Consider the following 56,814-nt stretch of genomic DNA (forward strand, 5'->3'; position numbering starts at 1 on the left):
TCGTCGCTCTCATCCTCGACGTCGACGCCCTCCCGGGACTGTCACAGCAGAGGAAAACGATAGCGTTCGAGGACATCGGAGCGGCGCAGATCGCCTGATCCTGGGGCAGGCGCGTCTTACGACGCGCGATCCACAGGTTGGAGCGCGGGTCTTCAGACCCGCATCTTCGCTGTCAGGTCGCTCAGGGACTCACGGGACCACAAGCCGAAGGGTCAGGCCACCTTGCCGAGCGGCCTCGCCTCTTCCTCGAGGCGGGTGCCCTTGCCATCGAGATGGAGGGTCAGCCATGCCGACCCCTTGATCTCGACCAGGCCGGAGCCGCCGGGGCTCTGGCGGGCGAAATGACCGTAGAGTTCGCGCGCGGCCATGCGCAGGGCGTTCTCGCCGTCGGGATGGGCGCCCAGCAGTACCGTGCCCGGCTTCATGAGCCGCAAGTGCTCGGCGCTGACCATGCCCTTCTGGCGGGCGGTGACGATCATGTCGAGCGGACGGACGCCGTCGATGACGAGCCCGGCCGAGGCGAAGGTCTCGACGTCACCGGAGGCGATATCGAGCCAGTCGAGGCCGTTGGTGGCACCGGGGCAGAGCACGGCGCTCGCGGCGTTGTCCTCGCCGTGGGAGACCCGCATGGCGACCGGCAGGATGCGCCCGTCCGCCGTCGGACGCGGCGCGTCGGCGGCGAGGAGCCGGATCTGCGTGTCGCCGAACTCCATGACGTCGTCGGCATCGACATACTCGACCGTCCGCTCGCCGCGGAAGTTCACGTAAGGCTGCGGCCAGTCGACGTCCTTGCAGGTGCGTTCGAGGCACTGCTTGATCGAGAAGAACTCGTCGATGGCGACGATCGAGACGGAGCCTTCGACCTCGACGCCGGTGTGGATAAAGTAGTCGATCCCGCCATCCTCGAGCACCTCGAACAGGCGCTGCAGGACGTCGTTCTGCGACCCGATGCCGACCTGACCGCCGAAGACGACGCGCGAGCCGTCCGCGCATGTCACGAGCACCATGCCCGCGCTGGGGTCGATGAGGTGGATCTGCGTGGTCTTCATGAACGGGTCCGGCCGGAAAGGCGCTGAGAGATTAGCTCGCCGGCCCTTCCGAAGCGTTAAGGAGGCCGCCTTGGGAGACAACCGGGGCGCTCATCGGCTCTCCTTATGAAAGATCAAGTCTCTCCTTCGGATACAACAATATTCGTGCTGCCACACGCTGTTTCAGACCTTCTCGACCTGGAGTTCAGCGCCTCAGATCGAGACTGAAACGGTTTCTTTGCCATCCCAGTACTGCTCAACTTCCGGTTAAGTTGCCTTTATTAGCACACACGGCATCAAGTCCTGACGGCAACGTTCCGGGAGACTGAGCAGTGATGCGCTGGCTGGCGACTTCGATTGGAAATCGTGCCCTCGCCATGGTGCTCGCGAGCAGCGCCGTGGCGGTCCTCGTCGCAGTACTCGGCGTGTTTGCGCTGGGAGCGCAGCGCGACGCAGGGTTGTCCATGGCCGATACGCTCGAGCGTGCCCGCACCGCCGAGCGGCTGAACGGCGCCATCTACCGGGTCGTCATGGAATCGCGGGGCATCTACGCCGCGAGCACAACCGAGGCAGCCAAGCCTTTCGCCAAGGGCCTGCTGGACGCCGTGGCCGAGACACGCACGCTGGCAGCCGACCTCGAGCACCTGACCGGTGGCGACACGGACGTGGCGCAGCTGCGCGCCAAGGTCGAGGAATTCGCCACCTTCCGCACGGAACTGGCGCGCCTTGGGACGGAAGTCTCCCCGCAGGCCGCCGACAAGCAGGGCAACAACGAGCAGAACCGCGCCAACCGGACGGCGCTGAACAAGACCGTCACCGCCATCCTCGACGCGGCCCGTCAGCAGGCCGACGCAGCCCGCGCGACCCTCGCCGCCCGGACCCAGCAGCTGCAGCACGCCTTTGTCGGCGGCTCGCTGCTCGCCGCGCTGCTCATGCTGGCGATGGCGGCGACCGTCGTGCTGCGCACGATCCGCCGCCCTCTCGCCGCGACGACGAAGGCGCTGGAGGCGGTGATGGAGGGCCGCGAGACGGCTATCCCCAACACCAACCGCCGCGACGAACTCGGCGCCATCGCCCGGATCATGAGCGAGGCTCAGGCACAGGCGCGGATGATGAAGCAGTTCGAGGCCGAGAAGGCCCGATCCGCCGCCGGCGCCATGGCGCGGGCCGAGCGGGTCGCGACGCTGCAGGCGCGTTTCGCCACCGTGATCGGCGCCGCAGTGCAGGGCGACCTGTCCGTGCGCGTCGGGCTGAAGCTGGAGGACGCGGACCTGCAGGATCTCGCGAACCGCGTCGACCAGCTTCTCGAAACCGTGCAGTCGGGGATCGCCGAGACACGCGACGTGCTTCAGGAGCTGTCGGGCGGGCACCTCTCGGCCCGCGTGCGCGGCGATTATCGCGGCGCCTTCGCCGAGCTGCGCGACGGCACCAACGCTCTCGCGGACGAATTCGAGCGCACGCTCGCCCATCTCGTGCAGGCGGCGACCGCCGTGCGCAGCGCCACGGGCGAGATCCTCGCCGGCGTCACCGATCTGGCCAACCGCACCTCCGACCAGGCCGCCGTCGTGGCGGAGACGACGACGAAGCTCGGCAGCTTCGCGCAGACATTCCGGGAGAACTCCAGCCGGGCCGGCGAGGCCGCCCAGCTTGCCCGGCTGGCCGAGACGGGAGCGCGGGAGGGCGAGGGCGTGATGTCGTCCGCCTCCGAGGCCATGACCCGGATCGCCCAATCCTCGCGCAAGATCTCCGACATCATCGAGCTCATCGACGAGATCGCCTTCCAGACCAACCTCCTCGCTCTCAACGCGGCGGTGGAGGCGGCGCGGGCCGGCGAGAGCGGCCGAGGTTTCGCCGTCGTCGCCGCGGAGGTCCGCAGCCTCGCCCAGCGCGCGGCCAATGCATCCAACGACGTGAAGAAGCTCATTGTAGACGCGCAGGCCAACGTCGACTCCGGCGTGTCGCTGGTGAGCCAGACCTCGTCCATGTTCGCGCGCATCTCCGGCTCGGTGAACGACGTGACCCGCCTGATGGAGGCGCTGTCCGCCACCTCAGGCGAGCAGGCGCACGATCTCGACACGCTCAGCGGCGAGGTGGAGCGCATCGACGACATGACGCAGCAGAACGCCGCGCTGGTCGAGGAGACCAACGCCGCCCTCTCCGTGACCGACCAGCAGACGGAAGCGCTGGAGCGCCTCGTCCAGCGCTTCGAGTTCCGCGCGGACGCGGTGTCGGGCGCGACCATGCCGGTTCCAAGCGGTGGCCGCCGCGCGGCTTAGTGGGTCAGCTGCGGGCAGCGAGACCGTCCCTGACGGCCTGACCCAGGTTGCCGGGCAGGCCGTCGAGCGGCCACCAGCGTATAGCGCCGTGCTTCGCCGGCTCCCGGTTCTCCGGAGTGCCTGACAGGATCCGGGCGCGGTGGACGGGCGAAACCCAGTGCCATGTCCCGCCCATCATCTGCGTCACGCAGAGAAGGCGGCCGACCTCGATCGTGACGCCCAGTTCCTCGAAGACCTCCCGCGCGATCGCGTCCTCGACGCGCTCGCCCGGGTCGACCTTGCCGCCCGGCAGGTTCCAGAGCCCGCGCTCGGGCTCCCTGAGGCGTTCTACGAGCAGGACGCGTCCGTCCTCCTCGATCCACGCGCCGCAGCCGACGCCGGGAGCTTCCATCTCAGCCCGCCAGCGCGGCGAGGATGCGTGCCCAGGAGCGGACGCCCTTGTGGAAGCTGCGCAGGTCGTACTTCTCGTTGGGCGAGTGGATGCGATCGTCGTCGAGCGCAAATCCGACCATCAGCGTGTCGAGCCCAAGCACCGACTTGAAGTCGCCGACGACGGGGATCGAACCGCCGCCACCCACCGTGACGGCCTTGCGGCCCCACTCCTCCTCGAGCGCGCCCGTGACGGCGGCGAGATCGGGCATGTCGAAGGGCAGGCGGATAGCGCGCGAGCCCTTGTGGTGGACGAAGGAGACCGAGCAGTCGGCCGGGATCCGCTCGCGCACGAAGGCCTGAAAGGCCGTCGCGATAGCCTCCGGGTCCTGGTCCCCGACGAGGCGGAACGACACCTTGGCCGAGGCCTGCGCGGGGATGACGGTCTTGGCACCAACCCCGGTATAGCCGCCGACGATGCCGTTGACGTCGCAGGTGGGGCGGGACTGGATCTGCTCGATCAGCAGGCGTCCCTTTTCGCCGGCCGAGTGCCTGAGCCCGAGCGGGCCGAGATAGACCTCCTCGGTCAGGCCCAGCGCCTTCCACTGCTCCAGGACCTCCGGCGGCGTTTCCGGCACGCCGTCGTAGAAGCCGGGAAGTGTGATGCGTCCGTCCGCGTCGTGCAGGTCGGCGATGATGCGCGACAGGACATGGATCGGATTGCGAGCCGCCCCGCCGTAGAGACCCGAGTGGAGATCGCGGTCGGCGCAGCGGACGATCACCTCCTCATAGACCATGCCGCGCAGCGAGGTGGTGACCGCCGGCGTGTCCGCGTCCCACATGCCGGTGTCGCAGACGAGCACCACGTCGGCCTTCAAGGCTTGCTTCTGCGCCGCGAGGAACTCCGGCAGGCCCTGGGACCCGCTCTCCTCCGCCCCCTCCACCAGCATCGTGACGCCCAGCGGCAGCGAGCCGGTGACTGCCTGCCAGGCGCGGCAGGCCTCGACGAAGGTCATCACCTGCCCCTTGTCGTCGGACGAGCCTCGCCCGGTGATCACCTTGCGGCCGTCCGGCAACTCGGCAATGCGGGGGGCGAAGGGCGGCGCGGTCCACTCCTCCAGGGGGTCGACGGGCTGCACGTCGTAATGCCCGTAAAAGAGGACGCGGCGGTCCGATCGGCCCCCGGCCCGGCCGGACACCACGGGATGCAGGTGCGTGGCGTGAGGCGCGGCGTCGGCGAAACCGATGGATTGAAGATCCTTCGCCAGCCACTCCGCCGCCTCGCGGCACGCGCCGGCGTAAGCGGGATCGGTGGAGATCGACTCGATGCGCAGGAAGGCGAAGAGCCGCTCCAGCGCCGCGTCACGGTCCGCGTCGATCCGGGCGAGGACGTCGTCGAGCACTGCCATGGATACCGGCCTCCTGCGGGAAAGGGCGGGACGCTAAGGGGGGATGGAGGCAGGTGCAAGAGTTCAGGGGAGATCGATCTGCAGCTCTGCCAGCGATCGCGCGATGGGCTCGCCCCACCCTTTCTCACCGCGGCCGCGCGCGTCCTCGAATGCGTCGGCGAGGCTCCAGCGGTCCCGCTCACGCAGCGCTTCGATCAGCGAGCGCGCCTGCTCCAGGTCCTTGAGACGCTTGGCTGCGGACGATACCTGGCGCTTCCGTGCGACGATGAGCTTGTGGACGGCGTAGCGCGCGGGCGCGGGCACCCTGATGAGGGTACCTGCGCCTTGCAGCAGGACCGCCGGCACGGCGTCCACGAGCAGGTATTCGAGTTGCTGGATCGGAGCCGCAGCCGCCTGCAGTCCAGGGACGGGGATGGGATCGGGATCATCCCTTCGCCGCCTGGGCGACAAAAGCTCGAAGAGGAACCCTGAGTGCGCCTTGAAACGCGAGGGCAAGGCCCTCCTGCCGAGGCTCGGCACGCCTTCGAACGTCGGGTCGGCCTGCTTCAGAATGTCGAGCAGGGATCTATCCAACGGCTCGGGCGAGTCCAGCCCGGGTTCGACATCGCCAGTTGGATCGCGTTCGGCAGCCAACGCGAGTGTGGCAGTCGCGATGTCGGCGTCCTGCGTCATCATCGCCGCTCCGGGCAAGGTTCGCCCAACGAGGGCGGGAAAGCATTGGTAGGCACCCGTTCCGATGAGGATTGCTCCGCGTCCGAACAGGCCCGCACCCGCCAGTGCTTCGCAGATGTCGGCGATCGCGGGCGAAGGCTGGCCAAAGCCCGCATTGCGCAAGGTCCTGACGATCTGGCGGCGCCCCTTTGCGCGCTGCATCTCGGCGGCGATGGCATCGGCGCGCGCGCGGACATCGGGATCATCTGCGCGGCCGAGATGGATCGAGGTGCGACGGCCTGCTGTCTCGATCTGCGCCTTGAGGTAGACCGTATTCTTGATCGTTTGCTCGAAGACCGAGCCGGGACGTTCGGTCACGGTTTCCAGTTGCTGCTGGAGCTCGGCATAGAGGGTCAGGAAGGCAAGCGACAGCTCGGGCATGACCGGTTGTAGACAAAACTGCAACTTTTGTCTACAACTCTGGCATTCACTTCAGCAGGCTGCCCAGCACGCCCCGCAAGATGGCGCGGCCGACCTGCGTGCCGACGCTGCGGGCCGCCGACTGGGCCATGTTGTTGATGACGCGCTCGCTGACGCTCATGCCGCCGCGCGGACCCTTCTTGGTGAGCGCGTCCACGACGCCGCCGAGGATGCCGCCGAGCCCGCCGCCGGTGGAGGCCTGCTGCGGCGCCTGGCCGGGGGCGACCGTTCCAGGCGCGCCCGGCGTCCCGGCCGGCGCAAGGCCACGGCGCTTTATCAGGATCTCGTAGGCCGACTCCGAATCCACCGCCGTGTCGTAGCGCCCGCGAATGTCGCTGGCAGCGATCACGGCGGCGCGCTCCTGGGGCGTCAGCGGACCGACGCGGGCGGAGGGCGGCGCGATGAGGGTTCGCTGCACGATCTCGGGCACGCCCTTGCCTTCCAGCATGGAGACGAGCGCCTCGCCGACGGCGAGCTCGGTGATGGCCTTCTCGGTGTCGAGCTGCGGGTTCTGGCGAAACGTGGTCGCCGCCGCCTTCACGGCCTTCTGGTCGCGCGGCGTGAAGGCGCGCAGCGCGTGCTGCACGCGGTTGCCGAGCTGGGCGAGGACCGTGTCGGGAACGTCGAGCGGGTTCTGCGTGACGAAATAGACGCCCACGCCCTTGGAGCGGATCAGGCGGACCACTTTCTCCACCGCTTCCAGCAGCGCCTTGGGAGCGTTGTTGAAGAGCAGGTGCGCCTCGTCGAAGAAGAAGACGAGCTTGGGCTTGTCGGGATCGCCAACCTCCGGCAACTGCTCGAAGAGCTCGGACAGGAGCCAGAGCAGGAACGTCGCGTAGAGCCGGGGGCTCGCCATCAGCTTGTCGGCGGCGAGAATATTGACGATGCCCCGGCCGTCCTTGTCCGTGCGCAGGATGTCCTGGATCGAGAGGGCCGGCTCGCCGAAGAACTCCTTCGCGCCCTGGTTCTCCAGCACGAGCAGCTGGCGCTGGATGGAGCCGACCGTGGCGTCGGCGACGTTGCCGTATTGCAGCGCGAGCGGCTTCAGCCCGTCATCCTTGGTGAGTTCGGTCAGGACGAGGCGCAGGTCCTTCAGGTCGATCAGCGGCAGCTGCTGGTCATCGGCGAGGCGGAAGGCGATGTTGAGCACGCCCTCCTGCACGTCGTTCAGCTCCAGCAGTCGCGCCATCAGCAGCGGCCCCATCTCGAGCACAGTGGCGCGGATGGGGTGCCCCTGCTCGCCGAACAAGTCCCAGAACGTCACGGGGAAGCGATCGGGCTGGTAGGTGAGTCCCAGCTCCTGGGCGCGCTTGACGAACGGCTCCTTGCCGTCGCCCGCCGCCGCGATGCCCGAGAGGTCGCCCTTGATGTCGGCGGCGAAGACGGGAACGCCGGCGTTGGAGAACCCTTCCGCCATCACCTGCAGTGTCACGGTCTTGCCGGTTCCTGTCGCGCCGGCGACGAGGCCGTGCCGGTTGGCGAGCTTGAGCGTCATGACTTCCGGCCTCGCGCCGCTCTTGCCGATCAGGAACGTGCCGTCATCCGCCATGGAACCCCGCCTCCGCTGCAGCGGGCCCTCCCCTGGGAGCGGCCCGGGAGCAGATATAGAACGTGGGTCCAGCCGGTCCAACGCTGTCTGTGCCACGGCAGCGTCCGCGCCGCTTGTCTTCGGCCCGCGATCCGGGGAGACTTGGCCGGCACGTTGTCACCCGGCGAGGACCCATGGACGAGTTGATCGCACGCATCGCAGCCGCCACCGGCCTCGACGCCGCCACGACCACGAAGGCCGTCGGGATCGTTTTCGCCTTTCTGCGCAAGGAGGCCCCGGCCGAGGACGTCGCGGCGATGTTCGCGGCGCTGCCCGGGGCGGAGGCGCTGGCCGACACAGAGACAGGCGCCAAGTCCGGCGGGGTGATGGGCGCGATCGGCGGGTTAATGGGGGGTGGCGGGATCATGGCGCTCGCCGGCCAGCTCGGCGCGGCCGGCCTTTCCATGGACCAGATGAGCACGCTGGGGCGCGAGCTCTTCGCCTATGGCCGCGAGAAGGCCGGCGAGGACCGCATGGGCGCCATCGTCGGTGCGGTCCCTGGCCTGGGCCAGTTCGTCTGATTCCCTCTCAGGGGGGCGTCGGCGGTCGCCAAGCCTCTAGGGACACCCCGTCAGCTGCCGTCCGCAAACCTTGTCGACCCAGCCCGGGCCGAGCTCGGTGTCGACCTCCACCCAGTTCCCCTTGCATGACAGGAGTTTCTTCACGGCGACCATGTCGGGCGTGATGGGAAAGCTTCCGCCCTGCCCGTCCGGGCGAGAGCCCTGCAGGCTCGCCCTGCGGGCCGCATTGGCGCGAGGGGCCGTGCGCAGGACGGTTGCGGCGAGCGCCGTCTTGACCATCACCGAAGGCACCCATCCCTGGCCGCGAAACACGGTGTACATGCGGGTGTGGTTGGGGTCCGCCTCGGTCGGAAGGCTCGCTCCGGAGATACGGAACCAGCCGTCCTGGTAGCCGTCGACCTGAACCGTCGGCGCGATCTCGTCGAGCCCGATCACCTTGCGCGGCGGGATCCTGCCGATCGACGGCGCGTAGGGATCAGGATTGGCCCGCACCGGAAGCCCCGCGGGATCGGGATCGTTCGACCACCCCTCGAAGCTGCAGGCGACCATCGGACCGAGGATCCGGTTCATCGACACCGGCTCGGCCTCCGCCACATGCGGCAAGGTTATTGCCAGCAGCATGGCTGCCGCGATGGCGGCTCGTGTCGTCGTGATCATGCCCGCGCGAACCCCAGATGCGTCAGCCGAACGGAGGGTGGCGCATTTCGACCCGCTCGTGCAATGGTCCGGCGGCGTCCGGCCGGCCCAAGCGGGTGCGGCCCCATGCGAAGCTGCGAGACCGACCCATGGCCGACCTCTCCTTCCCAGCCGACTTTCCCCCGGCCTCGGAGGACGACTGGCGCCGGCTCGCGGAAGGCGTGCTGAAGGGAGCATCCTTCGACAGGAAGCTCGTCTCGCGTTCGGCGGACGGCCTCGCGATCCAGCCGCTCTACCCCAAGGCCACAGGATGCGTGCCAGTGCATGGCCGCGCCCCCGGCCGTCCCTGGGCCGTGCTGCAGCGCGTCGATCATCCCGATGCGCGCGAAGCGAACGCGCTCGCCCTGCTCGACCTGGAAAACGGTGCGACCGGGCTGGAGCTGGTGTTTTCCGGGGCCGTGGGGGCGCATGGTTTCGGCCTTGCCGACGGGAGCCGCGAGACGCTCGCCGCAGCCCTGCACGGCGTCGTGCTGGACGCGGGGATCAGGCTCGAGCTCGACCTCTCCTATGCTTGCAAAGACGCCCCGCAAGCACTTGTCCAAGTTGCGAAAGACGTAGGCTTCAACCTCTCGTCTATCGACATCGGCCTGGGCTTCGACCCGCTCGGGCAGATTGCCTTGCTCGGCGGGACCCCCGTCCCCTGGGACGCCCTCGCTCCCATAGTCGCCGACCTCGCCGGGCAGTTGCGGGACAGCGGCATCGGCGGGCAGGTGGTGGCGGCCGACGGGCGCATCGTGCATGCCGCCGGCGGCTCCGAAGCCCAGGAACTCGCCTTCGCACTCTCGGCCGCGCTCGCCTACTGGCGTGCGTTCGAGGCCGGCGGGATCGACCCTGCCGAAGGCCGGCGCTGGATCGGGTTCCGGCTGGCGGCGGATGCCGACCAGTTCATGACGATCGCCAAGTTCAGGGCGCTCCGGCTGCTCTGGGCTCGCATCGAGGAGGCTGCAGGCCTGTCCGCGCTTCCCATCCATCTGCACGCGGGCACCTCCTGGCGCATGCTGACGCGCGACGACCCCTGGACGAACCTGCTGAGGACCACGGTGGCGGTCTTTTCGGCGGGACTGGGCGGAGCGGATTCGGTTTCGGTGGTCCCGTTCACGGCGGCACGCGGCCTGCCCGACGCTTTCGCGCGACGCCTCGCACGCAACACGCAGTTGATATTGCTCGAGGAGGCAAACCTCGCCCGCGTCGCCGACCCCGCCGCGGGATCGGGCGGCCTGGAAGCGCTGACCGACGGGCTCTGCCATTCGGCATGGGCACAGTTGCAGGACATCGAGAGGCAGGGAGGGCTCGCTGCCGCCCTCGCCGCCGGGACCATCCAGGACGGAGTGGCCAAGGTGCGCGCCACACGAGCGCACGACATCGCCACGCGCCGGCAGCCGCTGACCGGCGCAAGCGATTTTCCCGATCTCGGGCAGGGGGAAGTCCCGGTGCTCGTGCCGGCTCCCGACACCGCACCCTCGCCTGCCCGGGTCGGCTGGACGCCCATGGTGCCGCACAGGCTGGCTGAGCCTTGGGAAGCACTCCGCTCGGCCGCGCAGGCCGGGGGCGCCCCCATTGTGTTTCTGGCCACGCTGGGTCCAGTGTCGGAGTTCAACGCCCGCGCCACCTTCGCGCGCAACCTGTTCGAGGCGGGCGGACTGAAGGCCACGGCGAGTGACGGCTACGCGGGGCCGGACGGATCCACCGACCTCGCGGCCCTCGGCGATGCTTTCCGGTCCTCGGGTGCGAGCATCGCCTGTCTCTGCGGCAGCGACGAGCGCTATGCGGCCGAGGCGAGAACGGCGGCGACGGTGCTGAGGACCGCCGGCGCCCGGGCGGTCTGGCTGGCAGGACGTCCGGGCGATGCGGATGCGGGCCTGCGCGAGGCCGGCGTCGACGGGTTCGTATTCGCCGGCTGCGACGCAATCGAGGCACTGCGCGAGGTGCAGGCGGCGCTGGGGCTGGGTGGACAGGAGTGAGGCGATGACCCGGATCCCGGATTTCTCTGCCCTGCCGTTTTCACGTCCCGCCGCTGCTGCGCCGCAGGCATCCGGCGAACCCTGGCTTACCCCGGAGGGAATTACGGTGGCGTCCGTCTACACGGAGGCCGACCGGGCCGGCCTCTCTTTCGTGGACACCTATCCAGGTTTCGCGCCCTATCTGCGCGGCCCCTACCCGACCATGTACGTCAACCAGCCCTGGACCGTCCGGCAGTACGCGGGCTTCTCCACGGCGGAGGATTCGAACGCCTTCTACAGGCGCAACCTCGCGGCCGGACAGAAGGGCCTGTCCGTCGCCTTCGACCTCGCCACCCATCGCGGCTACGACAGCGATCATCCGCGTGTGTCCGGCGACGTCGGCATGGCGGGCGTGGCGATCGATTCCATCTACGACATGCGGACGCTGTTCTCGGGCATTCCACTCGACCAGATGAGCGTTTCGATGACGATGAACGGCGCGGTGCTGCCGATCCTGGCGCTCTTCATCGTGGCCGGAGAGGAGCAGGGCGTTCCGCCGGAGAAGCTGTCGGGGACCATCCAGAACGACATCCTCAAGGAGTTCATGGTTCGCAACACCTATATCTACCCGCCCTCCCCCTCGATGCGCATCATCTCGGACATCTTCGCGTTCACGTCGCAGACCATGCCGAAGTTCAACTCCATCTCGATCTCCGGCTATCACATGCAGGAGGCGGGGGCGACGCAGGACCTGGAGCTCGCCTACACGCTGGCCGACGGTGTCGAATACATTCGCGCCGGTACCGCAGCGGGCCTGGACATCGACCGCTTCGCGCCGCGGCTCAGCTTCTTCTGGGCCATCGGCATGAACTTCTTCATGGAGGTCGCGAAGCTGCGCGCGGCACGCCTGCTCTGGGCGACGCTGGTCAGGCAGTTCGAGCCGAAGTCCGAGAAGTCCCTGCCGCTGCGCACGCATTCGCAGACGTCGGGCTGGTCGCTGACCGCACAGGACGTGTTCAACAACGTCATCCGGACTCAGGTGGAGGCGATGGCGGCGACGCAGGGCCACACGCAGTCGCTGCACACCAACGCGCTCGACGAAGCACTGGCTCTGCCCACCGACTTCTCTGCCCGCATCGCGCGCAACACGCAGCTCTTCCTGCAGCAGGAGAGCGGCACGACGCGGATCATAGACCCGTGGGGCGGCTCCTTCTATGTCGAGCGGCTCACGGCCGAGCTTGCCGCCAAGGCGTGGGCGCACATCCGGGAGGTCGAGGAGCTCGGCGGCATGGCCAAGGCCATCGAGGCCGGCATCCCCAAGCTGCGGATCGAGGAGGCGGCCGCACGCACCCAGGCGCGCATCGACAGCGGGCACCAGACGGTCGTGGGCGTCAACCGCTACCGCCCGACCGACGAGCGGCCCATCGACGTGCTGAAGGTCGACAACTCGTCGGTCCGCGCGCAGCAGCTCGCCAAGCTCCAGCGCCTCCGGCAGGAACGCGATCCGGCAGCCGCGAGGGCGGCGCTGGAGGCACTCACGGCCGGCGCACGGGGGAACGGCAACCTGCTCGCCCTGGCCATCGACGCGGCGCGGGCGAAGGCCACTGTCGGTGAAATCTCGCTGGCGCTCGAGGAGGTCTTTGGCCGCCACAAGGCCGAGATCCGCTCGATCTCGGGTGTCTACCGCCGGGAGGTGGGTGCGATGGACCAGGTGAAGCGCGTCATCGCGCAGGTGGAGGCGTTCGAGGAAAACGACGGGCGGCGCCCGCGCATTCTCGTCGCCAAGATGGGACAGGATGGCCATGACCGGGGCCAGAAGGTGATCGCCTCCGCCTTCGCCGACCTCGGTTTCGACGTCGATATCGGCCCGCTCTTCGCCACTCCCGGCGAGGCCGCGCGGCAGGCCGTGGACAACGACGTCCACATCGTCGGCGTCTCGTCGCTCGCGGCGGGGCACCTGACGCTCGTGCCCGAGCTGCGGGCCGAACTGGAGAAGGCGGGGCGTCCGGACATTATGATCGTCGTCGGCGGCGTCATCCCGCAACAGGACTTCGAGGCGCTGAAATCCGCGGGGGCGTCGGCCATTTTCCCGCCCGGGACGGTCATTGCCGACGCGGCCTCGGGGCTGCTTGACGAGCTCAACCGGCGCCTGGGTTATGCCCAGAAGAGCGCGGCGGAGTAGAGTTCGGCGTCGCTTACCCTGCGCGGGTGCGGCGTCATGGCGCGTTGGGGAGACCGCGGCATCGCGCATCCCCCAACGAACGGACCCACATTCCGCCACGCTTGCCGGGTTGAAAGCCACGATGCGCTGGCTGCGGTCATTCATGATCCTGTTTCTCTTCGTTTTTCTTCTCCCCCTCTGCCTGCATGCGGTCTGGTGGCTCTCGCGCGACGACGGGCGGGGCTGGTCGCAGGTGAACTGGACTTCGGCAGGGCTCCTGCCCGCCCCCGCCGCGAGCCCGGAAGCGGTGATCCATGTCTATGCGGCCCGGGTGGGCCGCTGGCGCGGGATCTTCGCTCACCACACCTGGATCGTGGTCAAGGAGAAGGGCGCGAGCGCCTACACCCGCTACGACGTCGTGGGATGGGGCCGCCCGGTGCGCACCGACGGCTGGGCGGCGGATGCGCGCTGGTTCGGCCGCGTTCCCGACCTCGTGGCCTCGATCGACGGACCGGCTGCCGAAGCCCTCATCCCCAAGGTGCGGGCGGCGGTCGCCGACTACCCCTTCGCGCAGCCTGGCGGCTACCGGGCCTGGCCGGGTCCCAACTCCAACACCTTCGTCAACCATGTGCTCGCGGCCATTCCCGAGGCCAGGGTGGCGTTGCCGCCGACGGCGCTCGGGAAGGACTTCCGCGAGGGCGGAATATTCGCCGGGCTGACGCCGAGCCGCAGCGGCGTCCAGGTCGCCGTCGGCGGGCTGGCCGGAGTGAGCGTGGGGTGGATCGAGGGCGTCGAGATCAACCTGCTGGGGCTCGTTGCGGGCGTGGACATCCGCCGCCCGGCGCTGAAGCTTCCGGGATGGGGGCGCATCGGAGTGCCTTGAGGCTTCTCCGGTATGCACTGCCCGGCGCGCCCGGCGTCCTGCTTTCTGTATTCGTTTTGAACTCGGGACGAATCCCGCTAGTGCAACAGCGTCCTTCGGGATTCTGGCTCAAATAGTTTCTAATTTCAATAAATCTCTCTGTTTCCTAATTTCTCCGGATACGGGAATTCTAGATCAACGGGGCGAAATTTCTACTTCGAGTTGTTACGACCGCCCCACTGTGCGCATGTCAGATCAGAGGACAACGTGACTTCCGAAACTCTCAACGCGTTCGTCATCTCCTTGCGCAGGGCTCCGGAGCGCATGGCGAAGATCATGCCGCGGCTCTCGGGCGACGCGACCGTGCACGTCATCGACGCCGTGGACGGCAGGGCTCTCAACGCCGGCGAACTGACATCGCTGGCCGGCGACCTTTATGCGCCGCGCATCCGGCGCCGCCTGAGACCGAACGAGATCGGATGCTCGGCAAGCCACCTCAAGGCGCTCCGCGCTTTCCTCGACACCGGCGCCCGTCATGCCATCATCCTCGAGGACGATGCAGAGATCCAACCCGGCGGCCTGCAGATCCTGTCAGAGATCCTTGAGCTAAAGCCCGACTGCGATGTCCTGAAGATCGGCGGAACGGGCGCTGCCACGCACCCGGGCGTCCCGCAGTGTACCGTCCGGGGCGTTTCCGTCCTGCAGACCGTGGACCTAACCTTCGGTTCCTTTGCCTACGCCGTGTCGAGGGCCGGGGCCGAGAAGCTCCTCAGGCACGGCCTTCCGATCACATGCACGTTCGACGACTACCTTCGCCAGATCCAGTGGCATGGGTGCCGCCTGTTCGAGACTGCGCCGCATCTCACCGGTCACGATGACGGGGGCGTCAGCACGATCGGGAACGTCGGGGAGGCCGGGGACTTCGGCCTGCGCCAGAGCGCCCGGACGGCGTGGTACCGCACCGTCTCGGGAGGCAGGAAGGCCTGGATCAGGCTGCGCCGCTTCGGCCCGTTCCACGGGTCCCTGGTGCGGCTGCCGACCACTCCTACCGCTGGTCCGACGGCACCACCGGGCCCGGCGGGGGCAGAGCCTCCGACGTGATGGTGCCCGGCGCCGGGGCGTTGGCGAGTTCGGCGGCCTGCGGGTCGACCCAGGACTGCGCCTGCTGGGCGCCGGAGCCGTCGGTGGTCTTGGGAGCTTCGGCGAGCTGGGCCCCGATGGACTTCACCACCTCGGGCGCCTCGGCGAAGGTGCCGTGCCGGAAGAAGTCGGTGCTGTCGGCCTTCGAGAGATCATAGACGCGCACGTTGAGGCCGAGCAGTTCGTCGACATGATCCTTGTTGCCGAGGTCGAGCGCGCCCAGGCGGGTTCGCGATCCCGCGAGGGTCGACGAGACCGAAAGGGCCCTGTCGTCGGCGGCGGCGAAGACGGAGACACGCGCCACCTTGCCTAGCCTCGCCATCTGACCGCGGAACACGTCGATGTCGATGTCGGGAGCCGCCAGCATGATCTCGCCGATATGGCCGTTGAGGTCGGCATGGCCGGCGATGGCGTTCTGGCGCAGCGCCTCCATGGCGATCCACGTCCCCATGCTGTGGGCGAGCACGTGGACGCGGCCGACGCCTGGCGCCGAGGCCAGCTTCAGCAGCAGTTGTTCCAGCGGATCGCGGGCGGCGGTGGCGCTTTCCTTGTCTGCGCCATAGGCGAGGATCCGGCTCTGCGACGGCCAAGTGAAAAGCACGGGCACGCCGGTGAAGCCACCATCGGCGACGATCTGGGCGAGGCGGAACCGGGCATCGTCATAGGACACGTTGTAGCCGTGCACGAAGACCAGCACGTCGCGGCTCGTTCCCACACGGCCCGAAACCCGGGTCGCTACCTCCTGGACCACCAGGTCCGGATCCAGCGAACGCTGCGAGACGACCGCGAAATGCTTGCGCGGGTTGGACGAGCCGAAGCTCGGGCGCTCGATGGCGCCGGGCTCGTGGCCGGGCGGTACGCTGACTGCCGTGCTGGCGTATCGCGCCTCGCGGGCAGACGCCGTCCCGTCCTCCGAGGAGCGCGTGGAAGCGACCAGCATCTGCACCGTCCTGCCCTGCTTCGGTGCCGACGACGAGAACCAACCGGTCGAGCCTGTTGTCGAGGGGCCCGTCGTGCCACAGGCAGCAAGGCCGAAGGCGGCCGCAACAAGGAGGGATGCGGCGAAGGCGTAGCCGCGGAGACTGCGGATCGGTGCGTCGGACAAAGGGCCGCTTCCAGTTTCGCAATGAAGCGGAGCATCGCCCCGCGGCCCAGCAACCAAGCGGCCGGTTCCTAAGAAAAGATGAACCGCCGCCGCAAAGGGCCGGGGCGGGAGGTGACAGCCGAACGTGTCGAGATTGCGACCCCAGCCTCACTGGGCAGGGGCGTCGGCTCCCTCCGCCACGCCTTGCGCCGTGCCCTCGAGCACCTTGACCGGGAGCGCGGCGACGCCGCCCACGGTTCGGCCGAGCGCTCCGCCGATGCCGACGATGTTGTCGCCCAGCGTGGGATCGCGGCCCTTGATGCCGCCGTCCTGGGCCAGCCGGTTGCCGATCAGCTTCACGACGTCGGGCGAGGAGGCGAATTTTCCGTGGTTGAGGCTGTCATCGGACTTCACGTCGGACAGGTCGATGGAGGTGATGTTCGCCTCCTTCATCTTTTCCAGCGTCTCCGGATCGGTGACGACCAGCGAGCCGGCGCGTGCGTCGCTCTGCCAGACCATCTTGGAGATGTTCAGGGCCTTGTCGTCCCTGGAGACGAAGACGGTGATCGGGATGTGGAGCGGGGCAATGACGGACATCTGCCGCTTGAACACGTCGATGTCGATGTCGGGCGCGGCCAGCATGACCTGGCCGAGTTTCCCGCCGAAGCGGCCATCGCCGCGGATGACGGCCTGCCGCAGGGTCTCCATGAAGAGGAAATTGCCCATGGAATGGGCCAGAACGTCGATCCTGGATGCGCCGGACTTGCGCGCCAGCTCGCGGAGCGTGCTTTCGAGGTAGTCGCGCGAGAACACCGCGCTTTCGCGATCATAGGGATAGGCGAGCAGAGCGCCGCGCGAGGGCCAGGTGAACAGCACCGGCACGCCCTTGAAGCCGGAATCGTGAACGATCTGAGCGAGGCGGTAGACGGCTTCCTCGAAGCGGGTGTTGTAGCCGTGGATGAAGACGAGGATGTCGCGGTCCTTGGGGGGGCGTGAGGCGATCGCCTTGCGGACATCGGCCACGAACGCGTCGGGCAGCAGGTATTCGCGCTGCGCGGTCACAAAGTTCGCCGTGGGGTCGCCGGGCACGCTCCTCGGCCACTCGATCTCGCCGGGCTTGTGGTTCGGCGGGATCGACACGATGAGATGGGCGTACTGGACCACCTTGGACCGGTTGCCGTCGAACATCTCCACCGGATCGTTGGCAGGCTTCGCACGTGTCGTGGCGACGTAGATGGATTCGAGGTCCGTGCCCGGCGGCACGGCAACGGGGTTCAGGACCCCCTTGGGCGGCCCGCTGGAACAGGACACGGTCGCAACCGCGAGGACAGCGACGACGAGCAGGCGAACGCAAGACAGGCCGGGCATCGGCGCCGCTCCAGCTGGAAACTTGAGCGTGTTAACCGGCTGGCAAGAAACAATCAACGCGACAACGCAGACCGACTCGAGATCGCTGCTGCGCGTGCTCCCGCGGCCACGGCGATCGGGCGTTTGCAACGCGGCCAAGGCCGGATATCCCTCCTGCATGACCGCTGTCGCACCGGACGTGCCGCACCTCGCAAGCCGCGTCGCCGCGGGTGACAGGACAGCGCTGGCCCGGGCAATCACCCTCGTCGAGAGCCGGAGAGCGGATCACAGGCATGCCGCGTCTGCGCTGCTGCAGGCTGTTCTGCCGCGCACGGGAGGCGCGGCGCGCGTGGGGATCACAGGCGTCCCCGGCGTGGGAAAGTCGACGCTGATCGATGCCCTCGGCACCTTGCTCACGGGCCGCGGCAGGCGGGTCGCGGTGCTGGCCGTCGACCCGTCCTCGACGCGGACGGGCGGCTCGATCCTGGGCGACAAGACGCGGATGGCGAGGCTCTCCGTCAATCCGGCAGCCTTCATCCGCCCGTCCCCTTCCTCCGGGACGCTCGGGGGCGTTGCTGCCCGGACACGGGAGACCATGCTGCTGTGTGAGGCAGCGGGCTTCGACGTCGTGATCGTCGAGACGGTCGGCATCGGCCAGTCGGAGACCGCCGTCGCGGACATGACCGATTTCTTCCTTGTGCTGATGCTGCCGGGCGCAGGCGACGAGCTTCAGGGCATCAAGAAGGGCGTCCTCGAGCTCGCCGACATGGTCGCCGTCAACAAGGCCGAGGGTGAAGGCGCCGTCCGGGCCCGGGCCGCCGCAGGCGAGTACCGGGCCGCCCTTCACATCCTGCGCCCGGCCTCGCCGACCTGGTCGCCCCCCGTCGTGACCGTGTCGGGGCTCGCGGGCGAGGGCATGGAGGATCTCTGGGCCAGGGTGGAAGACCACCGCACACGCATGACGGCGACCGGCGAACTCGCCGCGCGGCGCAGCGCGCAGCAGGTGCGGTGGATGTGGTCGATGGTGGAAGAGGCGGCGACACGCCGCGTGCGAACCGCGGGCGCCGTTCGTGCGAGGCTTCCCGCGGTGGAGGCCGACGTCGCGGCCGGGCGGCTGGCGCCGACGCTCGCGGCGGCCGAGATCCTGAGGCTGGCAGGCTGGGAGGAAGCGCCGTGACGAGGCGGGCCGACCCCGACAGGGCAATACGCCTCCTGGTCACCGGATTCGGTCCCTACCCGGGTGTCCCAGCCAATCCCACAGGGGTGCTGGCGAGGAGGGTCGCAGCTTCGCGGCGGTTGCAGCTCGCCGGGATTTGCACGTCGGCGGAAGTGTTTGCGACGACCTATGCCGGCATCGGCATGGCGCTGCGCCGGGCGCTCGACCGCAGCGATCCCGACGTGTGCCTCCACCTCGGCCTCGCCCCGCGCGCCCGGCAGGTCCGCATCGAGGTCAGGGCGGAGAACCGCGCCCGCCCGCTTTCTCCCGACGCGTCGGGGGAGCGGCCTCCGCAACGGGTGATCGTGCCGTCCGGCCCCACCGTCTGGCGAACAATCCTGTCCGTGGCGCCAGTGGTGGCGTCTTTCCGCCGGACGGGCATTGCTGCGGCTGCGTCCCGCGATGCCGGCGCCTATCTCTGCAACGCCGTCTATGGCTTGTCGCTGGAGGCGGCGCGGGGCCGGAAAGGCCGGCTCGTGCTCTTCGTGCACATTCCCCGCCCCGCGCCAGCTGCCGGCCGGCGTCCGTCAGTGCGGGCGAGGGGTACGCGAACACGGCCGCGAATGGACAGGCTCACCGTGGCGTTGCTCGTTCTGGCGACCCGGCTGGCCGCGCAGGCCCGGGCCGCGCGGGTCAGGCCAGCGGACCTGCGGTCCTGACCTGCCCCACCTCGATGCCGTTCCAGTTTCGAAGGGTGCGGCGCGCTCGCGAGGCAACAATGTCGCCGGCCTCGCCCTCCGGCGCGAGATGCACCTGGATCAGACGGGCCATCGCCGATTCCGACGCCCGGGTGGTGCCGTCATCGACCTTGAGGGCGATGCCGAGACCGCAATCCGGCAAGGCTGCGCAATACACGCCTTCCGCGCCCGTCTTGACGAAGGCGCGGGTCCCCAGCGCCTCCATGACGACGGTATCGAACTTGCCGGTGCCGGCCACCATGAAGGGCTCGGCAGCAACCGCCTCCCTAATTCTCCTGGCGGCCTCGGCTCGGCCCGGTCCGAAGCCCTGACCCGTGCCGAACCGCGCGAAGCCGAGAGCAAGAGCGCGGAGGGGAATGGCCCAGGTGGGGATGGAACACCCGTCGACCCCGCGCAGCGCATCGGTCACCGTTGCACCCGTCACCTCGCGCAAGGTCTCTGCGATCCGTCGTTGCACGAAATGGTCCGGCTGAATGTACCCGGCCGGGTCGACCCCGGCGTCGCAGGACAGGCACACGAAGCCCGCATGCTTGCCCGAGCAATTGTTGTGCGCCGGTCCGGGCTTGCCGCCACTCGCGAAGAGCTCCCGGGCCGTCTCCTCGCGCCCCGGCCAATGCGCGCCGCATTCGAGGCAGGCTGGATCACGCCCGACGCGCGCGAGCATGGCGGTCGCGGTCTCGACATGCCGCGGCTCGCCGGTATGCGAGGCGCAGGTGAGAGCGATCTCGGCCGGGGTGAAGCCCAGCCGGCCTGCGGCGCCGCCTTCGACCAGCGGCAGGGCCTGGAACGCCTTCACGGCGGATCGTGGAAAAACGGGCCGATCGATATCGCCGGCGGAGGCGATCACGGCGCCGTCGGCATCGAGGACTGCGAAAGCGCCGCGATGCGCTGATTCCACCCGCTCGCCGCGCGTGACCTCGACCAGAACTGGATCGTCCATCGTCATCCCCAGGACCGAAAGGCGCGGACCATGGCAGAGGGATCGGCCGGTTGGAAGCCCGCCGCTGCAGGGCAGGCGCGGAAGCCCCGCCATTCCCGCGCTTGTCGCTCCCGCGCTGGCGGACCACTCTCGACCCGACGGAGGACCTTATGGCCGGGATCGACTACGAAGCCGAGTATGACAACCGTGCACGCGTGCCCGACTGGGAAGCGGTGACCGCGCGCTGGAGCGTCGATGCGGACCGCTTCCGCGCCTATGCCGGACGGACGCTGGACGTGCCCTATGGCCGGGGCGAACGCGAGCAGATGGACATCTTCGGCGACGGCGAAGGGCCGGTGCTGATGTTCATCCATGGCGGCTACTGGCGCAGCCGGGACCGCAAGGATTTCTCCCACCTCGCCGCCGGTCCCGCCGCGCACGGGCTGACAGTGGCGGTCCCGAGCTATGATTTGTGCCCCCAGGTCCGGATCGGGGTCATCGTCGATCAGGTGCGGCAAGCGGCGGCCATGCTCTACCGTCGCTACGGGCGGAAGCTTGCGGTTGCCGGTCATTCCGCCGGGGGGCATCTCGCCGCGGCCGTGCTGGGCACCGACTGGCCGGCGCTGGCGCCGGACCTCCCGCCGAACATGGTGACGGGCGCCTACGCGATCTCCGGGCTGTTCGACCTGACGCCAATGCTCGAGACCAGCATGAACGCCGACTTCAAGCTCGATCCCGCGCAGGCGCACGCGCTGTCGCCCGTCGGCTGGCCGGCGCCGGTCGGCCTGACGCTCGACGCCGTGGTGGGCGGGCAGGAGAGTTCCGAGTTCCTGCGTCAGAGCCGCATCATCGCCGATGCCTGGGCACTCGGCGGGGCGGTGACGCGGTACGAGGCCGTGCCCGGCGCCAACCACTTCACGGTCGTCGCACCCCTGGCCGACCCGCAGAGCCCAATGACCATGCGTGTCGTGGATCTCGCCCGCGCCGCGGCCCTGGCGGGGTGACGGGCGGGCGGCACAGCCCTATTCTCGCGGCCGCGGAGCGGGGGCGGCCCCTGCTCCCCCCTGTTGACCGGAACGGTGCGATGCAGACCTTCTTCGTCGAGATCAAGTGCAGGCTGGGCAAGACCTACGACGTGGCGAGCCGCCTGGCCGACGCGGAAATCGCCTCGGAGATTTATTCGACCGCCGGGAATTTCGACATTCTGGCCAAGTTCCACGTCGATGACAACGTCGACATCGGTCACTTCGTCGGCGAGAAGGTGCAGACGATCCCGGAGATCGTGGACACCCACACCATCATCACGTTCAAGGCGTTCTGAGCCCGACGTGAAAACGGCGGGCCGAGGCCCGCCGTCGATTCTGTTCGTTGTCATCCCCGGCCGGAGCCGCGCAGCGGCGAAGGGGAAGGCGATCCAGGGCCCGAAGGCTCTACCCTGTCCACAATCCGGCGCCGGGCAGAGAGGCCTGGATCCCCCCTCCACGGCCCTTCGGGCCGCCGGGGATGACAGGCTCTCATGCACGTCAGCGAGCGGCCCTTACCGACCAAAGCGGCCGTGACGGCCCTGACGGCGCGGGCCGTCGTTGCCCGCGGGGCGGGTCGGCTCGGACGAGCCGGACCGCCAGCGATCCGGCGCAGCGCTCGAGGCGGCGCGGTCGCGCTGCTGGCCATCCGGCTTGGCGAACGGCCTGGCGCCGTCGCGCTTGTCGCGGCGCGGCTCGCCGGGCTGGCCCTGCGGGCGACCCTGGCGCTCGCCCTGTGCGGCCACGGGACCGCCGGCTCCCCTGCCCTCGCGTCCCTGCTGCGGGCGGCCGCCGGCGCGGTGATGACCGCCCGGCCTGCCCTGCCCGTGAGCCGGACGGCCTTGCGGCTGGCGCGGTTCTGCGGCAGGCATCGGAGCGTCGGCCAGTTCGGCGGGCGTCTCGCGCACCGGCACCTTCTGGCGGATGACGCGCTCGATGTCGCGCAGGAAGTCGCGCTCCTCGCGGTCGCAGAAGGAGATGGCGACGCCCTCAGCCCCGGCGCGCGCGGTGCGGCCGATGCGGTGGACATAGCTCTCGGGCACGTTCGGCAGGTCGAAGTTGATGACGTGGCTCACCGCGTCGATGTCGATGCCGCGGGCTGCGATGTCGGTCGCGACCAGCAGGCGGATCTTGCCGGCCTTGAACTCGGCCAGCGCACGCTCGCGCTGCGGCTGCGACTTGTTGCCGTGGATCGCAGCGGAGGGCACGTTCGCCAAAGCGAGCCGGCGCACCACTTTGTCTGCACCGTGCTTCGTGCGGGTGAAGACGAGCGCGCGGTCGATCGACTCGTCGGCCAGCAGCGTGTGCAGGAGTGCCTGCTTGCGCCCGGTGTCGACGAACATGACCTCCTGGCGAACCCGCTCCGCCGTTGTGGCGACGGGCGCCACCGCGACATGCACGGGATCGGTGAGGAAGCGGGCCGCAAGCTCGGCGATCTCCTTCGGCATGGTGGCCGAGAAGAACAGCGTCTGCCGCTTCTTCGGGACGAGCCCGGCGAGGCGGCGGATGGCGTGGATAAAGCCCATGTCGAGCATCTGGTCGGCCTCGTCGAGGACGAGGATGCTGACGTCGGCGAGCGTCACCGCGCGCTGGTCGATGAGGTCGAGCAACCGGCCCGGCGTGGCGACGAGGATATCGACGCCCCGCGACAGGTCGCGGATCTGCTTGCCGATGGAGACGCCGCCGAAGACGACGGCGCTGGTCAGCGGCATGTTGCGCCCATAGACGCGGATGCTCTCCTGGATCTGGCTGGCCAGCTCCCGCGTCGGGCTGAGGATCAGCGCGCGGCAGCTGCGCGGGTTGGGACGGCCATTGCCGAGCCGCTGCAGCATCGGAAGGGAAAAGGCGGCGGTCTTGCCGGTTCCCGTCTGGGCGATGCCCTGCAGGTCACGGCCGGCGAGGACGTGGGGTATCGCCTGCGCCTGGATCGGCGTGGGCGTGACATACGACTCGGCGGCGAGCGCCTTCAGAAGCGGCTCGGCAAGGCCGAGATCCTTGAACGTGGTCAAACGGATGACTTTCGTGAAACGGCTGGACATGCGGCCCGGATGACAGGCGCAGGGTCCGCCGCCGGCCCGCGAAGAGCCGGATCGGAAGGGACGCCCCGCGTGATCAGGGATGTCTGTGGAAGGGCCCGGGCCGTTGTGGCCGGTTCGGCAGGTCGGAGGGAACCCTCCGCTCACGCATGCCTTTTCGCCGATGCGGGCGCAGTGGATATGGGCCCGCGAGCCCCAAATGTCAAATCGCCCGACAAAGTCCCTGTCACCCGGCCTTCGGACGGAACGCGACGCAGACTTCCGGACGCGTCTCGAACCGATCCCCGCCGATCAGGTCGATGCAGTAGGGAATCGCGGGGAACACTGCGTCCAGGCAAGTGCGGATTGCGCTCGGTTTTCCCGGCAGGTTGACGATGAGGCTGCAGCCCAGCGTGCCCGCCATCTGGCGGGACAGGATGGCGGTCGGCACCTCGCGCAGGCTCACCGTGCGCATCAGCTCTCCGAATCCTGGCAGGATGCGCTCGCATACCGCGGCCGTCGCCTCGGGCGTCACGTCGCGAGGCGCCGGCCCCGTTCCCCCGGTCGTCAGGATGAGGCTGCATCCGCCCGCACCGGCCAACTCGCGCAGCGCGGCTTCGATCAAGGGCTGCTCATCGGGAACGATGCGGCTCACCGGCTGCCAGGGGGTGGCGATGATGTCGGTGAGGGCGGCGATAATGCCGGGACCCCCCTTGTCCTCGTACTCGCCCCGGCTTGCCCGATCGGACACCGTCAGGACGCCCACGGGCACTGCGGCGCATACTGGCTGGGCTGTTTCTATCATGTTGGTCTCCCGGGCGAAAAAATGTCAGCGGAACAGGAACTCTTTTCAAGGTTCCGCGTTTTCCCATGTCGCATCCGAATGGCCCCCGGGAGACGATGAGTTTTAGCCGGTCGCGCTTAATACCCGAACAATCATCAATTGATTCCCCAACACCTCGCGCTCGTTGGGCAGGGTTTTCACGCGCCTCCAGCCAACGCGGCTGCGTATTCAACAGTTTCAGATCCGACGGATTCGGGCTTATTTCTGTTGTAGCAGGTCAGACAGCGCGTCAAATCATCGATTCAGGGTTGACTTCCGGGCTTGATTGGATTGCGTTCGGCAACATCATGGAACTCAAAATAACGAGACTCAGGTGAGAAGCGCTGACGCTGAGGTCATCAGGACCATCCCCCTGTTCCGCACGATGGAGGAATCGCGTTTCGAGGCGCTGATCCAGCCGGCCTTCCTGCAGCGGTTTCCGCCCCACGTGACGCTGTTCGAGCGCGGTCATCCGCCGGATTTCCTCCACGTGCTGCTCGAAGGCTCCGTGGAGATGTTCGCCCGCCACGACGATCGCGAGACCACCGTCAGCATTCTCAGGCCGATGTCGGCGTTCGTGCTCGCCGGCGTGGTCAGGCGGCAACCGAGCCTGTCGTCCGGCCGGACGATCGAATCGTCCCGAATCCTCATGATTCCCACCGACATCGTTCACCAGTCCATGGGGCAGGACATCGGCTTCTCGCAGGCCATCGCCTCGGAGATCGCCGCCGCCTACCGGACCGTCGTGCGCGAGTTGAAGAGCCAGAAGCTGCGGACGAGCGTCGAGCGGCTGGCAAACTGGATCCTGCGCGAGAACGCGATGCACGGGCATCCCGGCGAGTTCGAGATCCCGTTCGACAAGCGGACGCTGGCCTCGCGGCTGGGCATGACCCCGGAGAACCTGTCGCGCAACTTCGCCACTCTGACCCAGCATGGCGTCGAGGTGCAGGGCCGGCTCATCCGGCTCAAGGACGAGGATGCCCTCGTCCGCCTCGCGCGTCCCGATCCGCTGATCGACGGGTTCGAGGTCGAGACCGTCTGATCCAGTCACCCGTTCCTGGCCCGCCCGGTCACGGTCTCACTCCGCCGGCGCAGGTGCAGCGGCGGCTGGCGCAGGACTGGGTTCCCCCTCTGTCGCTCTCCGGCCGCGGCGCCCCAGGCTGCCCAGCCACCGGCAGATCACATAGAATGTCGGCGTGAACAGCAGGCCGAACACGGTGACACCGATCATGCCGGCGAAGACGACCGTGCCGATCGCCTGCCGCATCTCGAAGCCTGCACCCTTGGCGTAGACCAGAGGCAACACGCCGAGGATGAAGGCGAGCGACGTCATCACGATCGGACGCAGCCGAAGCCGCGCGGCCTGAACGGCCGCCGCACGCCTGTCCAGCCCGCCATCCTCCAGCTGCTTAGCAAATTCCACGATCAGGATGGCGTTCTTTGCGGCGAGGCCGATCAGCACGACGAATCCCACCTGGGTGAGGATGTTGACGTCGAGCCCTCGCATCAGCACGCCGGTGACGCCAGCCAGCAGGCACATGGGAACGATCAGGATGACGGCCAGCGGCAGCGTCAGGCTTTCGTACTGCGCCGCCAGAACCAGGAACACGAAAACGACGGCCAGGGCGAAGACGTAGATCCCCGTGTCGCCCGCGGCGATCTGCTGGTAGGCGAGGCCCGTCCATTCGAAGGCCATGCCCGGCGGCAGCACATCATGGGCGATGGCCTCCAGCGCCGCGATGGTCTGGCCGGACGAGTAGCCCTGCGCCGTGTTCGCGTCGAGTTCGGCGGCCGGGTAGAGGTTGTAGCGCGGCACGCGCGCTGGACCGGCCGTCTCCCGGATGCTCGCGAAGGAGCCGAAGGGAACGCTGTCACCCTTGTCGTTGCGAACCCGCAGGCGAAGAACGTCCGCGGGGTCGTTGCGGAAGATGCCGTCGGCCTGCGCGGTCACGCGAAACGTTTTCCCGAGAAAGTTGAAATCGTTGACGTAAGCCGAACCGATGTTGACCTCGAGCGCGCGGAAGGCCTCGGTCATGTTGACGCCGAGCATCTGCGCCTTGGTGCGGTCGATATCGAGCCAGAGCTGCGGGGTCCGCGTCTCGAAGGTGAAGAAGGGCCGCTCGATGCCGGGCGTCTGCCCGGCACGCGCCGAGATCTGCTGAAGCGCGTCGGCGAGGGCCGCCGGGCCCAGGCCGGCCCGGTCCTCCACCATCATGCGCACGCCGCCGGCATTGCCGATGCCCTGCACGGGCGGCGGGGCGATGGGGATGATGAACGCCTCCTGGATGGGCGCGAGCCGCTGGAACAGGCTGGCGACCAGCTTCTGCTGCGTGAAGCCGCGCTCGCCCAGGCTGGCGATGTCATCCGTGGCGGCGAAGATCGCGGCCGAGTTCGGGGAGTTCGTGAATGTCGCGCCGGAGAAGCCGACCACCGCCACGCCATTCCGGAATCCCGGCGTGTCGAGGACGATGTCCATCGCCTTGCTCGTCACGGCGCTGGTGCGCTCGATGGTGGAGCCCGGCGGCAACTGGATGGCGACGATGTAGAAGCCGCGCTCCTGCTGCGGGATGAAGCCGCGGGGTGCCTTCGAGAACTGGTCGATCGTGAGCCAGCCCAGGCCGGCATAGACGAGCAGCACCACGATCCCGATGCGCACGAGGCGCCCGGTCAACCAGCCATACCCCGCCGCCACGCCGTCGAAGGTCCAGTTGAATGCCTTGAAGAAGGCGCGGACCGGCCAGCCGAGCACGGCGGACACGACATTGCGCTTCTTCTTGTCGTGCGCGCGAAGGAGAAGGGCACACAGCGCCGGGGACAGGGTGAGCGAGTTCAGGGCCGAGATCACGGTGGCAGCCGCGATCGTCAGCGCGAACTGGCGGAAGAACTGCCCGGTGATCCCGGTGATGAAGGCGACCGGGATGAACACCGCGCAAAGCACGAGCGCGATGGCGACGAGTGCCGAGCCCACTTCGTCCATCGTGCGGTGCGTGGCCTCCATGGGGGTCATTCCCGCCGCGAGGTTTCGCTCGACGTTCTCCACAACGACGATGGCGTCGTCGACCACGATGCCGATGGCCAGCACGAGGCCGAACAGCGACAGGTTGTTGAGCGAGAACCCGGCCGCGTCCATCACCGCGAAGGTGCCGACGAGCGAGACGGGGATGGCGACGATGGGGATGATCGCCGCGCGCCATGTCTGCAGGAACAGAAGGATGACGAGGACGACGAGGCCCACGGCCTCGAAGATCGTGTGCACCACCGCGTCGACCGACTGCTGGATCACGCGGGTGGGGTTGTAGACGATGTCGAACTGGACGCCCGGCGGAAAGCCGGAGGCGATCTGCTTCATCGCCGCCTGAACGGCTGCCTCGGTCTTGAGAGCATTCGAGCCCGGCTTCTGGAACACGCCCATCGCCACGGCCTCGACGCGGCCGAGATAGGAGCGGGTGGCATAGTCCTGCGCGGCGAGTTCGACGCGGGCCACGTCCTTCAGCAGCGTCGTGCGCCCGTCCCTGTCGGTCTTGACGACGATGCCGGCGAACTCGTCGGGCTGGGCGAGGCGGCCCTGCGTGCGGATGGCGACCTGGAAGGCGCCCGTCGTCTCGATCGGCTGCTGGTTGATGACCCCCGACGACACCTGCACGTTTTGCCGCTGCAGGGCGGCGACGACGTCGTTACCGGTCATGTTGCGCGCGGCGAGCCGGTCGGGATCGAGCCAGACGCGCATCGAGTAGTCGCGCGCGCCGAAGACGATGATCGAGCCCACCCCGTCGACGCGCAGCAGCCGGTCGCGGATCTCGATGTTGGCGTAGTTGGACAGCCAGAGCTGGTCGCGCGTCCGGTCGGGCGACAGCAGGTTGATGACCATCATCAGGTCGGGAGAGTTCTTGCGAACCGTGACGCCGATGCGCCTCACCTCCTCCGGCAGGCGCGGGGTCGCCACCGCGACGCGGTTCTGCACGTCGATCTGCGCCTGGTCGAGGTTGGTGCCCTGGGCGAAGGTGACGGAGATGTTGGCGCGACCGTCCTCGGTCGAATTGGACGAGATGTAGATGGCGCCGTCCGCGCCGTTGATCTCCTGCTCGATGGGCGAGGCGACGGTTGCCGCCACCGTCTCGGCGCTGGCACCCGGGTATGTCGCGCTGACGGAGATCGTCGGAGGGGCGATCTCCGGGTATTGCGAGACAGGGAGCCGGACATAGGCCACGGCGCCGACGATCATGATCGCGATCGAGATCACGCTCGCGAAGATGGGCCGGTCGACGAAGAAATGGGCGAAGCGCATCGGCTGCTCGGACTGCAGGTGCGGGACCGGGCGGCGGACCGTCCGAGACGAACTCAGGACCGCGGCGCGGGCGCGGTCGAAGCGGCGGGTCCGCCCTGGGCAGCTGCGGGCGGCGCCGGCGGCTGCGGGGTGACCTTGGCTCCGGGGCGGGCCTTCATCAGGCCGTTCACGATCAGCTGGTCATCCGCCGTCAGGCCGCTCTTCACGACCCGCATGCCATCGATGGCGGGCCCGAGAACGACCGGCCTCGGCACGACCACGTTCTCTGGCCCGAGCGTCAGCACCAGCTTCTTCGACTGGTCGGAGAGCACGGCGCTCTCGGGCACCAGGACCGCGTCGTAGGGATCCGAGGTCGCGAGCCTGACCCGGCCGAACATGCCGGGCCTGAAGAGGTCGTTGCCGTTCTCGAAGGCGGCGCGCATGCGGATGGTGCCGGAGGACTGGTCGACGACGTTGTCGACGAAGTCGAGCCGGCCCTTGTGGGCGAAGCCGTCCTCGTCGAGGAGCTTGAGGTCGATCTGCAGCCCCAGCCCGTCGGCTCCTGCCTTCTGCTGGCGGCGCGAGAACCGCAGGTAGGACGCCTCGTCGACGTTGAACTCGAAATAGATGGGATCGGTCGAGACGATCGTCCCCAGCAGCGTGGTGTTGCCGCCCGCTCCCCCGGTCACGAGATTGCCGACGGCCACCCGCCTGTCGCCGATGCGGCCGCGGACCGGCGAGTGGAGTTCGGTAAAGTCCAGTTCCAGCTGGGCGCGGCGCAGCGCGGCGTCGGCGGATTCGAGCTGCGCATCGGCGTCCTTCTTGGCGGCGACGCGCTGGTCATAGACCTGCTCGGAGATGTTCTTGTCCTTCACCAGCCGCTCGGACCGCTGCAGGTCGCTGTCGGCGGACTCGACGCGGGCCCTGGTGCGGTCGAGGTCGGCCTTGGCTTGGTCCAGCGCTGCCTGGTAGGGCCGCTTGTCGATGACGAAGAGCAGGTCGCCCTTCTCCACCACCTGCCCGTCCCTGAAGTTGATCGCATCGAGATAACCGGAGACCCGGGCTCGCACGTCCACCATCTCGATGGCCGAGAAGCGCCCGATGTATTCGTCGCGGTCGACGATGTTGCGCGTCTCCGGTTTGGCGACTGTGACGGCCGGCGGAGGTGGCGCGGGAGGAGCCGGCGGCGGCGCCTTGGCCTGCTCCAGCGGGTTGCAGGCGGCCAGGGCGGCCGCGAGAAGCACGGAAGGAACGAGCTTCGGCGAGAAGCGCATCGACACCTCTGGAGGAGCGCGGGATGGCGGACGATATCCGCCGGGCGGCGGACCAACGGCACGCCGGGCGATCACAATCGCATCATTGCCACACTGCCGCCAAGTGTTCACCGCGCCAATGAACGCATACGGCGTTCACGCTGCCGAGAGTTCGCTGGAGAATCTGTTGGCGCAGCTTCCCCTTGATCTGCTAAAGCCTCGCACCGATCTGAAAGGGAGCGGGACGTCCGTTCCCGCGATCCTCCCGGCACCAATGACGGTGCAGGCCGGATCCCGGCGCATCCGCGCCCTGGACACGCCATGAGCGACCCCCTTCCCAGCGCCCCCCTCCCACTCCGGCCCATCTCCGCGGCCGCCTCCGGCTTGCCGAGGCGCGATGCGCTGGGCCTCATCGCCGTCGCCGCAGGTCGCGCCGTGCTCGACCGCTACGAGGAAGGCTGCGGCTGCTCGTGGAAGAAGGACGGCTCGCCCGTCACGCACGCGGACGTGGAAAGCGAGGCCATCGTCTCCGAGGGGCTGGCCAACATCTACCCGGACGTTCCGGTGGTGGCCGAGGAAGCAGCGGCGGCTGGCTTCGTGCCCCAATGCGGCGCCACCTTCCTGCTCGTCGATCCTCTCGACGGCACCCGCGAGTTTCTCGACCGCAATGGCGAATTCACGGTCAACATCGCCCTGATCGAGCACGGCGCGCCCGTGTGCGGAGCGGTGTACGCACCGGCCCTCGGCCTGCTCTGGCTCGGCGACGTGTCCGAGGGCATCGCGGAGAGCATGGTCGTCGCTCCCGCTGCCCCCGCTTTGCCTGGCGAGCGACAGCGCCATCGCCTGGCCTGCCGCGCGACGCCGGACGGCGGCATGGTCGCCCTGGTGAGCCGCTCTCATCTCGACCCGGCATCCGAGGCATTCCTCGGAACGCTGCCCGTGGCCGAACGCCGTGTCGCCGGCTCTTCCCTGAAGTTCTGCCGCATCGCCGCGGGCGAAGGTGACGTCTATCCCCGCTTCGCGCCGACCATGGAGTGGGACACAGCCGCAGGCCAGGCCGTTCTGGTCGCGGCCGGAGGTGCGGTCACGACGCCCGAGGGCGTGGCCTTCCGCTACGGCAAGCCGGACTTCCGCAATGGCCCCTTCGTCGCCTGGGGCCGCCGCACAGCCTTGTGAGGCGCGGCGGCGCAGCGGAACCTCCGCACATCCTCATCGGTTAGCGGGCACCCCAACCGACGCAGGAGAACGCCATGGGTTCGCGCGAGCATCCTACCCGCACGGATGACGAAGCCCGTAACAAGGTTCTTTCCCTTCTGAAGGATGTGCGCATCGCCATGATGGCCACGCATGGTGACGACGGACGCATGCATTCGCGGCCGATGGCCACCAACACGGTCGAGTTCGACGGCCATCTCTGGTTCTTTACAGACCGGAACTCGCCGAAGATCGCCGATCTCGCGCGCGATCCGGAAGTGCTGCTCACCTATGCCGACGAGAGCCGCCAGAACTACGTGTCCGTGACAGGGCGCGGCGAAGTCATCTACGATGCGGAGAAGTCCAAGGAGCTGTGGCACGAGGCGCTGCGCGTCTGGTTTCCCAAGGGCGCCGAGGATCCCGATATCGCGCTGATCCGCGTCGCAGTGGACGGCGCGGAGTATTGGGACAGCCCGTCGAGCACCATGCTGCACGCCTACGGCTACCTGAAGGCCGTCACGACCGGCGAGCGCCCTCATCCGGGCGACAATGCTACAGTGAAATTCTAGGTTAGCGTCCCACGCCCGCACCGGGCACTCTATGCGAGAGACGTCCATGCCGATGACCGGTGATCTCATCCAGGCCGCGCGAGTCCTGACGGGCCTGTCCGTCAACGACCTTGCAGACAAGTGCGGGCTGCACCCGAAGACGATCGGGCGCATGGAAGACAGGGGCGACGAGGAACTCGACGTCGGCCCGGTGACACAGGACGACACGGAGGCTCTGCGCAAGCTGCGCAGGGCACTCGAGCAGGAAGGCGTCGAATTCCTGGAGGACGGCACTCCCGGCGTCCGGCTGCGCCCCAGCGCCGTCGACGACGCTCTCGAGGAGAGCGTCCCCGTCGAGGAAGTCACGACAGCCAACGATACCTGACGCAGCAGCGCGGGTCTTCAGACCCGTATGCCGCTGAACCGTCGCGGTTGCGAAGCCCGGCAGCGGGTCTCGCTCAGTATTCCCACTCCGTTGCCACGCCCACCGAGGCTGAGCCGTTCGCGCCGATATTGCCGCGCAGCTTGATGTTGCGGTTCACGTCGTAGTCGGCCTGAAGCCCGGTATCCGCCCCCGTTGCTCCCGCGCTCACCCCGATCCGCAGCTTGCGCCCGAAGTTGCGGGCGAGGCCGAGGGCGGGGCCGCCGCTGCTGCCCGCGCTGACGTCGAGGCTGTCGACGCCCAGCGACTTGCGGATGCTGTCGAAGGCGCCGCCCCCGCCTGAAAGCTGCGCCACCGTTTCCGCCAGTTGCAGGGCCTGGAAGCCGGTGAGGCCGCCGGCCGCCCGTCCGAACAGGATGCGCGAGATGATTTCGTCCTGCGGCAGCGAAGGCGTCGAGGTGATCGTGAAGGTCGGCTTGTCGGCGGTGCCGGTGACGACGATGTACGCCGTCACGTCGGCGGCCTGCGTCTGCGCGGTAAAGTCGATGCTGGGCTTGAGGTCGCCGGTAAAGGCGATCTTGCCCTTGGTGAGGTCGATGCGCTGGCCGGCGAATGATATCAGGCCGCGCCGCAGCTCGAAGGCGCCGACTGCGACGGGATCGCGGCTGGTGCCCTGCAGGCGGAGGCTTCCGCCGAGCTCGGCCTCCAGGCCACGTCCGCGCGCAAAGATGCGGTTGCGGGCGTCGATGGTGAGGTCGAAGGCCAGCAGGAACGGCTTGCCGGACTTGGCACGCGCGGCAGCCTGCATCATGCGCAGCCGCGCTTCCGCCGCCGGCCCGGGACGAATGTGCTTCGTGCCCGGCAAAGGCTCGATGCGCGTCGGCAGGCTCTCGGCGATGTTGATCTCCATCGAGATGATGTCGATGCGTCCGCCCAGCCGCGGCGCACTGGCGAGCGGGCCGTTCACACGGAGATCGAGGTCTGCCACAGCGGTGATGAACGGGGTCGAGACGAGTTGCGCCTTCCGCCCGGTGATCGTGAGGTCGGCCGGCAGGCCCGACGTTGCCCCGGTGCCGACCTTGCCGGCGATGGAGAGGGTGCCGCCATTGGGCGTGGCGGCGCGGAAGCTCTCCACCGTCAGCGTGTCGCCACGCGCGGCGATGCGGGCCTCGATCGAGCGCAGGTCGATCCCCTGAAGAGCGTCGTAGAACGACGCGCCGGAGAGCACGGCCGTTCCCGAGAGGTCGGGCTTGGCGAATGGCCCCTTGGCGGCGATGTCCAGCGTGACGCGGCCTGTCAGCCGCCTCCCCTCGCCGGCGAGGAAGGTGTTCGCGACGCCGAGGTCGAGCGGGCCGCGCACCTTGAGGTCCATCGCGCCGCCGGCCGCGACCGGCACGCTGCCGGTCACCGTCAGGGTACCGGCCTTGGCGGCCGTCACGCTTGCATCGACCGTCGCGCGGCCGCCGTCGAGCCTGCCCGAGGCCTTGATGTCGAGCGGCGGAACGGCGGCTCCGCGGGTGGCGGCGGCCGTCAGGCGGGCAATCTGCACGCGGTAGTCGCCCGAGGGTGCCTGGGCCGTTCCCTTCACCGAGACCCGGCCGTCGAGAGTGCCTTCGAGCCCGAGGTCCGGGGCGAAGAGCGCCGACACCGACAAGGGGACTGCCTTCGCCTCGGCGACGAGGTCGAGTGTCTGCCCGGCCCGCCCCGATGCCGTCACGCGCCCGGATCCAGCGACGACGTCGAGCCCGGCAATCGTGACGCCGCCGTTCTCGACGGTGAAGCTTGCCGGCTTCGCAAGGGCGAGGCGCTGCTTGCCTTTCGCGGCGGTGAAGGTGTTGAGGTCTACGACGATGGGTGGGCCGGGGCGCAGCCGGCCGGCGGCGGCGAGATCGAGACCGAGGCCCTTCGCCTTGGCCGTAAAGTCGCTGGCGTCCTGCGTCCCCTTGCTGTCCAGCCGGATGGTCTGGAAGGTCTGCCCGCCCAGCACCGCCTCGTCGACGGCTATCGCGGCGTCGACCACGGGATGGCCGAAGGCATCGCGGACCGACGCTGTGGCATCCAGCCGCCTCAGGCTCTGGCCTTCGGCGGAGAGGCGGCTCCCCTTGGCGACGAGGTCGACATCCTGTCGTCCGTTCGCATCGGCCAGGGTGATGCGCGCGTCGATGTCTCCCGCCAGCTTCGTCAGCGCGAACGGCGTGAGGTCGTCGAGGTTGGCGGCAACGAGCGCCAACGCACCGCTGGCCCGCGGTCCGGGAGCGACGGTGACGTCGCCGGTCAGCTTCGCGGTGCCGACCGACACGTCGAGGCCGCTGACGTTCCAGGTTTCCCCGGTCCGTGCGACGGCGCCCTGCCCCGCGACGGGCTTGCCATCGGACTGGCCGGCGAGCGTGAACCGCGCCGCGAGATCGCCCAGCACGTCCTTGGCCGCCGCGGTGATGTGCAGCTGCGGGATCTTGCGGCCCATGCTCGTCGCGTCGGACAGGACGATATCGGCGTCCACATCCGGACGGTCCAGCGTGCCGCCGATCTTCGCCTGGCCATGTGCCCGGCCGGACAGGCGCTCGTCCGCCCGCTTGAGGTCGGGAATGTCGAGCGCGGCGGTGAGGGCGGCCTTCGCATTGTCAGCGGTGCCGTCGAGGCGCAGCGTCACATGCTGGCCGGCGAGGCGGACGTCCTTCAGGCTGAAGCCGGCCGGCATGCGCTCCGCCGTTCCGGTGATCGCGACGCGTCCCGCCAGGAGAGCGTCGACCTGCGGAACGTCCACCCGCGCGTCCGTGAGCGCCCCGTTGAGGCCGGCGGTGAAGCGGTAGCGGCGGGGGTCGCCCTGCAGCCGCGCCGTCAGGTCCGCCGACCCGCCAAGCGGGCGTCCAGCGATGGCGGAGAAGGCGGTGAGATCGGGCAGACGGCCCTGGGCGGTGCCGTCGAGCACCCTGCGTCCGATCCGGCCCGTCCAGGCGAGAGAGGCGGTCTTCGTTTCCACTTGCGCCTGCGTGGCGTTCAGGACGAGGTCGTCGCCGAGCTCACCGCGTGCCGTCACTTTCAGCGTGTCGCCTACGGCCTGCGCCAGCTCGGGATCGGCCAGTTCGATGCCGCTGGCCTGCAGGTCGAGGGCTAGGCGGGAGATTGTCGTGCTGCCGGGGGACGCGTCCACCGTGAAGCGCCCCTCCGCCCCGCCGAGCTTGAGTGCGGGCGACACGATATTCCCCGCCGACAGCGTGGCGGCAACGCGGGGGGCATCCGTCGTTCCGGTCGCACGCGCATCGACCAGCAGCCGCTCGATCTGCGTGGATCCCGCCCGCGTCACCGCGCCGTCGGTCGGGACTGCGCGGATGGCGAGCGCGAGGTCGATCTGCTTCTGGGCGTTCAGGTAACCCGACGCCGTAAGCCGCGCCGTGCGCGAGGCGAGGTCGACGTTGCGGATGGCGAAACCACCATCGTCGCCGAAGACTACGTCGCCGGCCAGCGTCGTAGTGCCGGCGAACACGGGGGCGGCGTAGGGCGGCAGCAGGTCCTGGATGCGGGCGGTCAGGTCGAGGCCCAGCACGCGGATATCGCCGTCGCGGTTCAGCGTGGCCTTGCCGTTCGCGCCCACCGTCGGACCGGACTGGAAGTCGAGCGTCGAGGCCCACTTGTCCAGCGGGCCTGCGCCCTGAATGCGGAGCTTGATGGGCGGCGTCCCCGGCAGGCCTGCGACGGTGGAGAGCAGGCCGCCGGCGGGCTCGTCGAGGTTGGCGGCAAGCTGCAGCTGGGTGCTGTCCGGCACATAGGCGAGGTTCACGCCGAAGGTGCCGGGTGCGTCCAGGCGCCTGGCATCGAGCTTCAGATCGAGGCCCTCCGACGGCTTGCCGAGGGTGGCGGAGCCCTTGGCCGCAATGCGGGCCGCCGGCCCCACGACGCCCTGGCCGAGCACGAGGTCGTCGAGCGAAAAATCCTTGACGATCAGCTTGACAGGAAGCTCCGGCAGCGCCGGCGCGTCGGCGGCTTGAGCCTTCTCCTCCTCGTCCGACACGGGGCGCCGCGCAATCTCGAGCCGGTCGACATCGAGCGTGTCGATCTCCAGGCGGCGGGAGAAAAGGGCGGTGCGCCGCCACGAGATGCGGGCACGGTTCAGCGTCAGCCAGACCCCGTTCTTGTCGGCGATCTTCAGGTCGTGGATCGTCGCATCGGACGACAGCGCGCCGTCGACCGAGCCGACGGTGACCTGGTTCTGCGGCGTCGAGAGGGCCCAGGAGATCAGTCCGGCCAGCGTGCTCTGCTCGCTTTGCGCATTGCCGGGCGTGCGCACGGCGAACCAGGCGAGCGCTGCCGCGAGGACACCGAAGCCGATGAGGAGGGAGGCGAGCCGGGTGCGCATCAGAAGCTCTGCCCCACGCCGATGTAGAGAGCCACGGGCCTGTTGCCGGCGACCTGCGAGAAGGGGACGGCGACGTCCACCCGGATCGGGCCGATAGGCGTGTAATACCGCAACCCGAGGCCCGCCGACACCCGGATGGGCTCTTCGAAGTCCGGCAGGCTCGACTCGAACGCCGTGCCGGCATCGACGAACGGCACGATGCCGATCGTGTCGGTGATCTTGATGCGGGCTTCCAGCGAGCCCTCGAGCAGGCTGCGTCCACCCACCGGCGCGCCGTTCACCTGCGGTCCGAGGCTCTGGTACTTGTAGCCGCGCACGGAGCCGCCGCCGCCGCCGTAGAAGCGGTAGTTGGCCGGGATCTCGTCGAGCGAGGCGCCGGCGACGGTGCCGAAGCCCGCCCGGGCGGCCAGGATGTAGCGCCCATCCTCGTCGATCGACCAGTAGGTCGAGGCGTTCGCCTTGAAGACGTTGATGCCGACCGTCGAGCCGAGGAAGGTGGGATACGGCGCCTCGGTCGCGGTGATGCGCCAGCCCTTGCTGGGATTCAGCGCATTGTCGGTGCTGTCGTAGGTGACCGACACCGGCAGGCCGACGAGGGTGTAGGTGACCTGACCGAGTTCGTCGGAAGTCTGGCCGCGGTCGAACTTGACCGTGCCCTGCACCGAGAACATGTCGCTGAAGCGGTGGCGGATCCCGATCTCGCCGCCGGCGCGGCGGGCGACGTAGGAGATCGTCTTCTCGCGCGAGATGCTGGCGTTGCTGACGAGGTCGTTGCGCGAGCCCCAGAGGGCAGGCTTCATGAACACGTAGCCGAACCGCCCGCCGAAGTCGGACATCTTGAAGTCGCGGAAGCTCTCGAGCGGCTCTTCCGTGTAGGTGCGGCCGGCATAGAAGACGCTGCCTTCGACGCGCAGCACCTCGGCGCCGCCGAAGAGATTGCGGTGGGTCCAGTAGGCCCGCACCTCGGGTCCGTCGATGGTGGAGTAGAGCGCCGAGGCGCCGATGGCGCGCAGCTTGCGCTCGGTGACGTCGACGAAGAGAGGCAGGTTGCCGCTCGCATCGAGGCTGGAGCCCTCCCGGATCCGCACGGAGGACAGGGCCTCGATGCGGCCGATCGACTTCTTCATGTCGTCGATCGTCTGGGGCGAGTACGGGTCGCCCGGCTCCGTGTAGATGAAAGACCGGATGACGGATTCCGGCACCGAGGTCTCGCCCGCGACGGAGATGTCGCCGAAGCCCGCCTTCGGGCCGGCCGCGACGGACATGCTGACGTCCATGGCGCGCGCCGGATGGTCCACGACGGGGTCGAGGCCGGTCATCTTGGCGAAGGGATGCCCCTCGTCGCGGAAATGGTCGACGATGCGGGACTCGGCTGCGATCACCTCGGCAGAACGCGCGGGATCCCCGGGCTTCAGGCCAACCACCTTGGGCGGCAATTCCTGTGGCGTGAACGGCCGGAAGCTCTTGGCGTCGAGGATGCGAACCGTCCGGAACGTATAGAGCGGGCCGGGCTGGACCTGGATCTCGACGGGGACGGGCCCCCTGCCCTTGTAGGCGTTGGCGGCGGCGGCGGCGGCGGCGGTCTGATCCGTCGCAAGCGCCAGGGTGCGGCCGGCGACCACCGCGGTCACGCGGGCATCGTAGTAGCCAAGCGCCCACAGCGCGTCGGTGAGCCGCGGCAGGTCGGCGACCGCAAGGCGGGCGAGAGCGTCCCCGTCAGGCGGCGGGTCGTTGCGCAGCCGGTAGAGGTTGGAGGCATCGCGCAGGGCCGACTTGGCGCCATCCGCGCCGCCGGTCTCGATGGTGAGCTTATAGGGCAGCGTCGTCGGCGTCGCGGCCGGCGGCTCGCCGTCGGAGAGGCCGATCCAGCCGAGCAGGTCGAACGCCATGGCCGGCACGGCCGGGTACGCCGCCGACAGCACACAGGTCAGGCTGATCACGCCGAGAAGCCGCGCTCGGACCATTCACCCTCCCGGCGGCTGGTCTCCCGCGCCGCCCCTTACTCTCCAGTCCCCCAGGCTAACGTCTCAGGTACCCGGTTTGGTGCACGCGGGTTAAGTCTTTCGCGCTAATTCTGGTTAACGATTTCCGTCGATTGCGTCATGACGGCGGCAGGCCTGCCGCCGCCGTCAGGAACAGGGTCGGGACGATCAGTCGCGGTCCTCGACCACGCGCACCGCGCCCTTCGAGGCGCTGGTGGTCAGGGCGGCGTAGGCGCGCAACGCAGTGGTGACCTTGCGCTTGCGCGGCGCCTCCGGCTTCCAGGCCGCCTTGCCCCTCGCCTCCATCGCGGCGCGGCGGCGGGCCAGTTCCTCCGTCGAGACCATCAGCTCGATGCGCCGGCCGGGGATGTCGATCTCGACCCGGTCGCCCTCCTCGGCGAGGCCGATCGTGCCGCCCTCGGCCGCCTCAGGCGAGCAGTGGCCGATGGACAGGCCGGACGTGCCACCAGAGAAGCGTCCGTCGGTGACGAGGGCGCACGCCTTCCCGAGCCCCTTCGACTTCAGGTAGCTCGTCGGGTAGAGCATCTCCTGCATCCCGGGGCCGCCGCGCGGACCCTCGTAGCGGATCAGCACGACGTCTCCGGCCTTCACCGTTCCGCCCAGGATGCCCTCGACCGCCGCGTCCTGGCTCTCGAAGATCCGGGCCGGGCCGGCGAACTGGAGGATCGACGCGTCGACGCCCGCGGTCTTCACGATGCAGCCGTCCTCGGCGAGGTTGCCGTACAGCACGGCGAGACCGCCATCCCTGGAATAGGCGTGCTCGACGTCGCGGATCACGCCCTTCGCCCGGTCGGTGTCGAGATCGTCGTAGCGCCTGTCCTGACTGAAGGCGACCTGCGTCGGAACGCCGCCGGGCGCGGCACGGTAGAAGTCGCGGACGGTCTCGGAATTGGTGCGGCCGACGTCCCAGCGGTCCAGCGCATCGCCGAGCGTCGCGCTGTGCACGGTCGGGCAGTCGGCATGGATCAGGCCGGCCCGGTCGAGTTCGCCAAGGATCGCCATGATGCCGCCGGCGCGGTGCACGTCCTCCATGTGGACGTTGGCGACGGAGGGGGCGACCTTGCAGACCACGGGCACGCGCCGCGACAGGCGGTCGATGTCGGCCATGGTGAAGGGCACCTCGCCCTCATAGGCCGCCGCCAGGAGGTGCAGCACCGTGTTGGTCGACCCGCCCATGGCGATGTCGAGCGTCATGGCGTTCTCGAAGGCCCGGAAATTGGCGATGGACCGGGGCAGCGCGGACACGTCGTCCTGCTCGTAGTAGCGCCGCGCGAGGTCGACCGCGAGGTGGCCGGCCTCGACGAAGAGGCGGCGCCTGTCGGCGTGGGTGGCGAGCGTCGAGCCATTGCCGGGCAGCGCGAGGCCCAGCGCCTCGGTGAGGCAGTTCATCGAATTCGCCGTGAACATGCCGGAGCAGGACCCGCAGGTCGGGCAAGCCGAGCGCTCGATGGCCTTCACTTCCTCATCGGAGACACGGTCGTCCGCAGCGGCGACCATGGCGTCGATGAGGTCTGCCTTGCGGACCGTGTCCTTCCACTTCACCTTGCCGGCTTCCATCGGGCCGCCGGAGACGAAGACGCACGGAATGTTGAGCCGCAGCGCGGCCATCAGCATGCCGGGGGTGATCTTGTCGCAGTTGGAGATGCAGACCATGGCGTCGGCGCAGTGCGCGTTGACCATGTACTCCACGCTGTCGGCGATGATCTCGCGCGATGGCAGGCTGTAGAGCATGCCGTCATGGCCCATCGCGATGCCGTCGTCGACGGCGATCGTGTTGAACTCCTTGGCGACGCCGCCCGCCTTTTCGATTTCGCGCGCGACCAGCTGGCCGAGATCCTTCAGGTGCACGTGGCCGGGCACGAACTGCGTGAAGGAGTTGACGACCGCGATGATCGGCTTGCCGAAATCCTCGTCCTTCATGCCCGTGGCACGCCACAGTCCGCGGGCGCCGGCCATGTTGCGGCCATGGGTGGTGGTGCGGGAACGATAGGCGGGCATCTCTCTCCTCACGCGCGTTGGGGCCGATGCGAAAACGGCCCGCCCGGTCTCCTAGCGGAGCCGGACGAGCCGTGCAAACGTCGGCATGACGGTGAGGGAGGGATGCGCGCGGGGCGGCGCGCGTCCACCAGGGCCGGAGAGGTCCGGTGCCGGACCCCGCGTCAGCGCAGCGTCAGTGGACGCTGACAGGCAGGAGGTCGTGTTCGAAAGCGTTTGCCACCGCGGCGCTGCGGCTGTCGGTCACCATGATCGGGGTACCGTCGGCGCCGAGCAGCGCGAACAGGTTCAGGCCCGGATCGAGCTTGGGCGCCTGCGGGAAGAGCCGGTTCAGCTCCTCGGAGCGGATGGCGCGGACATAGGCGATGTGGCCTTCGCCGATGTGGGCGAGCGCCTCGGCCGAAACGATGGGCGAAGCAGCCTCAGGGGTGGCGTCGGGGATCTTGTTGGTGTCAGTCATCGCACCCTCCTTTGAGCGGAGCGAAACAGGGGAAGCAAGGCGCGCGCCACTCATCAGCCGCGTGCCGCGATATCGATCCTGCGCACGATGCGCTCTGCCTCGGGGCGAACGAGATCGATCGATAGAAGACCGTTCGCGAGATCGGCCCCCAGGACTTCGAGTCCGTCGGCCAGCAGGAACGCCCGCTGGAACTGGCGTGCCGCGATACCCCGGTGGAGGTATTGTCGATCCCGGTCCTCGGCCTGGCGCCCGCGGATCACGAGCTGGTTTTCCTCCAGCGTGATCTCGAGCTGCTCCCTGGAGAAGCCCGCGACCGCCAGCGTGATGCGCAAGCGTTCCGGTTCTTCACCATTGCGGGCGATCCGCTCGATGTTGTAGGGCGGATAGCCCTCCGAGGCGGCTTTCGCCACCCGGCCGAGGGCCCGCTCCACCTCGTCGAAGCCGAGAAGGAACGGGGACGACAAAGACGGTACGCGTGACATGTCGAAGCCCTGTCCCGAGGCACTTCGTCGAGAGGCCCGCTTTCGCAGCGCCCCCCATGGCCGTTTCCGGCCACATCGGGAATATGGCGAGGCCTCCCGCCGCCTTCAACCCCCGGTCCAAGTGAGTCCACGGCCATGACGTCCACCCCCGCGACCCTCGACATCCTCGCCATGGGCGAGCCGCTGATGGAGTTCTCCGAGGTGGAGCGTGGTGGAGAGCGCGTCTTCCTGCCGGGATTCGGGGGCGACACCTCGAATGCGGCGGTTGCCGCAGCACGCCAGGGCGCGAAGGTCGGCTACTTCACGGCGCTCGGCGGGGACGCCTTCGGTGCCGACTTCCTGGCCCTGTGGGACCGGGAGGGCGTCGATCGCTCACGTGTCGGCCTGCGCGAGGAGGCGCGCACCGGCATCTACTTCATCTCGCACGGGCCGGACGGGCACCAGTTCAGCTACTGGCGTTCCGGATCGGTCGCAAGCCTCGTGCGGCCCCGCGACGTTCCGGAAGACCTGGTGCGCGCGAGCCGGGTGCTGCATGTCTCCGGCATCAGCCAGGCGATTTCCGACACGGCCTGCGACGCCGTTTTCCATGCCATCGCCGTGGCCAAGGCGGCCGGGCGGACGGTCAGCTACGACACCAATCTCCGCCTGCGGCTGTGGCCGCTGGAGCGGGCGCGGGCCGTCATCCACGCCGCAGTCGCCCTCTCGGACATCTGCCTCCCCGGGCTCGACGACGCCCGCCAGCTCACCGGCCTCCAGACGCCGGACGAGATCGCCGCGTACTATCTCGGCCTCGGCTGCAAGGTGGTGGCCTTGACGCTGGGCAAGGACGGCACGCTCGTCGCCGTCCCCGGCGAGAGCCACATGGTGCCGGCCTATCCCGTGCAGGCGGTGGACGCGACGGGAGCGGGCGATACGTTCGACGGCGCGTTCCTGGCGGAATGGCTGAAGTCGGGCGATCCCTTTGCGGCGGCGTCCTATGCCAATGCGGCGGCGGCGCTCTCGACGTTGGGCTACGGGGCGGTGGCGCCCATCCCGCGACGCGGTGCTGTCGAAACTTTTCTGCGCGACCGCGCGTAACGGCGGAAGAGGCGGGACCGAAGAGTTCTGCAAGCGCGGCACCCGCCCGGTCCTTGCGCAGATGTGACCGGCCCGGGCCTTGCGGTATGCCGCGCCGGTGCGTTCCCTGCCACAGGTCCGGCCGGGAAGCCGCCCCGTATCGTATTCGCCGCGGGCCACGCCGATGGGCCGGATCCGCCGAGGAGAGAACCATGACGAACCGCCACCAGTTGCTGGGGTCCTCCATTCCCGCCTCGGAGATCACGCCGAAGGACATCTTCCTGAACCGCCGGCATTTCCTCGCCGGCGCCGCCGCCGCAGCGGCCCTGCCGGGCGTGCTGGCAGCATCCGGCGCCCGCGCCGAGGACGTGATCGTCAAGCTCCCGGCGGCGCGCAACCCCGCCTTCACGGTCAAGGGTGAGCCGACCCCACGCAAGATCGTGACGAGCTACAACAATTTCTACGAATTCGGCACGGGCAAGTACGATCCCGCGGCTTCCGCCTCGGCGATGAAGGTGCGCCCGTGGACGGTCGAGATCGGCGGCGAGGTGGACAAGCCCCGCACGGTCGGCATCGAGGACATCCTCAAGATGCCGCTGGAGGAGCGGGTCTACCGTTTCCGCTGCGTCGAGGCGTGGTCCATGGTGGTGCCGTGGGTGGGTGTCGAACTCAACAAGGTGCTCGCCCTCGTGCAGCCGACGAGCAAGGCGAAGTACGTGAAGTTCACCTCGGTGGTGCAGCAGGAGAACATGCCGGGCGTGCGGGCCGGCGTTCTCGACTGGCCCTATGTGGAGGGCCTGCGCATCGACGAGGCCATGCACCCGCTGGCCCTGCTCACCGTCGGCCTCTACGGCGAGACGCTGCCGAACCAGAACGGGGCACCGGTTCGCATGGTCGTGCCGTGGAAGTACGGCTTCAAGAGCGCCAAGTCGATCGTGCGCATCGACTTCGTGGAGAAGGAGCCTGTCACCTCCTGGATGGGCGCCGGGCCGAGCGAGTACGGGTTCTACTCCAACGTGAACCCGGACGTGGACCATCCGCGCTGGAGCCAGAAGCGGGAGAAGGCGCTGCCGGCGCTGTTCGCGAACACCGAGACGCTGCCCTTCAACGGCTACGCCGACCAGGTGGCGTCGCTCTACTCCGGCATGGACCTGAGGAAGAACTTCTGATGTCCGAAGCAGTCGCCCCCCTGGCAGCGCCACGCGCATCCGCGCCGAAGGCGGCAGCGGCGAAGCGGCGCGACAAGGTCGCGCTCGCCAAGCCCTTCGTGTTCCTGGCCAGCCTGTACCCGGCTGGCTGGCTCACCTGGGGCGTGCTGATGCGGCCCGAATGGCTCGGCGCGAACCCGGCCGAGACGATCCTGCACACGACGGGCGACTGGTGCCTGCACTTCCTGCTGATCACGCTGGCGGTGACGCCCTTTCGCCGGCTTAGCGGCCTGAACTGGCCGATCCGCTTCAGGCGGATGCTCGGGCTGTTCGCGTTCTTCTACGGCGTCGTGCACCTCTCTGCCTATGTCGCCTTCGACCAGTACTTCGACGTCGGAGCGATCCTGAAAGACGTGTGGAAACGGCCCTTCATCACGGTCGGCTTCGCGGCCCTGCTGCTGATGACGCCGCTGGCGGTCACCTCCACCAAGGGCTGGATCCGCCGCATGGGCGGGCAGTCCTGGAACAGGCTGCACCAGGCGATCTACGCCGTCGCCATTCTCGGCGTGGTCCACTACTGGTGGCTTGTGAAGCGCGACATCACTTGGCCGGTGATCTATGCCGCGATGCTGGCCGTGCTGCTCGGCTGGCGTGTCTGGAACAAGTTCCGGCCGAAGCAGTCCCGCCTCAAGGCAGCCCGCTCCGCCGCCTAAAGCGACTATTCAGCAGGCTTGGCCGTGCGCGGGCGCGTGGTGCGAAACTGCCCGTGCTCGACGGCCACGACGAAAACGGCGGCCATGGCGAGCCCGATCAGCCACCAGGACTGGGTGAGGCCCAGCCCGAGCGCGGCCATGGAGAAGCCGACCGTCACGGTCATCAGGGCGCCCGGCGCAACGGCCGCGCTGAGCTTGCCCGCCGCGTGCGCGGCAAGGCCGACGAGGATGGCCACCGAGACTGCGCCGAGCACGCCGAGTTCGAACCACGCGTCGAACATCAGCCCGTTCGGCATGGACTGCGGCACCATCCCGGCGGCCTTGGCGCGCAGCGCGGTCTCCAGGCCATGGCCGGTGATCAGGCGCAGGGGATCGTCGGAGACCGTGCGGCACCAGGCGCGGATCGTCTCGACGCGCGGATCATATGCACCGAGGACGAGCTTCGCGGCGGGGCGCAGCAGGAACGGCAGCAGCGGTGCCAGCACCATCAGGGCCGGCATGGCCACGACGCAGACCAGCCGGGCCCGCTTCAGGTCCGCGCTGGCATAGGCGAAGACGATGGCGCCCAGGATCAGCGAGACCAGCGGCTCCCAGGCGCGGTCGACGATCAGCCCCGTCGTGACCAGGGCGATCAGCAGCGCCCCTGAGACGAGGCGCCCGCGTGACACCAGCCACGTCATGCCCGTGGGCGCCACCAGAGCGACGAGCAGCAACCCACGGTCGGCGAACCAGTCGTCCCCGGCCGCCTTCGGCCCAAGGCCGAGCACGAGCACGAGCGCCGCGATGGCCGCCAGCGCACAGCCGATCGGCAACAGATAAAGGTTGGACGCCCGCATGCGCTGAGGCACTGCGGCCGCCGCGGCCAGGCCGACGATCCCCATGCCGATGATATTGACGATCCTGTCCAGCGCCTCGGACGGGAACGGCGCCCAGAGCAGCGACAAGGTTGCCCAGAACACGAGGAAAGCCGCCACCGCGCCACCGAGCGTCCCGACCGATCGGCGCAGCGAAGACAGGGGCTCCTGGCCCTCGCTCTCCAGCACGGCGGCGAGCACCATCAGCGCGATGCCGATCGGTGCGACGATCACCAGCCCGCGGCGCGATGTCACTGCCAGCAGGGGCGCGGCCACGGCGAGAAGAAAGAAGCCGAGACGGCGCAACAAGCCGGCCGCGTCGAGCGCGGGGTTGGCTGTCGTGCGGGCGAAGCGGGCCATCGGCATGCGTAACCGGAGCGTCCGGGACGCCGGACTCCTTTGCACCTTAGCGAGGCGCGAGGCACGTCGCTGTAGGCATGCGGCAACACTGCACCTGCGAAATGCCCCGCTTTGCGCTCTTTTCCCGCTGGCAGGGCGGCGCTTTCGCGGCTTCGGTTCGCCGATCCGGGGCGTTACAGTGATGGGGCGTCAAGGGTTGGGAGCGTGAGATGGGCGGCGCTGCTCAGAAGCCGGAGGCGGGCCTTCTCCCCGTCGATCTCGTGCGGGCCGGCCTCCTCGCCCTCGCCGATCCCGTGCGCGGCGAGGAGACCGTGCCCTTGCGCGCGGCGGCGGGCCGGGTCCTTGCGCGCCCGGCGATCGCTGCCTCCGCGTTTCCCGCCTTCGACCATGCCGCCATGGACGGGTGGGCCCTGTCCCTGCCGGCGTCCGGGACAACGTTCCGGATCGTCGGGCGCGTGGCCGCAGGCGCGGGGGCACCGCGACGGCTCGCTCCCGGGGAGGCGCTGCGGATCTTCACGGGAGCGCCGATCCCGGAGGGCGCCGATGCCGTGCTGCGGCAGGAGGATGCCGAGGCTGCCGGGGATGTGGTGCTGCCCTCGGTCTTGCCGCAGCCCGGCCAGCATGTCAGGCGGGCGGGCGAGGATGTGGCCCGCGACTCAGCCCTTCTCACTGCCGGAACTCTTCTCGACGCGCGCCACCTCGCCCTTCTGGCAGCGGTCGGTTCGGCGGAGGTCACGGTGCGCCGGCGCGTCCGCATTGCGGTGCTGTCGACCGGGACCGAGCTCGTGGAAGCCGGCAGCGAGCGCAGCGGGAGCGGCATCTACGACGCCAACCGGCCCATGCTGCTCGCCCTGCTTCAGTCCCCGTGGGCCGACGTCGCGGACCACGGCATCGTCCCGGACGATCCGACGAGCCTCGCCGCGTGCCTCTCGGCTGCCGCGAGCGGCGTCGACTTGGTGGTGACGACCGGGGGAACCTCCGTCGGAGAGGAAGATCATCTCGTCGCCGCCGTCCGGGCGGCGGGCGGCAACGCGGTCGTGACGCGCATGGCGGTCAAGCCCGGCAAGCCCGCAGTCTTCGGCACGTTCGGCAGCACGCTTCTGTGCGGGCTCCCCGGCAACCCTTTCGCAGCGCTGGTCTCGGCCGTGCTGTTCTCGCGCCCCGTTGCCGAGAGCCTGGCCGGACGGCCCGCGCTTCCGCTGGCGCCCATTCCGGCACGGTCGGGCTTCTCGCACCACCACGCGCCGGGACGGCTCGAATTCATCCCTGCCAGCGTTCAGGGTTACCTCGACGGCGGTGCCCCCGTGCTGGCTCGCCTGGGCGGTGGTGCGGCCCGGCTGCGGCCCCTGGTGGAATCGGACGGCCTGGCCGTCATCTCCCCTTTCCATGGAGACGTGGCGTCCGGCGGCGAGATCGGTTTCCTGCCCTTCGTGGGCGGCCTGTTCTCCTGAAGGGCCCTCCTCACCCGAGCGACGCGATGTAGGCCCGCCAGCCGCCGAATTCGCTGACGTCTTCCGCGTCGCGTACGGCCACCGGCTCACACAGGAAGCCCTTGGGCCGGGTGCCGTCGGCCAGCCGCAGCGTGCCGATGCCGAGCGGCGCGGGAATGCCGGAGACGAAGCGGCCGAACGCATCCGGCGTCAGGGCCCAGACCTCCGTTGCGATGGACGCGCCCTGCCCCTCCGCGACCCGGATCAGCCCCGGACGGCGCGGCGGTCCGCCCGGCAAGGCATAGAGGGTGTAGCTCGGCTCGGTGTCGACGGCGCGCAGGAAACGCGCGCCTAGGCTGCGGAGCTCGTGATTCAGCGGCAGGCCGGAGAGATGGGCACCGACGACGACAAGCTCGATCTCGTCGGGCAACGCGGCCGGAACCGGCTTGGATGACGGCCCGGGCATGACGCCCGTCGCGCCGAGCGGCAGCCCAGCCGCGGCCACCACGGCACGTCCGAGCGAGGCGAGCCGGCCGTCGGCTCCGCGCGGTCCGATGAGCGTCGTGCCTGCGGGGAAGCCGTCCTGCCGGAACGGTCCCGGTACCGCCAGGGCGGAGAGGTCGAGCAGGTTGACGAAATTCGTATAGACGCCGAGCAGCGAGTTCGGGCCGACCGGATCGTCCCGAAGTTCCGCGACGCTCACCGGGCGCGGGATGCTGGGCACGACGAGCGCGTCGATGCCCCTCCAGACCGGTGACGTGATCCTCCGCAGGTCCGCAAGGCGGTACTGCGCGTCGAACGCGTCGGCGGCCGAGAACTTCGTGGCGCCCTCGATAATGCGGCGCGTGACCGGATGCATGTCGCCGGGCCGCTCTTCCATGAACGGACGGACGGCGGCGTATCGCTCGGCGACGTAGGCGCCCTCGTAGAGGATCCTGGCCGCCTCGAAGAAAGGCTGCATGTCGATCTCGACCAGCCGTGCGCCGAGGACGGTGTAAAGCGCGAGCGCGGCATCCCAGGCCTTCTCCGACTGCGGGTCCCCGCCAAAGACGAGCTGGTCGCGGCTGGGAATGCCGAGGACGGGGCTTTTGGGCGCAGGACCGGGCCGCGCCATGGCGATCGGCCGGGAGAAAGGATCTGCGGCTTCGGGGCCCGCCATCACCGAGAACGCGGCCCAGGCGTCGTCGACCGTCAGCGCGAAGACCGACACGACGTCGAGCGTGCGGCAGGCGGGCACGACGCCAAGCGTCGGCACGGCGCCGACACTCGGCTTCAGGCCTACGAGGTTGTTGAGCGCCGCCGGCACGCGGCCCGATCCGGCGGTGTCCGTGCCGAGCGCGAAGGAGACGATGCCGCGCGCCACCGCGACGGCCGAGCCGGACGACGAGCCACCCGGGACGATGCCGGGGTCGAAGGTGTTGCGTGGGACGGGATAGGGGCTGCGCACGCCGACGAGGCCGGTCGCGAACTGGTCGAGATTGGTCTTCCCCACCAGAAGAGCGCCAGCCGCCAGGAGGCGCTGGACGGCTGAAGCAGTCTGCTCCGGCGTATAGGCGAAGGCCGGGCAGGCAGCCGTCGTCGGCAGTCCGGCGACATCGATGTTGTCCTTGACCGCGAAGGGGATCCCCCACAGCGGGAAAACCTTTGGATCGAAGGGCGGCAGGGCCGCTGCATCGGCCATGAGCTCCGGAAGGCCGCGCAGCGCGATGAAGATGCCGGGATCGCCGGCGGCTTCGATCCGCGCGTGGATCTCCCGGGCCACGGTCGCGGGCGAAAGTCCTCCCGCATAGGCTGCATGCAGGGCGGCGATATCGAAGCTCGGGGTCATGAAGGTCTCCGCAGTCGCGGCGGAGGATGCAACGCGTGGACCAGCGCCGCCAACCCCCGGCAGCGCGTCTCTCCCGCAAGGCGCAAGCCGGGCAGACGGCGCAAGCTGAACTGTTCTGCTCAGATTTTAGGCGCCTGATTAACCGCTGCCCGGAATCCCGGCGGAGGCGCGGCCATATCCCGGGCGGCAGGCTGGCACGGGGGTTGCGAAGCGTAACCCGGAGGGGGCGTCCGGGAGGGGCGCCCGTTTGAGGAGAACGGTTGCATGTTCCGCCATGACATAACCCGCCGCGGCCTGTTGAAGGGGACGGCCGCCGGCGCCGTGGGCCTGAGCCTCGGAGGTCTGCCGACGATCGCCCGCGCCGCGGAGACGACGATCGGCATCATCTATGTCGGCCCGCGCGACGACTTCGGCTGGAACCAGGCGCACGCGGTGGCCGCGGCCGCGCTGAAGGCGGCGCCCGGCGTCAAGGTCGTCGAGGAGGAGAACGTTCCGGAGACCGTGGCTGTCCAGAAGACCATGGAGTCGATGATCCAGCTGGACGGCGCCAAGCTGATTTTCGCGACGTCGTTCGGCTACTTCGACCCCCACATGCTGGAGATGGCCAAGAAGTACCCCAACGTCGAGTTCCGCCATGCCATCGGCCTGTGGAACAAGGACAAGCACCCCATGAACGCGGGGTCCTATTACGCCTACCTGCATCAGGCGCACTACATCGACGGCATCGCCGCCGGCCTCGCCACCAAGAGCAACAAGCTCGGCTTCATCGCCGCCAAGCCGATCCCCTCGGTGCTCACCAACATCAACGCCTTCACCATGGGCGTGCGGAAGGTGAACCCGAACGCCACCGTCCAGCTCATCATCACCGGCGACTGGTCGCTCCCGGTCCGCGAGGCTGAGGCGACGAACGCGCTGGCCGACAGCGGCGCCGACGTCATCACCTGCCATGTCGACAGCCCCAAGGTCGTCATCGAGACGGCCGAGAAGCGCGGCATCAAGACCTGCGGCCACAACGCGTCGCAGGCTCCGCTGGCGCCAAAGGGCTTCATCACCGGCGCCGAGTACAAGTGGGAAACGATCTACAAGTCCTTCGCCGACCTCATCGCGAAGGGCCAGAAGCTGCCGAACTTCGAGCGCGGCGGCTTCGACAAGGACTATGTCCAGAGCACGCCCTACGGCGCCGGTGCCACCGAGGAGGGCAAGAAGGCCGCCGACGCGGCGCGCGCCGACCTCAAGGCCAACAAGCCCTACGTGATCGGCCCCGTGAAGGACAACAAGGGCAACGAGGTCGTGCCTGCCGGCAAGGCGGTCGACAATTACGACGTGTTCCTCGAGACGACCAACTATCTCGTCGAGGGCGTCGCGGGCTCCCTGACCTGACCACCGGACTGCGCCGGTCCCTGGCGACGGGGGCCGGCGCAGGCACCCTGCCCTTCTCGCGAGGCGCAGCCTTGTCCGCTTCCACCCCGAGGAGATGCCGATGACGGATACCGCCACCCAGGGCGTTCCGGCGGCCGGGTCCGCCGGCATGGGCAGCGACCTTCTCGACCGGCTTCGCAGCGGATCGGAATACGTCGCGATCCCGCTCTTCGCGGTCATCGTGTCCTGCCTGCTGTTCTCGCTGTTCCTGCTCGGGCTGGGGAAATCTCCGGCACAGTTCTTCCAGCTGCTCTGGCAGGGCGGCTTCGGCACCTCCTTCTCGTGGCAGAACACGCTGCTGCGCTCCGCCCCGCTGATCCTCACCGCCCTGTGCGTGGCGCTGCCGGCCCGCGCTGGCCTCGTGATCATCGGCGGCGAGGGCGCACTGGTGCTTGGCGGGCTTGCCGCCGCCGTGGTGCCGCTGCCCTTCGGCGGGCTCCTGCCGCCGATCGTGATCATCCCGATGATGGCTCTAGCGGCCCTGGCGGCGGGCGGTGCCTGGATCGGGATCGTCGGATGGCTGCGCCACTCGCGCGGCGTCAACGAGACGATCGCCAGCCTGCTGATGTCCTACATCGCCATCGCGATCATGAACTTCCTCGTGGAAGGCGTGCTGCGCGACCCAGCCTCGGCCAACAAGCCCTCCACGGCCAATATCGGGGAAGCCAACATGGTCGGCCCGATCCCGGGCACGGACGTGCACTGGGGGCTCGTCGTCGGCATCGTCATGGCGCTGGTGCTGGGCGTCCTGATCAGCCGCACGACCTACGGCTTCGCCCTGCGGGTCACAGGGGGCAACGTTCGCGCGGCGCGGGCGCAGGGCCTGCCGGTGGGCACCCTGCTGGTTTCCTGCTGCGTCATCGCCGGCGCCATGGCAGGGCTCGCCGGCTTCTTCGAGGTCGCCGCCATTCATGGCAAGGCCAACGCCTCACTGGTGGCCGGCTACGGCTTCACGGGAATCCTCGTCGCCTTCCTCGCGCGGCATAATCCGTTCGCCATCGTGCCCGTCGCCATCCTCTTCGGCGGCATCGCCGCAGCCGGCGGGCTGATCCAGCGCCGCATGGGCCTGCCGGACGCCAGCGTGCTCGTCTTCCAGAGCCTCATCTTCCTCGTCCTGCTCGTCAGCGAGACGATGTATGGGCGCTTTTCCTTCTTCGCGGCGCGGCGGGAGGCCGACAGGACATGAGCGGCGACTCGGCACTCCTGACGGTCCTTCTCGCCATGGTCGGCGGCGCCATTCGCGTCTCCACGCCGTTCCTCTTCGTTTCGCTCGGGGAATGCCTCACCGAGAAGTCGGGACGCATCAATCTCGGCCTGGAGGGCACGCTCGTCTTTGGGGCGATGTCGGCCTACGCCGTGTCCTACCTCACCGGGTCGCCCTGGCTGGGCGTGCTGGTGGCAGGGCTCGCCGGGGCGGCGCTGGGCGCCATCCACGGCTATGTCTGCCGCCTGCCGCGCGTCAACGATGTCGCCATCGGCATCGCGATGATGAGCTTCGGCCTGGGGCTCGCCTTCTTCTTCGGCAAGGCCTTCATCCAGCCGCAGGCGCCTCGCCTGCCGTCCATCCCGCTCGGCGACTGGACGGGGAATCCGGCGGTGGCCACGGCGCTCAGCATCAACCCGCTGTTCTTCGTCGGCATCGCGCTGGCACTCGGCATGGGCTGGGCCTTCCGCAACACGCGGCTCGGCCTCGTCGTGCGAACCACCGGAGACAGCGCTCCGGCGGCTCGGGCCATGGGCATCAATGTCGACCTCGTCCGCCTGCTCTCGACGACGGCGGGCGGCTTCCTCGCCGGTGTCGGCGGCTCCTTCCTCTCGCTCTACTACCCGGGCTCCTGGAACGAGGGCCTGTCCTCAGGGCAGGGCCTGATGGCGGTCGCACTCGTCATCTTCGCGCGCTGGGATCCGGTGCGCTGCTTCCTTGCGGCCCTGATGTTCGGCGCCGCCGGAGCGCTCGGGCCGGCGCTGCAGTCCGTCGGCATCACGCAGGGCTACTACTTCTTCAACGCGGCACCCTACATCGTCACGCTCTTCATCATGATCGCCTCGTCCTCGACGAAGCGGGCGTTCGCCAACGCCCCCGGCGAGCTGGCGCTGACGCGATAGGGCCAGGGAGGGATCATGAGCGGACTGGGCGGGCTCAACAAATCAGACAACGGCGTCGTCATCGGCCTCGTGCAGCTGCAACTGCCGACCGTCGCGACACCGTCGGACCTCGCGGCGCAGACGCAGCGCATCGTGGAGATGGTCGGCAAGGCACGGCGCAACATGCCGACGATGGACCTCGTCGTCTTCCCCGAATACGCGCTGCACGGCCTGTCCATGGACACCAACCCCGCCATCATGTGCCGCCTGGACGGGCCGGAGGTGACGGCTTTCAAGACGGCCTGCCGCGACAATCGCATCTGGGGCTGCTTCTCCATCATGGAGCTGAACCCCGGCGGCAACCCGTACAATTCCGGCCTCGTCATCGACGACACGGGCGAGCTGAAGCTCTACTACCGCAAGCTCCACCCCTGGGTGCCCGTCGAGCCCTGGGAGCCCGGCGACCTCGGCATCCCGGTCATCGAGGGGCCGAAGGGTTGCAAGCTCGCGCTCATCATCTGCCATGATGGCATGTTCCCGGAGATGGCGCGCGAATGCGCCTACAAGGGGGCCGAGATCATGCTGCGCACGGCCGGATACACCGCGCCGATCCGCGACGCCTGGCGCTTCACCAACCAGGCGAACTCCTTCTGCAATCTCATGGTCACCGCCAATGTCTGCATGTGCGGGTCGGACGGCACGTTCGACAGCATGGGCGAGGGCATGATCGTGAATTTCGACGGCACGGTCATGGCGCACGGCACGTCCGGCCGGGCCGACGAGATCATCACCGCCGAGGTGCGGCCCGACCTCGTGCGCGAGGCGCGCGCCGGATGGGGGGTGGAGAACAACATCTACCAGCTCGGCCATCGCGGCTTCACGGCGGTGCAGGGCGGGGCGGGCGACTGCCCCTACACCTTCATGACCGACCTGGCTGCGGGCCGCTACCGCCTGCCCTGGGAGGACGAGGTGAAGGTGACCGACGGCACCTCCTGCGGCTTTCCCGCTCCCACCCGACGCTACGGCGAGACCCTTCCCCAGGCGGCGGAGTGACCATGGCCACGATCCCCGGCGATCCCTACCCCTGGCCGTGGAACGGCGACCTGCGGCCGGCGAACACGGCGCTGATCGTCATCGACATGCAGACCGACTTCTGCGGCAAGGGCGGCTATGTCGACACGATGGGCTACGACCTGTCGCTCACCCGCGCGCCCATCGAGCCCATCTCGCGCGTGCTCGCGGCCATGCGCGGCAAGGGTTTCACCATCATCCACACCCGTGAGGGGCACCGGCCGGATCTTGCCGACCTGCCGGCCAATAAGCGCTGGCGCTCGCAGCGCATCGGCGCCGGCATCGGCGATCCCGGGCCATGCGGGAAAATTCTTGTCCGTGGCGAGCCGGGCTGGGAGATCATCCCCGAGCTGGCGCCGATACCCGGCGAAATCGTGATCGACAAGCCCGGCAAGGGCTCCTTCTGCGCCACCGACCTCGACATGATCCTGCGCCAGAAGAGCATCGCCAACATCGTGCTGACCGGCATCACCACCGACGTCTGCGTGCATACGACGATGCGCGAGGCCAACGACCGCGGCTACGAGTGCCTGCTGCTGGAGGATTGCTGCGGCGCCACCGACCGCGGCAACCACCTCGCCGCGATCAAGATGGTCAAGATGCAGGGCGGCGTCTTCGGCACCGTGTCGAACTCCGTCCAGCTGATCGAGAGCCTGCCGTGAGGAGGACGCCATGAGCGCCGCGCTTTCCGCCCCTGCCCCGGGGCGCGCCATCGGCCTGGAGACGATCGGCATCGGCAAGGTCTTCAGGCCGCTCGTGGCGCTCGACGACGTCTCGATCAAGGTGCCCGCCGGCACGTTCCATGCGCTGCTCGGCGAAAACGGCGCGGGCAAGTCCACCCTCGTCAAATGCATCATGGGCTTCTACCAGCCGGATTCCGGCTCGGTCCTCGTCGACGGGCAGCAGATCCAGGTGCGCAACCCGCGCGAGGCGCGGGCGCGCGGCATCGGCATGGTCTACCAGCACTTCACCCTGGTGCCCTCGCTCACCGGCGCGGAGAACCTCGTCATCTCGCGCCTCGACGTGCCGTCCGTGATCGACTGGTCTTCCGAGAAGAAGCGCCTCGACGGGTTCCTGCAGCGCATGCCGTTCCAGGTGCCGCTCGACGTGCCGGTGCACCATCTCTCGGCCGGCGAGAAGCAGAAGCTGGAGATCCTGAAGCAGCTCTATCTCGACCAGAAGTTCCTCATCCTCGACGAGCCTACCTCCGTGCTGACCCCCGGCGAAGCGGACGAGATGCTGGGTCTCGTGCGCGGGATGACAGAGCGGGGCGAGATCACCGTGCTGATGATCAGCCACAAGTTCCGCGAAGTGACAGCGTTCGCCGACGACGTGACCGTGCTCCGGCGCGGACGGCAGGCGGGCAGCGGCCGGGTCACCGACCTGAGCCATTCCGACATGGCGCGGATGATGATCGGAGACACGCCGGTGCGGGCCCGCGCCGAGCGCAAGCCCATGGGCCAGCAGCCTATCGCCCTGGAACTCGCGGGGATCTTCGCCGACGACGACGAGGGCCTGCCCTCGGTGTCCGCGGTGAGCCTCAAGGTCCATGCAGGCGAGATCGTCGGCATCGCCGGAGTGTCCGGCAACGGGCAGTCGGAGCTGATGGAGATCCTTTCGGGACAGCGCGAGCCGACGAGCGGGCGCATCTTCATCAACGACCAGCCCTTCGAGCCCGTGCGCGACGCCATGGCGAAGTTCAAGGTCTTCGGCCTTCCCGAGGAACCCCTGAAGAACGCCACGGTGCCCACCATGTCCGTGGCCGAGAACATCGCGTTCCGCTCCTTCGACAAACCGCCGATCTCGCTCGGCTGGTGGCTCCGACCCGGGCCGATGCGGACCAAGGCGCGCGAGCTCATCGCCCGCTACCGCGTCAAGACGCCCTCGACCGAGACGCCGATCGCCAATCTTTCAGGCGGCAACGTCCAGCGGGCGGTGCTCGCGCGCGAACTGTCGGGGGATGTGGACGTCCTCATCGTCGCCAATCCCTGCTTCGGGCTCGACTTCGCCTCCGTCGCGGAGATCCGCTCGCAGATCATGGAGCAGCGCAACCGCGGCGCGGCCGTGCTGCTCGTCTCGGAGGATCTCGACGAGATCCTGGAGCTGTCCGACCGCGTGGCGGTGATGTCGGGCGGCACGATCACCTATGTCGCGCCGATCGGCCAGACGGATCGCCAGACCATCGGTGCTGCCATGGCGGGGCACTGAGATGACGATCGCTGTTCCAGCCGCTCCCTATCCGTTCCAGCTCGATTCCGAGCGGGTGGCGCTGATCGTCATCGACATGCAGCGCGACTTCGTCGAGCCCGGCGGCTTCGGCGAGGCTCTGGGCAACGACGTGTCGCGGCTTGGCGCGATCGTGCCCACCGTCGGCGCGCTGATCGGGCTTTTCCGCCGCAAGGGCTGGCATGTCGTGCACACGCGGGAGTCTCACATGCCCGACCTGTCCGACTGCCCGCCCGCCAAGCGCAGCCGGGGCGACGCGCCCCAGCGCATCGGCGACTCCGGGCCGATGGGCCGCCTGCTGATCCGCGGCGAGCCCGGGAACCAGATCCTCGAAGCGCTTGCGCCTGTGGAGGGCGAGACCGTCATCGACAAGCCCGGCAAGGGCGCCTTCTACGCGACGGAGCTGGGCTCGATCCTGAAGAACCGCGGCATCACGCAGCTGGTCTTTGCCGGCGTGACCACGGAAGTCTGCGTGCAGACGACGATGCGCGAAGCCAATGACCGCGGCTATGAGTGCCTGCTCGTGGAGGACGCCACCGAGAGTTACTTCCCCGAGTTCAAGTCCGCGACCATCGCCATGGTGACCGCGCAAGGCGGCATCGTCGGCTGGGCCACGCCCTTCGCGGTGCTGGACGGGGCCGTCTCGTGACCGAACCGGCGCCGGACTCCACGGACGCGTTCATCGAGGCCGCCGCCGCCGCGCTCGGGCTGCCGCTGGAGCCGGAATACCGGCCGGGCGTGCGGCAGAACTGGGACACTGTCACTCGCATGGCGAAGCTGGTGCTCGAGGCCGGGATGGATGAGCGGGAGGAGCCCGCCCCCGTGTACCGGCCGTGAGCGGCTTCGACCCCATCCGGGCCGGCGCCGCCGCAACGGCGGCCGAGGTCCGCGCCGGGCGGGTGAGCGCCGTCGCGATCGCAAAGGCCCATCTCGCCAGGATCGACGCGCTCGACACGGCGCTCGGCGCCTATACCGCCGTCACGCGCGAGCGCGCCCTGGCCGAGGCCGCGGCAGTGGACGCCAGGGTCGCGCGCGGCGAGGACCCAGGCCCGCTGGCTGGCGTGACCTACGCCGTCAAAAACCTGTTCGATCTCGCGGGCCTGCCCACGCTGGCCGGATCGAGGATCAACCGCGCGAACCCTTCCGCTGGCGAGGACGCCACGCTGGTAGCGCGGCTGGAGGCCGCAGGCGCCGTGTGCCTCGGCGCGCTCAACATGGGCGAGTACGCCTACGACTTCACCGGCGAGAACGCCCATGACGGGCGCTCGGCCAATCCGCACGATCCCGCCCACATGTCGGGCGGCTCCTCGGGCGGTTCCGGCACCGCCATCGCGGCCGGACTGGCCACGCTCTCGCTGGGGTCGGACACCAACGGCTCCATCCGTGTGCCCTCGTCCCTGTGCGGCATCTTCGGGCTGAAGCCGACCTATGGCCGCCTGTCGCG

At 68.9% G+C, this 56,814-nt stretch carries 47 protein-coding genes (1 of these 47 only partly in view); 27 read left to right on the top strand and 20 right to left on the bottom strand.

Features of this window, described 5'->3' with window-relative positions; translation table 11 throughout:
- Positions 1-212: 212 nt before the first annotated feature.
- Complete coding sequence (locus AC5JCN_RS11050; RefSeq protein WP_495755110.1) at positions 213-1,049, bottom strand: hypothetical protein; 837 nt, start codon at positions 1,047-1,049, stop codon at positions 213-215.
- 314 nt (positions 1,050-1,363) lie between these two features.
- Here AC5JCN_RS11050 and AC5JCN_RS11055 point away from each other — a divergent pair, with 314 nt between their 5' ends.
- Positions 1,364-3,304, top strand: a complete 1,941-nt coding sequence (locus AC5JCN_RS11055) for a methyl-accepting chemotaxis protein (RefSeq protein ID WP_495755111.1) — start codon at positions 1,364-1,366, stop codon at positions 3,302-3,304.
- Positions 3,305-3,308: 4 nt separating this feature from the next.
- On the opposite strand, the gene AC5JCN_RS11060 is transcribed toward AC5JCN_RS11055, so the two are convergent.
- The 4 genes from AC5JCN_RS11060 to AC5JCN_RS11075 form a co-directional block, all read right to left on the bottom strand.
- Positions 3,309-3,695, bottom strand: a complete 387-nt coding sequence (locus AC5JCN_RS11060; RefSeq protein ID WP_495755112.1) for an NUDIX domain-containing protein — start codon at positions 3,693-3,695, stop codon at positions 3,309-3,311.
- Between the two features lies 1 nt (position 3,696).
- Positions 3,697-5,082, bottom strand: coding sequence for a M20/M25/M40 family metallo-hydrolase (locus AC5JCN_RS11065; protein ID WP_495755113.1), 1,386 nt, complete (start codon positions 5,080-5,082; stop codon positions 3,697-3,699).
- A gap of 63 nt (positions 5,083-5,145) precedes the next feature.
- A complete protein-coding gene (locus AC5JCN_RS11070; protein WP_495755114.1) occupies positions 5,146-6,174 on the bottom strand; it encodes a GSU2403 family nucleotidyltransferase fold protein in 1,029 nt (342 codons plus the stop codon).
- A 46-nt stretch (positions 6,175-6,220) separates the two neighbouring features.
- Complete coding sequence (locus AC5JCN_RS11075) at positions 6,221-7,762, bottom strand: helicase HerA-like domain-containing protein (protein ID WP_495755115.1); 1,542 nt, start codon at positions 7,760-7,762, stop codon at positions 6,221-6,223.
- A gap of 173 nt (positions 7,763-7,935) precedes the next feature.
- Between AC5JCN_RS11075 and AC5JCN_RS11080 the strand changes: the two genes are divergently transcribed.
- Positions 7,936-8,322, top strand: coding sequence for a DUF2267 domain-containing protein (locus AC5JCN_RS11080; RefSeq protein WP_495755116.1), 387 nt, complete (start codon positions 7,936-7,938; stop codon positions 8,320-8,322).
- Positions 8,323-8,358: 36 nt separating this feature from the next.
- Here AC5JCN_RS11080 and AC5JCN_RS11085 read toward each other — a convergent pair whose 3' ends face one another.
- Positions 8,359-8,979, bottom strand: a complete 621-nt coding sequence (locus AC5JCN_RS11085; protein WP_495755117.1) for a hypothetical protein — start codon at positions 8,977-8,979, stop codon at positions 8,359-8,361.
- A 128-nt stretch (positions 8,980-9,107) separates the two neighbouring features.
- Between AC5JCN_RS11085 and AC5JCN_RS11090 the strand changes: the two genes are divergently transcribed.
- The 4 genes from AC5JCN_RS11090 (at position 9,108) to AC5JCN_RS11105 (ending at position 15,082) form a co-directional block, all read left to right on the top strand.
- Positions 9,108-10,979, top strand: coding sequence for a methylmalonyl-CoA mutase family protein (locus tag AC5JCN_RS11090; protein WP_495755118.1), 1,872 nt, complete (start codon positions 9,108-9,110; stop codon positions 10,977-10,979).
- Between the two features lie 4 nt (positions 10,980-10,983).
- Entirely contained in the window at positions 10,984-13,140 is a 2,157-nt protein-coding gene (scpA, locus tag AC5JCN_RS11095; protein WP_495755119.1) for a methylmalonyl-CoA mutase, read from the top strand.
- 142 nt (positions 13,141-13,282) lie between these two features.
- A complete protein-coding gene (locus AC5JCN_RS11100) occupies positions 13,283-14,002 on the top strand; it encodes a DUF3750 domain-containing protein (protein WP_495755120.1) in 720 nt (239 codons plus the stop codon).
- A gap of 246 nt (positions 14,003-14,248) precedes the next feature.
- Positions 14,249-15,082 (top strand): glycosyltransferase family 25 protein, encoded by an 834-nt coding sequence (locus AC5JCN_RS11105; RefSeq protein WP_495755121.1) that lies wholly within the window; start codon positions 14,249-14,251, stop codon positions 15,080-15,082.
- On the opposite strand, the gene AC5JCN_RS11110 is transcribed toward AC5JCN_RS11105, so the two are convergent.
- Together AC5JCN_RS11110 and AC5JCN_RS11115 are read right to left on the bottom strand one after the other, a co-directional pair.
- Positions 15,027-16,226, bottom strand: coding sequence for an alpha/beta hydrolase (locus AC5JCN_RS11110; protein ID WP_495755122.1), 1,200 nt, complete (start codon positions 16,224-16,226; stop codon positions 15,027-15,029). The two genes, AC5JCN_RS11105 and AC5JCN_RS11110, sit on opposite strands and share 56 nt — an antisense overlap.
- Positions 16,227-16,373: 147 nt before the next feature.
- On the bottom strand, positions 16,374-17,573 hold the full coding sequence (locus AC5JCN_RS11115) for an alpha/beta hydrolase (RefSeq protein ID WP_495755123.1): 1,200 nt from the start codon (positions 17,571-17,573) through the stop codon (positions 16,374-16,376).
- Positions 17,574-17,730: 157 nt separating this feature from the next.
- Between AC5JCN_RS11115 and meaB the strand changes: the two genes are divergently transcribed.
- Positions 17,731-18,729: a methylmalonyl Co-A mutase-associated GTPase MeaB gene (gene meaB, locus AC5JCN_RS11120; protein WP_495755124.1), complete on the top strand. Its 999-nt coding sequence runs from the start codon at positions 17,731-17,733 to the stop codon at positions 18,727-18,729.
- Positions 18,726-19,427 carry a pyroglutamyl-peptidase I gene (locus AC5JCN_RS11125; protein ID WP_495755125.1) on the top strand — a complete coding sequence of 234 codons (702 nt, stop codon included), beginning with the start codon at positions 18,726-18,728 and terminating at the stop codon, positions 19,425-19,427. Before meaB ends, AC5JCN_RS11125 begins: the two co-directional genes overlap by 4 nt.
- Here the strand turns inward: AC5JCN_RS11125 and AC5JCN_RS11130 are convergent.
- Entirely contained in the window at positions 19,402-20,406 is a 1,005-nt protein-coding gene (locus tag AC5JCN_RS11130; RefSeq protein ID WP_495755126.1) for an asparaginase, read from the bottom strand. The two genes, AC5JCN_RS11125 and AC5JCN_RS11130, sit on opposite strands and share 26 nt — an antisense overlap.
- A 149-nt stretch (positions 20,407-20,555) precedes the next feature.
- Here AC5JCN_RS11130 and AC5JCN_RS11135 point away from each other — a divergent pair, with 149 nt between their 5' ends.
- Together AC5JCN_RS11135 and AC5JCN_RS11140 are read left to right on the top strand one after the other, a co-directional pair.
- Positions 20,556-21,389 (top strand): alpha/beta hydrolase, encoded by an 834-nt coding sequence (locus AC5JCN_RS11135; protein WP_495755127.1) that lies wholly within the window; start codon positions 20,556-20,558, stop codon positions 21,387-21,389.
- Positions 21,390-21,469: 80 nt separating this feature from the next.
- Positions 21,470-21,706 carry an Lrp/AsnC ligand binding domain-containing protein gene (locus AC5JCN_RS11140; protein WP_495755128.1) on the top strand — a complete coding sequence of 79 codons (237 nt, stop codon included), beginning with the start codon at positions 21,470-21,472 and terminating at the stop codon, positions 21,704-21,706.
- Between the two features lie 216 nt (positions 21,707-21,922).
- Here AC5JCN_RS11140 and AC5JCN_RS11145 read toward each other — a convergent pair whose 3' ends face one another.
- Both AC5JCN_RS11145 and mog read right to left on the bottom strand, forming a co-directional pair.
- Complete coding sequence (locus AC5JCN_RS11145) at positions 21,923-23,416, bottom strand: DEAD/DEAH box helicase (protein WP_495755129.1); 1,494 nt, start codon at positions 23,414-23,416, stop codon at positions 21,923-21,925.
- Positions 23,417-23,669: 253 nt separating this feature from the next.
- Positions 23,670-24,227: a molybdopterin adenylyltransferase gene (gene mog, locus AC5JCN_RS11150; protein ID WP_495755130.1), complete on the bottom strand. Its 558-nt coding sequence runs from the start codon at positions 24,225-24,227 to the stop codon at positions 23,670-23,672.
- 352 nt (positions 24,228-24,579) lie between these two features.
- Here mog and AC5JCN_RS11155 point away from each other — a divergent pair, with 352 nt between their 5' ends.
- The gene (locus AC5JCN_RS11155; RefSeq protein WP_495755131.1) at positions 24,580-25,287 is read left to right on the top strand and encodes a helix-turn-helix domain-containing protein; all 708 of its coding nucleotides are present in this window, start codon (positions 24,580-24,582) and stop codon (positions 25,285-25,287) included.
- A gap of 36 nt (positions 25,288-25,323) precedes the next feature.
- On the opposite strand, the gene AC5JCN_RS11160 is transcribed toward AC5JCN_RS11155, so the two are convergent.
- Together AC5JCN_RS11160 and AC5JCN_RS11165 are read right to left on the bottom strand one after the other, a co-directional pair.
- The gene (locus AC5JCN_RS11160) at positions 25,324-28,530 is read right to left on the bottom strand and encodes an efflux RND transporter permease subunit (protein ID WP_495755132.1); all 3,207 of its coding nucleotides are present in this window, start codon (positions 28,528-28,530) and stop codon (positions 25,324-25,326) included.
- Between the two features lie 53 nt (positions 28,531-28,583).
- On the bottom strand, positions 28,584-29,783 hold the full coding sequence (locus AC5JCN_RS11165; protein ID WP_495755133.1) for an efflux RND transporter periplasmic adaptor subunit: 1,200 nt from the start codon (positions 29,781-29,783) through the stop codon (positions 28,584-28,586).
- A 300-nt stretch (positions 29,784-30,083) separates the two neighbouring features.
- On the opposite strand from AC5JCN_RS11165, the gene cysQ reads away from it, so the two are divergent.
- The 3 genes from cysQ to AC5JCN_RS11180 all read left to right on the top strand — a co-directional run bounded on the left by cysQ (position 30,084) and on the right by AC5JCN_RS11180 (position 31,889).
- Positions 30,084-30,938, top strand: coding sequence for a 3'(2'),5'-bisphosphate nucleotidase CysQ (gene cysQ, locus AC5JCN_RS11170; protein WP_495755134.1), 855 nt, complete (start codon positions 30,084-30,086; stop codon positions 30,936-30,938).
- A 74-nt stretch (positions 30,939-31,012) separates the two neighbouring features.
- Positions 31,013-31,525, top strand: a complete 513-nt coding sequence (locus tag AC5JCN_RS11175; protein ID WP_495755135.1) for a pyridoxamine 5'-phosphate oxidase family protein — start codon at positions 31,013-31,015, stop codon at positions 31,523-31,525.
- A gap of 46 nt (positions 31,526-31,571) precedes the next feature.
- Positions 31,572-31,889 carry a helix-turn-helix domain-containing protein gene (locus tag AC5JCN_RS11180; RefSeq protein WP_495755136.1) on the top strand — a complete coding sequence of 106 codons (318 nt, stop codon included), beginning with the start codon at positions 31,572-31,574 and terminating at the stop codon, positions 31,887-31,889.
- 73 nt (positions 31,890-31,962) lie between these two features.
- Here AC5JCN_RS11180 and AC5JCN_RS11185 read toward each other — a convergent pair whose 3' ends face one another.
- The 5 genes from AC5JCN_RS11185 to AC5JCN_RS11205 form a co-directional block, all read right to left on the bottom strand.
- Entirely contained in the window at positions 31,963-36,240 is a 4,278-nt protein-coding gene (locus tag AC5JCN_RS11185) for a translocation/assembly module TamB domain-containing protein (protein ID WP_495755137.1), read from the bottom strand.
- Positions 36,240-38,204 (bottom strand): autotransporter assembly complex protein TamA, encoded by a 1,965-nt coding sequence (locus AC5JCN_RS11190; protein WP_495755138.1) that lies wholly within the window; start codon positions 38,202-38,204, stop codon positions 36,240-36,242. The genes AC5JCN_RS11185 and AC5JCN_RS11190 overlap by 1 nt, the downstream gene beginning before the upstream one ends.
- Positions 38,205-38,390: 186 nt before the next feature.
- Positions 38,391-40,241 carry a dihydroxy-acid dehydratase gene (ilvD, locus tag AC5JCN_RS11195; RefSeq protein ID WP_495755139.1) on the bottom strand — a complete coding sequence of 617 codons (1,851 nt, stop codon included), beginning with the start codon at positions 40,239-40,241 and terminating at the stop codon, positions 38,391-38,393.
- Positions 40,242-40,413: 172 nt separating this feature from the next.
- Complete coding sequence (locus tag AC5JCN_RS11200) at positions 40,414-40,698, bottom strand: BQ00720 family protein (protein WP_495755140.1); 285 nt, start codon at positions 40,696-40,698, stop codon at positions 40,414-40,416.
- A gap of 53 nt (positions 40,699-40,751) precedes the next feature.
- Positions 40,752-41,180 carry an Hsp20 family protein gene (locus tag AC5JCN_RS11205; protein ID WP_495755141.1) on the bottom strand — a complete coding sequence of 143 codons (429 nt, stop codon included), beginning with the start codon at positions 41,178-41,180 and terminating at the stop codon, positions 40,752-40,754.
- A 135-nt stretch (positions 41,181-41,315) separates the two neighbouring features.
- Between AC5JCN_RS11205 and AC5JCN_RS11210 the strand changes: the two genes are divergently transcribed.
- From AC5JCN_RS11210 to msrQ, 3 genes are all read left to right on the top strand, one after another.
- Complete coding sequence (locus tag AC5JCN_RS11210; protein ID WP_495755142.1) at positions 41,316-42,257, top strand: sugar kinase; 942 nt, start codon at positions 41,316-41,318, stop codon at positions 42,255-42,257.
- Positions 42,258-42,448: 191 nt separating this feature from the next.
- Positions 42,449-43,405 (top strand): protein-methionine-sulfoxide reductase catalytic subunit MsrP, encoded by a 957-nt coding sequence (msrP, locus tag AC5JCN_RS11215; protein ID WP_495755143.1) that lies wholly within the window; start codon positions 42,449-42,451, stop codon positions 43,403-43,405.
- The gene (gene msrQ, locus AC5JCN_RS11220; protein WP_495755144.1) at positions 43,405-44,097 is read left to right on the top strand and encodes a protein-methionine-sulfoxide reductase heme-binding subunit MsrQ; all 693 of its coding nucleotides are present in this window, start codon (positions 43,405-43,407) and stop codon (positions 44,095-44,097) included. Before msrP ends, msrQ begins: the two co-directional genes overlap by 1 nt.
- A gap of 5 nt (positions 44,098-44,102) precedes the next feature.
- Here the strand turns inward: msrQ and AC5JCN_RS11225 are convergent, their stop codons facing one another.
- Complete coding sequence (locus AC5JCN_RS11225; RefSeq protein ID WP_495755145.1) at positions 44,103-45,317, bottom strand: peptide ABC transporter permease; 1,215 nt, start codon at positions 45,315-45,317, stop codon at positions 44,103-44,105.
- A gap of 203 nt (positions 45,318-45,520) precedes the next feature.
- Here AC5JCN_RS11225 and AC5JCN_RS11230 point away from each other — a divergent pair, with 203 nt between their 5' ends.
- Positions 45,521-46,762, top strand: a complete 1,242-nt coding sequence (locus AC5JCN_RS11230; RefSeq protein ID WP_495755146.1) for a molybdopterin molybdotransferase MoeA — start codon at positions 45,521-45,523, stop codon at positions 46,760-46,762.
- 10 nt (positions 46,763-46,772) lie between these two features.
- On the opposite strand, the gene atzF is transcribed toward AC5JCN_RS11230, so the two are convergent.
- Positions 46,773-48,569: an allophanate hydrolase gene (gene atzF / locus AC5JCN_RS11235; protein WP_495755147.1), complete on the bottom strand. Its 1,797-nt coding sequence runs from the start codon at positions 48,567-48,569 to the stop codon at positions 46,773-46,775.
- Positions 48,570-48,833: 264 nt separating this feature from the next.
- On the opposite strand from atzF, the gene AC5JCN_RS11240 reads away from it, so the two are divergent.
- The 9 genes from AC5JCN_RS11240 to AC5JCN_RS11280 form a co-directional block, all read left to right on the top strand.
- Positions 48,834-49,949, top strand: coding sequence for a BMP family ABC transporter substrate-binding protein (locus AC5JCN_RS11240; protein ID WP_495755148.1), 1,116 nt, complete (start codon positions 48,834-48,836; stop codon positions 49,947-49,949).
- Between the two features lie 100 nt (positions 49,950-50,049).
- Positions 50,050-51,174: an ABC transporter permease gene (locus AC5JCN_RS11245; RefSeq protein WP_495755149.1), complete on the top strand. Its 1,125-nt coding sequence runs from the start codon at positions 50,050-50,052 to the stop codon at positions 51,172-51,174.
- Positions 51,171-52,094 carry an ABC transporter permease gene (locus tag AC5JCN_RS11250; protein WP_495755150.1) on the top strand — a complete coding sequence of 308 codons (924 nt, stop codon included), beginning with the start codon at positions 51,171-51,173 and terminating at the stop codon, positions 52,092-52,094. The genes AC5JCN_RS11245 and AC5JCN_RS11250 overlap by 4 nt, the downstream gene beginning before the upstream one ends.
- A gap of 15 nt (positions 52,095-52,109) precedes the next feature.
- Complete coding sequence (locus AC5JCN_RS11255; RefSeq protein ID WP_495755151.1) at positions 52,110-53,126, top strand: formamidase; 1,017 nt, start codon at positions 52,110-52,112, stop codon at positions 53,124-53,126.
- Positions 53,127-53,128: 2 nt separating this feature from the next.
- Positions 53,129-53,806, top strand: coding sequence for a biuret amidohydrolase (biuH, locus tag AC5JCN_RS11260; protein ID WP_495755152.1), 678 nt, complete (start codon positions 53,129-53,131; stop codon positions 53,804-53,806).
- Positions 53,807-53,816: 10 nt separating this feature from the next.
- Positions 53,817-55,352, top strand: a complete 1,536-nt coding sequence (locus AC5JCN_RS11265) for an ABC transporter ATP-binding protein (RefSeq protein WP_495755153.1) — start codon at positions 53,817-53,819, stop codon at positions 55,350-55,352.
- Position 55,353: 1 nt separating this feature from the next.
- The gene (locus tag AC5JCN_RS11270; RefSeq protein WP_495755154.1) at positions 55,354-56,019 is read left to right on the top strand and encodes a cysteine hydrolase family protein; all 666 of its coding nucleotides are present in this window, start codon (positions 55,354-55,356) and stop codon (positions 56,017-56,019) included.
- A complete protein-coding gene (locus AC5JCN_RS11275; RefSeq protein ID WP_495755155.1) occupies positions 56,016-56,207 on the top strand; it encodes a DUF4089 domain-containing protein in 192 nt (63 codons plus the stop codon). The genes AC5JCN_RS11270 and AC5JCN_RS11275 overlap by 4 nt, the downstream gene beginning before the upstream one ends.
- Positions 56,204-56,814 carry the start of an AtzE family amidohydrolase gene (locus tag AC5JCN_RS11280; RefSeq protein WP_495755156.1) on the top strand. It continues 790 nt past the right edge of the window, so 611 of the gene's 1,401 nt are visible here — the first part of the coding sequence; the start codon lies at positions 56,204-56,206; the stop codon falls past the right edge of the window. The genes AC5JCN_RS11275 and AC5JCN_RS11280 overlap by 4 nt, the downstream gene beginning before the upstream one ends.

The organism is Alsobacter sp. (assembly GCF_059501845.1).

What these genes read in the sequence shown, in the direction of transcription:
- meaB (WP_495755124.1), top strand. Translation starts at nt 17,731, where the DNA reads ATGACCGCTGTCGCACCGGACGTGCCGCACCTCGCAAGCCGCGTCGCC.
- AC5JCN_RS11070 (WP_495755114.1), bottom strand. Translation starts at nt 6,174, where the DNA reads ATGCCCGAGCTGTCGCTTGCCTTCCTGACCCTCTATGCCGAGCTCCAG.
- AC5JCN_RS11180 (WP_495755136.1), top strand. Translation starts at nt 31,572, where the DNA reads ATGCCGATGACCGGTGATCTCATCCAGGCCGCGCGAGTCCTGACGGGC.
- AC5JCN_RS11050 (WP_495755110.1), bottom strand. Translation starts at nt 1,049, where the DNA reads ATGAAGACCACGCAGATCCACCTCATCGACCCCAGCGCGGGCATGGTG.
- AC5JCN_RS11265 (WP_495755153.1), top strand. Translation starts at nt 53,817, where the DNA reads ATGAGCGCCGCGCTTTCCGCCCCTGCCCCGGGGCGCGCCATCGGCCTG.
- biuH (WP_495755152.1), top strand. Translation starts at nt 53,129, where the DNA reads ATGGCCACGATCCCCGGCGATCCCTACCCCTGGCCGTGGAACGGCGAC.
- AC5JCN_RS11165 (WP_495755133.1), bottom strand. Translation starts at nt 29,783, where the DNA reads ATGCGCTTCTCGCCGAAGCTCGTTCCTTCCGTGCTTCTCGCGGCCGCC.
- AC5JCN_RS11090 (WP_495755118.1), top strand. Translation starts at nt 9,108, where the DNA reads ATGGCCGACCTCTCCTTCCCAGCCGACTTTCCCCCGGCCTCGGAGGAC.
- AC5JCN_RS11240 (WP_495755148.1), top strand. Translation starts at nt 48,834, where the DNA reads ATGTTCCGCCATGACATAACCCGCCGCGGCCTGTTGAAGGGGACGGCC.
- cysQ (WP_495755134.1), top strand. Translation starts at nt 30,084, where the DNA reads ATGAGCGACCCCCTTCCCAGCGCCCCCCTCCCACTCCGGCCCATCTCC.
- AC5JCN_RS11175 (WP_495755135.1), top strand. Translation starts at nt 31,013, where the DNA reads ATGGGTTCGCGCGAGCATCCTACCCGCACGGATGACGAAGCCCGTAAC.
- AC5JCN_RS11255 (WP_495755151.1), top strand. Translation starts at nt 52,110, where the DNA reads ATGAGCGGACTGGGCGGGCTCAACAAATCAGACAACGGCGTCGTCATC.
- atzF (WP_495755147.1), bottom strand. Translation starts at nt 48,569, where the DNA reads ATGACCCCGAGCTTCGATATCGCCGCCCTGCATGCAGCCTATGCGGGA.
- AC5JCN_RS11160 (WP_495755132.1), bottom strand. Translation starts at nt 28,530, where the DNA reads ATGCGCTTCGCCCATTTCTTCGTCGACCGGCCCATCTTCGCGAGCGTG.
- msrP (WP_495755143.1), top strand. Translation starts at nt 42,449, where the DNA reads ATGACGAACCGCCACCAGTTGCTGGGGTCCTCCATTCCCGCCTCGGAG.
- AC5JCN_RS11200 (WP_495755140.1), bottom strand. Translation starts at nt 40,698, where the DNA reads ATGACTGACACCAACAAGATCCCCGACGCCACCCCTGAGGCTGCTTCG.
- mog (WP_495755130.1), bottom strand. Translation starts at nt 24,227, where the DNA reads ATGATAGAAACAGCCCAGCCAGTATGCGCCGCAGTGCCCGTGGGCGTC.
- AC5JCN_RS11130 (WP_495755126.1), bottom strand. Translation starts at nt 20,406, where the DNA reads ATGGACGATCCAGTTCTGGTCGAGGTCACGCGCGGCGAGCGGGTGGAA.
- msrQ (WP_495755144.1), top strand. Translation starts at nt 43,405, where the DNA reads ATGTCCGAAGCAGTCGCCCCCCTGGCAGCGCCACGCGCATCCGCGCCG.
- AC5JCN_RS11190 (WP_495755138.1), bottom strand. Translation starts at nt 38,204, where the DNA reads ATGGTCCGAGCGCGGCTTCTCGGCGTGATCAGCCTGACCTGTGTGCTG.
- AC5JCN_RS11250 (WP_495755150.1), top strand. Translation starts at nt 51,171, where the DNA reads ATGAGCGGCGACTCGGCACTCCTGACGGTCCTTCTCGCCATGGTCGGC.
- AC5JCN_RS11205 (WP_495755141.1), bottom strand. Translation starts at nt 41,180, where the DNA reads ATGTCACGCGTACCGTCTTTGTCGTCCCCGTTCCTTCTCGGCTTCGAC.
- AC5JCN_RS11225 (WP_495755145.1), bottom strand. Translation starts at nt 45,317, where the DNA reads ATGCCGATGGCCCGCTTCGCCCGCACGACAGCCAACCCCGCGCTCGAC.
- AC5JCN_RS11080 (WP_495755116.1), top strand. Translation starts at nt 7,936, where the DNA reads ATGGACGAGTTGATCGCACGCATCGCAGCCGCCACCGGCCTCGACGCC.
- AC5JCN_RS11230 (WP_495755146.1), top strand. Translation starts at nt 45,521, where the DNA reads ATGGGCGGCGCTGCTCAGAAGCCGGAGGCGGGCCTTCTCCCCGTCGAT.
- AC5JCN_RS11085 (WP_495755117.1), bottom strand. Translation starts at nt 8,979, where the DNA reads ATGATCACGACGACACGAGCCGCCATCGCGGCAGCCATGCTGCTGGCA.
- AC5JCN_RS11210 (WP_495755142.1), top strand. Translation starts at nt 41,316, where the DNA reads ATGACGTCCACCCCCGCGACCCTCGACATCCTCGCCATGGGCGAGCCG.
- ilvD (WP_495755139.1), bottom strand. Translation starts at nt 40,241, where the DNA reads ATGCCCGCCTATCGTTCCCGCACCACCACCCATGGCCGCAACATGGCC.
- AC5JCN_RS11100 (WP_495755120.1), top strand. Translation starts at nt 13,283, where the DNA reads ATGATCCTGTTTCTCTTCGTTTTTCTTCTCCCCCTCTGCCTGCATGCG.
- AC5JCN_RS11055 (WP_495755111.1), top strand. Translation starts at nt 1,364, where the DNA reads ATGCGCTGGCTGGCGACTTCGATTGGAAATCGTGCCCTCGCCATGGTG.
- AC5JCN_RS11115 (WP_495755123.1), bottom strand. Translation starts at nt 17,573, where the DNA reads ATGCCCGGCCTGTCTTGCGTTCGCCTGCTCGTCGTCGCTGTCCTCGCG.
- AC5JCN_RS11075 (WP_495755115.1), bottom strand. Translation starts at nt 7,762, where the DNA reads ATGGCGGATGACGGCACGTTCCTGATCGGCAAGAGCGGCGCGAGGCCG.
- scpA (WP_495755119.1), top strand. Translation starts at nt 10,984, where the DNA reads ATGACCCGGATCCCGGATTTCTCTGCCCTGCCGTTTTCACGTCCCGCC.
- AC5JCN_RS11185 (WP_495755137.1), bottom strand. Translation starts at nt 36,240, where the DNA reads ATGCGCACCCGGCTCGCCTCCCTCCTCATCGGCTTCGGTGTCCTCGCG.
- AC5JCN_RS11065 (WP_495755113.1), bottom strand. Translation starts at nt 5,082, where the DNA reads ATGGCAGTGCTCGACGACGTCCTCGCCCGGATCGACGCGGACCGTGAC.
- AC5JCN_RS11140 (WP_495755128.1), top strand. Translation starts at nt 21,470, where the DNA reads ATGCAGACCTTCTTCGTCGAGATCAAGTGCAGGCTGGGCAAGACCTAC.
- AC5JCN_RS11060 (WP_495755112.1), bottom strand. Translation starts at nt 3,695, where the DNA reads ATGGAAGCTCCCGGCGTCGGCTGCGGCGCGTGGATCGAGGAGGACGGA.
- AC5JCN_RS11270 (WP_495755154.1), top strand. Translation starts at nt 55,354, where the DNA reads ATGACGATCGCTGTTCCAGCCGCTCCCTATCCGTTCCAGCTCGATTCC.
- AC5JCN_RS11135 (WP_495755127.1), top strand. Translation starts at nt 20,556, where the DNA reads ATGGCCGGGATCGACTACGAAGCCGAGTATGACAACCGTGCACGCGTG.
- AC5JCN_RS11245 (WP_495755149.1), top strand. Translation starts at nt 50,050, where the DNA reads ATGACGGATACCGCCACCCAGGGCGTTCCGGCGGCCGGGTCCGCCGGC.